Below are 44,015 nucleotides of genomic sequence, written 5' to 3' on the forward strand. Positions count from 1 at the left end.
GATGGCGAGTTCTATCGGGTCGGTGGCCACGTGCCGGTGAAGGTGGACGTGCGCATCATCGCCGCGACGCACCAGAACCTGGAATCGCTGGTACAGGCCGGCAAGTTCCGTGAAGACCTGTTCCACCGCCTCAACGTGATCCGCATCCACATCCCGCGCCTGGCTGACCGGCGCGAGGACATCCCGGCCCTCGCCCGCCACTTCCTGGGCCGTGCGGCGCGGGAGCTGGCGGTCGAGCCCAAGCTGCTGAAGCCGGAAACCGAGGAGTTCATGCGCAACCTGCCATGGCCTGGCAACGTGCGTCAGCTGGAGAACACCTGCCGCTGGATCACGGTGATGGCCTCGAGCCGCGAAGTGCTGATCGGCGACCTGCCGCCAGAGCTGCTCAACCTGCCGCACGATGCCGCACCGGTCACCAACTGGGAGCAGGCACTGCGCCAGTGGGCCGACCAGGCCCTGGCGCGCGGGCAGTCGAACCTGCTCGACAGCGCCGTGCCGAGCTTCGAACGGATCATGATCGAGACCGCGCTCAAGCACACCGCCGGACGCCGCCGCGATGCCGCAGTGCTGCTGGGATGGGGGCGCAACACCCTGACCCGCAAGATCAAGGAGCTGGGGATGAAGGTCGATGGCGGGGATGACGATGAGGGTGAGGATCACTGACGACTGACGCGTCGCGCTGCGCTCATCCGATCCAGAAGCAAGCCCAGCTCCTGTAGGGGCAACTGTCTTGCTCAAAATCTAAAGACCAGCCCAATCCCTGTGGGGGCGGCGGTTCGGCGCCCCGACTTGTCCCGCGAACACGGGCGTAGCCCGTGCCATGCACCGCGGTGCTTGCTTCGCAGGCAAGCAGCTTCTACAAGTCTCCGCCGCACGCTCCCCTCATGCACCGATCCTGTGCCACTCGCACCTCGGCAAGGCACAAATTCCCTCCAATCCCCGCAAAACCGCCCTGAAAGCCCAGTATTTCCGGGCCTTTCAAAACTGGCACGCCCCCTGCAATAGGTACTGTATCTCCAGTTTCGGGGGCCTCGGTACAGGCAGGCCGGGATATCCCCTCTTTTATTCGCAACACCGCCCGTTTCGGGGACCTCGGTACAGGCAGGCCGGGACTCCCTCTTTTATTCGCAACATCGCCCGTTTCGGGGACCTCGGTACAGGCAGGCCGGGACTCCCTCTTTTATTCGCAACATCGCCCGTTTTGGGGACCTTGGTACAGGCAGGCCGAGACATCCCCTCTTTTATTCGTGCAGCCTCACCTGCACCCGCCAGCGCCCAGCGTCCTCTGCAGCGGCCCACGTACCGCTCAGGGGACGCGCGGCCACCACCGTCAGCACCAGCCCTTCCTCGCTCTGCTGCAAACGCCAGCCCACCGGCTTGCCCTGCAGGCTCAACTGCCCACGCTGGGCCTTGCCCTCGGCCTGGAACACCACAGCCACCGTACCTTCGACGTTCTCGCCATGCAGCCTGGGCTCTGCGTTGAACCACAGGTCAAGGCCGTCCTGAACCGCCTCAACGCGCTCGAGCACACGATCTTCGGGGGCAGTCAGGCGACCGATCATCAGCCCTACCATCACGCCGACGATCGCCATCGACAGCAACACCCGTGGCCAAGCCTTCGAACGCGGGTCCGGTTCGAGGGTAGAATGCTCGTCATCTTCGTGCCTGGAGCCGTGCATGTTTCACGTCATCCTCTTTCAACCAGAAATTCCGCCGAACACCGGCAATATCATCCGCCTCTGTGCCAACAGCGGCTGCGACCTGCACCTGATCGAGCCGATCGGCTTCGAGCTGGACGACAAGCGCCTGCGTCGTGCGGGGCTGGATTATCACGAGTATGCCACGCTCAAGCGCCACGAGAGCCTCGAAGCATGCCTGCAAAGCCTGGGACAACCGCGCCTGTTCGCCTTCACTACCAAGGCCTCGCACCCCTTCCATGAAGTGGCCTACCAGCCAGGCGATGCCTTCCTGTTCGGCCCTGAAAGCCGCGGCCTGCCCGCCGAGGTGCTGGACAGCCTGCCCGCCGAGCAACGCCTGCGCCTGCCGATGCGCCCCGGGTGCCGCAGCCTGAACCTGTCCAATACCGTGGCCGTCACGGTATACGAGGCCTGGCGCCAACAAGGCTTCGCCTGAGCAGGATCGCGATTCGCCGCCCATGAAAAAGGCCGCGTCCCTCACTGGACGCGGCCTTTTCATTTACGCGGTGCGGATCAGTTATCCAGCGCCACCTGCCCGGCAGCACCGCGTTTGCGGTGCAGCAGGAGGCCAGCCGCCACTACGGCGATGCTCAGCAAGGCCGTCGCGATGATCTCGATCCGGTGATCTTCACGCAGCGCCATCACCACCAGCACAGCCACGATGAAGGCGATGGTCGCCCAGGTCAGCCCCGGGAACAGCCACATCTTGAACGAGATCTTCTCGCCGCGCGCTTCACGCTGGGCACGCATGCGCAGCTGGGAAACGGCGATCACCAGGTACACCAGTAGCGCAATGGCGCCGGAGCTGGCCAGCAGGAACTCGAACACCTGGGCCGGGGCGACGAAGTTGGCGAACACGCACAGGAAGGCCGCAGCGGTCGACAGCATGACCGCCCAGTGCGGGGTGCCCGCCTTGGTGGTGCGCTGGGCCACGGCGGGTGCGTCGCCACGCTTGCTGAGGGAGAACAGCATGCGCGAAGAGGTGTACAGCGCCGAGTTCAGGCAGCTGGTCACCGCGATCAGCACGACGATGTCGACGATCAGCTTGGCATTGGGCACGCCGATCAGGCTCAGGACGGTCTGGTAGGAGCCTTTTTCCGCCAGGGTCGGATCGTTCCACGGCACCATGGCCACGACCAGGAAGATCGACACCAGATAGAACAGGCAGATGCGCCAGATCACCGAGTTGGTCGCACGGCTGATCTGCTTGCCTGGATCCTTCGACTCGGCGGCCGCGATGGTGACGATTTCAGTGCCCATGAACGAGAACATGGTGGTCAGCATGGCTGCCAGCACTGCCCCAAGGCCATTGGGCATGAAGCCCTGGGTATCGAACAGGTGGCTGACGCCGCTGACCTGGCTGCCCGGCACCATGCCGAACATGGCCGCGCAGCCGACGACGATGAAGGCGATGATCGCCAGCACCTTGAGCAGGGCGAACCAGAACTCGAACTCGCCGTAGTTCTTCACGCTGAACAGGTTGGTGATGGTCAGCGCCAGGGTGATGACCAGCGAGAACGCCCACAGGTCGACCGCCGGGAACCAGGCATGCAGGATCGCTGCAGCGGCGTTGGCCTCAAGTGGGATCACCAGCACCCAGAACCACCAGTACAGCCAGCCGATGGTGAAACCGGCCCAGCGCCCGATGGCGCGGTCGGCGTAGGTCGAGAACGAACCGGTGTCGGGCGAGGCGACGGCCATTTCGCCGAGCATGCGCATCACCAGCACCACGAGGGTACCGGCAGCGGCATAGGCGAGCAGGACCGCCGGGCCGGCTGCGGCAATGGCGTGGCCGGAGCCGACGAACAGACCGGCGCCGATGACGCCAGCAATGGACAGCATGGTGACATGCCGTTGTTTGAGCCCCTGAGCGAGGTCATTGGAATTGTGCTTACCGCTCATAAAACTACCTTTGTAAGGAGTGGACCACCCGATTGCTGATAACGAAGCGCGCCAGGGGTTGATTTAGACGCCTTGGCAATCGGCGCTTTCCAGCTGGCAATAAGTGCGCCAGCGCGGAAAATCATTCGTCTGAATAATGTCTCAGTCCCGAATGGCGGGGCCTTGCGAGCATTTGGCCAGGGTTTGACCGAATGCCCATCGAGGCTCGCGGGCCAAGTGTGCATTACTGAAATACCCACTTACAAATGCACTAAAGGTAGTCCTTGGTAACACCTTTGCACCGATCGGGGGCATAAAAGGTGCAACCTTGGTGTGCAACCTTGAGTCGGGGGTGTGGCCTTCGCGGGCAAGCCCGCTCCTACGGATTGAGCGGGGGCCGCGCCATTGGGTAAACCAAAACTGCTTCCCTCCCTTGCCCAAAACTGGCACCATCGCGCCTTTTTTCATCAAGGCTCCGGCGCCAAGCGCACCGCATTGTGGACATCCGCGCGACGTTGCACTGCAGCGATGCGACAAACTGTCCCGCCAACGACCCGAGCCCGCTGCGACCCGGTTGGCCGCCATTACGCCGCTATGCTAGCGTTGCGCTCGCCAGGAAGGCCGCCAACAGCTGGGAACGCACCCGAACACATGAGGACCGCACATGGCCCAGGCCACGCCCGCGCTGGAAATCCGCAATCTGCACAAACGCTACGGCGATCAGGAAATTCTCAAGGGCATTTCGCTGACCGCGCGCGACGGTGACGTGATCTCGATCCTCGGTTCGTCCGGTTCCGGCAAGTCCACCCTGCTGCGCTGCATCAACCTGCTCGAGAACCCGCACCAGGGTGAAATCCTCGTCGCCGGCGAAGCGCTCAAGCTCAAGGCCACCAAGACCGGCGACCTGATCGCCGCCGACAACCGCCAGATCAACCGTCTGCGCAGCGAAATCGGCTTCGTCTTCCAGAATTTCAACCTGTGGCCGCACATGTCGATCCTCGACAACATCATCGAGGCGCCGCGCCGCGTGCTCGGCCAGAGCAAGGCCGAGGCCATCGAAGCGGCCGAGGCGCTGCTCAACAAGGTCGGCATCTACGACAAGCGTCACAGCTATCCCGCCCAGCTTTCCGGTGGCCAGCAGCAGCGCGCCGCCATCGCCCGCACCCTGGCCATGAAGCCCAAGGTCATCCTGTTCGACGAGCCGACTTCGGCGCTCGATCCGGAAATGGTCCAGGAAGTGCTTAACGTTATCCGCGCACTGGCCGACGAAGGCCGTACCATGCTGCTGGTAACGCACGAGATGAACTTTGCCCGCCAGGTGTCCAGTGAAGTGGTCTTCCTGCACCAGGGCCTCGTGGAAGAGCAAGGATCGCCGCAACAGGTCTTCGAAAACCCGACCTCGGCGCGTTGCAAGCAATTCATGTCCAGCCACCGCTAAACGGAGCAACACATGCAGACCTACAAGAAATTCCTCCTGGCCGCTGCCGCCACGCTGGTGATGTCGGCCAACGCCCTGGCCGCGGAAAAACTGCGCATGGGTATCGAGGCGGCCTACCCGCCGTTCAACAACAAGGATGCCAGCGGCAACGTGGTCGGCTTCGACAAGGACATCGGCGACGCCCTGTGCGCCAAGATGAAAGTCGAGTGCTCGGTCGTGACATCCGATTGGGACGGCATCATCCCCGCCCTGAACGCCAAGAAGTTCGATTTCCTGGTGTCGTCGCTGTCGATCACCGACGAGCGCAAGCAGGCCGTGGACTTCACCGACCCCTACTACTCCAACAAGCTGCAGTTCATCGCGCCGAAGAACGCTGACTTCAAGACCGACAAGGCTTCGCTCAAGGGCAAGACCATCGGCACCCAGCGCGCCACCCTGGCCGGCACCTGGCTGGAAGACCACTACGGCAGCGATGTCGACGTGAAGCTCTACGACACCCAGGAAAACGCCTACCTGGACCTGATCGCCGGCCGCATCGACGGCATCCTGGCCGACAAGTACGTGCAGTACGAGTGGCTCAAGAGCAAGGACGGCCAGAACTACGAGTTCAAGGGCGACCCGGTGGAAGAGAGCGACAAGATCGGTATCGCCGTGCGTAAAGGCGACCCGCTGCGTGAGAAGCTGAACGCTGCTCTGAAGGAAATCATCGCCGACGGAACGTACAAGAAGATCAACGACAAGTACTTCCCGTTCAGCATCTACTGATACGCCCCGACCGGCACCGCCGCTGCGCGGTGCCGGTCCCTTGAACGCACCCTGCCCATGAATATCGACCTGCACGGATTCGGTCCGGCCATGTTGGCTGGCACCCTGATGACCGTAAAACTGGCGCTCTGTGCCTTGCTGCTGGGGCTGGTCCTTGGACTGCTCGGCGCGCTGGCCAAGACCTCGCCGATCAAGCCACTGCAATGGCTTGGCGGCACCTACTCGACCCTGGTTCGCGGCGTGCCCGAACTGCTGTGGGTCCTGCTGATCTATTTCGGCACCGTCGGGCTGATGAGCAGCCTCGGCGATGCCCTGAACATGCCCGGCCTCGAGCTCAGCGCCTTCGCCGCCGGCGTAATCGCCCTGGGGCTGTGCTTCGGCGCCTACGCCACGGAAGTGTTCCGCGGCGCGATCCTGGCGATCCCCAAGGGCCACCGTGAAGCGGGCCTGGCACTGGGGCTGTCGAAGGGGCGCATCCTTTCGCGGATCATCCTGCCGCAGATGTGGCGCGTGGCCCTGCCGGGCCTGGGCAACCTGTTCATGATCCTGATGAAGGACACGGCGCTGGTGTCGGTGATCGGCCTCGAAGAAATCATGCGCCACGCGCAGATCGGCGTGACCGTGACCAAGGAACCGTTCACCTTCTACGCCGTCGCCGCGTGCATCTACCTGTGCCTGACCATCGTTGCCATGACCGGCATGCACTTCCTTGAAAAACGCGCCGCTCGCGGCTTCATGAGGGCCGCGCAATGAACTGGGAAGTCATCATCAAGTGGCTGCCACGCCTGGCCCAGGGCGCGACCCTGACCCTGGAGCTGGTGGCCATCGCGGTGATCGCCGGGCTGATCCTGGCCATCCCGCTGGGCATCGCCCGCTCCTCGCGCCACTGGTACGTACGCGCCCTGCCCTACGGCTACATCTTCTTCTTCCGCGGCACGCCGCTGCTGGTGCAATTGTTCCTGGTGTACTACGGCCTGGCGCAGTTCGACCTGGTGCGCAGCAGCTCGCTGTGGCCGTACCTGCGCGATCCGTTCTGGTGCACCGTACTGACCATGACCCTGCACACCGCCGCCTACATCGCCGAGATCCTGCGCGGTGCGCTGCAGGCGATCCCCAAAGGCGAGATCGAGGCGGCGCGCGCGCTGGGCATGTCGCGGGGCAAGGCGCTGTTCTACATCATGCTGCCGCGCGCCGCGCGCATCGGCCTGCCGGCCTACAGCAACGAAGTGATCCTGATGCTCAAGGCCAGCGCCCTGGCCAGCACCGTGACCCTGCTGGAACTGACCGGCATGGCCCGCACGATCATCGCCCGCACCTACCTGCCGGTGGAGATCTTCTTTGCCGCGGGCGTGTTCTACTTGTTGATTTCGTTCGTCCTGGTGCAGGGCTTCAAGCTGCTCGAGCGCTGGTTGCGCGTCGACGCCTGCCAGGGGCGGTGAGCTGAAACCGAGCTGACCTTTTCGCGGGCAAGTCCGCTACCACAGCTGCCCTGCATGATTGGGGGGTTGTTGTAGGAGCGGGCTTGCCCGCGAAGGCCTCACCACCGACCACCCTCCATGCCCTCGACCCCATTCCTCCACCCCGATCAACTGAGCGCGCGCTTCCAGGCCCTGGACCAGTTCCTGCTCCAGCACGAATCCCTGTGGAAACCCCGGCCCTTTACCGCCCTGCACCTGGAATGGGAATCCCGCTATCCCGAACTCGCCCAGTGGTTGCGCAACCGCACGCTGGAGCAGGCCGAGGCCGCCGAGCATCACCTCGAACAGTTGCCGGCCCCCGCGCCCTTCCCGCAGCTCGCGCAGCAGGCCCTGCAACTGTCGAACGTCGGCGAACTGCCCTTGGCACCACTGTCACCGGGCGGTCACCGCCTGAACGTCCACGTCCCCGGCCGCAAGTGGCAGCAGATCGAAGCCTTCGGCAGCCACCTGAGCTTCAGCCAGCCCACCCACCACTGGCTGGACTGGTGCTCCGGCAAGGGCCACCTGGGCCGTCGCCTGCTGCAACCCGGCCAGCAGCTCACCTGCCTGGAATATGACGCCGCACTGGTCAGCGCCGGCCAAGCCCTCAGCGACCATCACCACCTGCGCGCCAGCCACGTGCAGCAGGACGTGATGGCCAGCGACAGCGCCCATCACCTGGATGTCGACAAGAGCGTGGTCGCCCTGCACGCCTGCGGCGACCTGCACGTACGCCTGCTGCAACTGGCCAGCGCCCGAGGCTGCCGGCAGATCGCCGTCGCCCCATGCTGCTACAACCGTATCCAGGCCGAGCACTACCAGGCCCTGTCGGGCCCCGCGCAAGCCTCGCAGTTGCACCTGAGCATCACCGACCTGGGCCTGCCGCTGAGCGAAGCCGTCACCTCCAGCGCCCGCACCCGTCGCCAGCGCGACACCTCGATGGCCCGCCGCCTGGGCTTCGACCTGCTGCAACGCCAGCAACGACAGACCGACGACTACCTGCCCACGCCCTCGTTGCCCACGGCCTGGCTGGAAAAATCCTTCGAAGACTACTGCCGCGACCTTGCCGCATTACGCGAAGTGCCTTTGAACGGCAACCCCGACTGGGCCGCCCTGGAGGCCGCTGGCTGGCAACGACTGGCGCAAGTGCGCAACCTCGAACTGCTGCGCAACCTGTTCCGTCGCCCGCTGGAGTTGTGGTTGGTACTCGATCGTGCGCTGTTTCTTCAGGAAAACGGCTACAACGTGCGCCTGGGTGTGTTCTGCGACTACCCACTGACACCCCGAAACCTGCTGCTGCTGGGCGAGCGAAACTAGCCGGAAAACCTGTGGATAAGTCTGTGAACAAGCTTGTGATGAAATTCACGGTTTATTGGATCCACTGGCTATTTCACGCGCTTCGCTTATTTCCTTCAGTAAGCGAACACCAGCAAAAACAGGCCTTTGCGCAAAGACCAACGGCGCAGCGCTTCGGCATGCCTTTCGCGCAGCACCTGCATGCCGGTTGTGCATAAGCCAAATCCCGGGTCCGGCGCAAGCCCCTTGCAGCAACTGTCTTGCTCAGAATCCTAAAGGCCTGCCTAAACCCTGTAGGAGCGGTCTTGTCCCGCGAACACGGGCGCAGCCCGTGCCAGGCAGCGCGGTGTCTTTTTCGCGGGTAAACCCGCTCCCACACCTGGTTCAAGATCCCACTGCGGCAAAGCGTCGCAAAAGTCATTACAGCAAAATAAATTATTGTATTACGATAATTTATCAAGAATAATCCGCCCCGTTCATCACTGTACGGAGGCACCCCATGAACAGTAGATCCGTCGCCTATGCGCGCTCCCGATTGCGCACCATCGGCGCCCTGGCCGCCCTTCTGGCCTGGACCACCGCTGCCGTCGAGTTCGGCGGCACGCCGCTGCTCTGGCTGCTCGACTACCCCACCATGGTTTCCGCCTACCTGCAGGCCTACGGCGACCAGATGCCGCTGCTCCTGGCCGAAGGCTACCAACCGTCTCATCTGGCGATCGGCCTGGTGTTCTTCCTCGACCTGATTCCCACCGCCATCTCGGCATTCGCCCTGCTGCTGACCGGCATCTTCTTCATGCGCCTGTCCAAGGGCCAGACCTGGACCCTGCCCAACATCCGCCTGCTCTGGTGGGTCGGCCTGCTGTGCATCGGCTCGCCGCTGCTCTGGTCGCTGATCGGCACCTTCGAGGGCCTGGCACTGGCCATCGACCTGCCTGCTGGCGAAAGGAGCTTCAGCGTGTCGATCGGTGTATCATCCGAGGCTGTCTACGAGATCATGAAAGGCATTCTGCTCTGCGCCTTCTCGCTGCTCATGCGTGACGCCAAGACCATCAGCGATGAACACAACTGTTATGTCTAGCCACCCCTTATGCCGATAATCATCCGCCTCGACGTCGTCATGGCCCGGAACAAGATCCGTTCCAAGGACCTGGCGGAAATCATCGGCATAACGGAAGCGAACCTGTCGCTGCTGAAGAACGGCAAGATCAAGGGCTTCAAGATCGAAACCCTCGAGAAGCTGTGTCGCGCGCTGAACTGCCAACCCGGCGACCTGCTGGAGTTCAGCGAGGAATGATCAAGGACTGCAACACCCATGTATTTGCCCCACAAAGGTTTACTCGCCGTACTGCTGGCCACCTGGCTGATCAGCGGCTGCGGCCCGAGTTACACGTATAGGTATTCGCCACCGCCTAGCGCGCATGGCATGAACTGCATCAACAACTGCTCGAGCGAGCGCAGGCATTGCCAGCAACTGGGGCGTCTGGAAGAAAACAGCCAGCGCGCCCTGTACCAGGCCGAAATGCGCGCCTACCAGTACTGCAAGACCGGCAAGAGCAAGAAGGAAGCGCGTCACAACTGCTACCAGCCGAGCTACCCATTCGGCAGCTCGTCCAGCTACAGTTGCGGCCGCGATTACGACAGCTGCTACATGGCCTGCGGTGGCACCATCCAGCGCATTCGCAACCCAGATTGATAGATGAACGGATTTCGACACGTGAAATACACCACGCCTTTCACCCTTCTGGCCCTTGGCCTGGCCCTGAGCGGTTGCTCCAGCAGTAGCAGCAGCTACACCCCAAGGACTTCGAACCTGGACTGGGAAACCCCCGGCATGCAGCTCGGCGGCGACCGCGGCCTGCCCCTGCGAGTGGACGACCGCTGCCGCAAGCGCGGTTGCGACAACCACAAGCTGTTTTTCAACCCCGCAGAGCCTGAACCGAGCGTCAACACCATCCACCGCGGCTGGTAGGATTTTCTCCTTTTGGGGCGGTGACTTAGGCGATTTCGCGTTGAATGCAAGGAAGTGGTTTACAGCAGCCAACCGATCGCTATAATGACGCCCCTGTGCCGGTATAGCTCAGATGGTAGAGCAACTGACTTGTAATCAGTAGGTCCCGGGTTCGATTCCTGGTGCCGGCACCATTCAAGGTTCCATAGAAGGCTTTCAAAATCTCTGGAACCCCCGAAAAACCCGCCTTTTGGCGGGTTTTTTCGTTTTGGGGCTCCACTGATATTCGGTCTCTGTCTGTCTAACCCAATGGCTGCAAAGGCCTGACCTTCCACGGTAGTCCACAGGCGTAGACCGTGAGTCGCAAGAGCTGTCGATGACAGCACCCCAGGTGACCCGAACCTTAAAGGCCACGCCGCTCCCGCGGTGGTTCACCCGCAAGTACGATTCGCGTCCGGCAGCTCGTACGGTCACTACCCATGTGATGGATGCCAACTCAAAATCGTTGCCCCTGCGGCAACCACCCTACCCATCTGCTCAGCAGCAACCTATCCGCTTGGCCATTTCGCGTGCGCCAACCTGCGCCCGTCTCTTTCACTGGAAAGAGACGGGCGCTCCTGACACTGCTGCAGCCCTGATCGCACATGGCTCAGCGGCAATTCCCCTCGTGACAAATGGCGTGACAAACGCCGATGTCACCAGCAACAGCCATGCAGATGATGGTGCCGCAGACCAAGGAATGGACTGCACCTGACTGACAGTCAGGCATGCCCCGGTCATCGCATTGCTGCATTCACCCTGCTCAGGATCTCGCGGCACTGGTCTCGTCAGTCAATGCAGCCTCCAACCGCCCACCGGTAACGGATGGAGGGGGTTGAGTGCCCAACCGTCATCAATCACGGTGCTTTTTTTCTTCACGCTGATAATGTCATACTGACAGCATTCCCTTTAAGCCCACCGGATGGGGCAGAAAATGGCATATCGATTCGCAGTGGATAGCGTAGTCATGAGGACAATAGTTTCAGCGATCATAGAAGCGCCCTATCAAGCCTGCCGAAAGCTTGAATTTCTCGAATACGACTTGCTGAATCATTTAGTCCGCACTGAACGTAATCAGAAGGCCGCGTTGCGCACCATATCATACTTGCCTATAAAATCACTGCTGCAGGCAAGTTCTCTAAAACAAGCTTACAAATATTAGACTAAAGCCATAGAGGCTCCATTAGGAAACTCAAAGCCTTTCGAGCCATTGACAGTATAAAAACCGCTTTGTGAACAGGAAAAAAAATGGCTCCTTCAGTAAAAGTCTTTATCAGCTACAGCCATGAAGATCAAGAATTTCACGATAACCTTGTAAAATATTTAACCAACATGCAACGACAAGGTGAAATATCTACATGGACGGATAGGAAAATTACTGGAGGCAGTTCATGGCGAAATGAAATCGATAAGAACCTTGAGGCCGCAGATATTGTTTTACTGTTGGTTAGCCCTGATTTCATTTGTTCCGAATACTGCTACGACAAAGAGATGGGTACAGCACTGGAGAGACATAAGTTAAAGCTCGCCAGAGTAATTCCGGTATACATCCGTGTCACAGATGTAAAAGGCTCAATTATAGAAGAGCTGCAAGGATTACCTACAGATAGAACACCTGTAAACAAATGGCAAGATAAAGATGAAGCATGGAAAAATGTAGTCGAAGGTTTACGTTCAGCAATCGCCGAATACTCAGAGGCTAGGCCGATGAATGAATTAGTGACTAAGAATGACACAAAACCCGACTTCTCAGAACCCCATGAGCATTGGCTAGACGATACAGAAGTTACATTAGCGCACCGTGTTGTAGACAAGGTTAAGCTCAGTAAAATATACGTAGCGCCTGACCTTCTTGTTGTTAATAAGAATTTTACTAGCAAAATCAGAAGAAGCATAAACGCAAACAGCTTAATCAAAGACTCAGACTTATCTATTATTGTCGGAGAAGAGCAAGCGGGGAAAACCTCTCTTGCAAAATTTCTGTGCCGTCAAATTTATGAATCGGGCCGTCTAGCCGTTTATATAAATGGCTGCGAGGTGCGCTCTGCCAACATCAGCGCACTCATTGAGAAGCGCTTAGGCGAACAGTACAAACTTACAGGCCAACTCAAAGAGTTTTTGGCACAAAACATCACCATAATTATCGACGACATACATCTACACGGTCTAAACAAGAAACATTTCGACCAGCTAGTCTCCTCTTTAAAATCCACATATTCCACGTTGGTATTTTTTGCTAAAGATACATTTAGATACGTAATGCCAGATCACGAAGAGCTGGAAATTTTCGACATCTACCAAATAAATGACTTCGGCAATTTCAAACGTGCCAAACTTATCGAGCGATGGGTCTCACTGGGTGTCGAGGAATCTCTGGATGAAGCAGAGATGTACAAAGAATGCGACGAAATAACTACAAAAATAAACTCAATTATACGAAAAAAGCTCATCCCATCGAAGCCCATTTTTATTCTATCTATACTTCAAATGCTTGAAGCTTATACATCGCAACGCCTGGACATGACATCACATGGCCACTGCTATCAAAGCTTAGTTTATCAAGCACTAGAAAGGATAGACATCAAGCAAAAAGAAATAGACAAATACATGAATGTAATGACTGAGTTCGCATGGGCTCAGTACAAGAATGAAGGAAAAGCCTTCACGACAAACGCCCTAGCGGAGTTTTATGATGGCTACGCGCAAGAGTATTTAAGCGTCGACCGCACCAAAGTTACTGAAGACCTCCATAAATGTAACATTTTATCCTCCAAGGAAAATCTAGTTTCATTTAAATATCCATACATATACTACTTCTTCGCAGCAAAAAAAATAGCTGACTCATTTAGCAAAAGTGAGCTTATAAAAACAGAGATTAAGAAGCTTCTAGAAGGCCTCCATCGGGAAGACTACGCGAATATCATAATTTTTATCACTCATCATACAAAGGAGAGCTGGATCCTCGATGAGATCGAAATGTGCCTAATGCAGCTATTCAGCGATCATACGCCGGCAACATTACAAGCTCAAGACACCGCATTCTTAGAAGAGTTTCTGAAAGAAATTCCAAAATTGGTGATTGAGGAAAGAAAAATCCAGGAAGAACGGGAAAAGCATCAACATTCATTAGAGGCTGAACAAGAAAACGAAATCGATATAACAGGCCCTCAACCTGAGGATCGCGATGATAATAGTCTGTTTGCAAACATTAATAAGGTTTTCAAAGGTTCGGAGCTCATTGGGCAGATTGTACGAAACCGTCATGCATCGCTCAACAAATCGGAACTGTCGACTCTACTAAAAGAGTCATACGATTGTGGACTGAGATTCCTGCAATTTTTCATAGACATATCAGACATCGCAAAAGAAGAGGTAATACAAACAATTGCACAGCAAATTCGGGAAAATCCATCCCAAACTAATCTTGCAATTGAGAAGGAAGCACGAGGCGCATTTCTTCTCTTTACATATAGTGCTATCTATGCAGTTGTAAGAAAAATTGCTAGTTCTACAGGCTGTGTAGAAGCAGAAGAGATTTACCGCGCCATCGAATCAGAAACACCAACACCGGCTATCAAGCTTATAAACCAAGCGATAGAATTAGACTTCCACAAAAAAGTTGATCATGAGGCACTCGAACGATTGGCTAATGAATTCAAAGGCAATATAGTCTGCGATCGAATACTGAAAGAGATTGTGATCCAGCACATATACATGTTCCCGGTTGAGTATCGAGATAAGCAAAAAATTTCTTCTTATCTGAGCCTCCCTATGGAAAAGCTGCAACTGCAAGATCTCGACAAAAGATCCAAGATGCTGGACAACAAAAAATGAGTATGGAATTTAATCCCCAATACCCTGCCATTCATAAGCAAGCCAGTAAAAGCTCATTTGCATACCAAAGGGCAAGCCGCGCCTTGCTAATAGCTAACCTATTTATTTTAGTCACAGCAGCAGGCGTTGATACTTTTAAAATAGAGTGGCTGACCGGCCTATATCCTAAGACCGCTCTTTTATCAACAAGTATCTTACTGGCGATAATCACCAAAAAACTCTCACTCGAAGAAAAGTGGTATGCCGCAAGATCCCTATCAGAAACAGTTAAAAGTCTAGTATGGCGCTACACAATGAGCGCGGCCCCTTTTAATAACTCTGGTGCGGAGCACCATCTTTTGCTACGAGAGCGTTTAGAGGCAGCATGCCTTGAAAGTAACAACCTAATTGGTTCGCGCAGATTCCATCTAGACGAAAATGATCCTTTACTCTCAAGCGTCAGTCATGCTGAACACATAGCGGCGGATAAATTTACCACCTACATCAAAAATAGGCTCAACCCCCAACTTAAATGGTATTCAGAAAAAGCAAAGCATAACGCTTCGATGTCTAAAGTCTTTTTTTTAGCATTTCTTATCTGTAATCTGCTTGCAGTTTCCTGCTCTGCTTGGCAAGAGACTGAGACAAGCTCCACACTACCAATTACCGGCTTACTTATTGCGCTTTCAACAGCTCTCATTGGCTGGATCGAGTCGAGAAAATACAGCGAGCTTGCCGCAGCCTATTCACTAACTCACAGTGAAATCGAGCTTCTACACTCAGACATACATGACATTTCTAACCGAGAAAGTCTTTCTGATTTTGTCAATGATGCAGAGTCGTTATTTTCACGTGAACATACTCAATGGGCGGCTAAACGTGGATATATCACAAAAATTTAATTTCCAGCTTACTTCGTGCAGTGACCATGCCCCCGAATTGTTCACGGGATAGTTAAAGAGATAACATTATTTTAATTGCGCAGAAAAAGTCATAAAAATCAAGCAATTAGATCAGCTTCGACTCCTGGTGCCGCATCCAGACCCGCTGCATACCAACGAATACCCCCAACGCCACCACAACCCGCCCTTTGGCAATTTGTTCGTTATGACGTTTTACCTACCATTCGCTCTGCCGCCTTGCGATAAGCCTGTTCTCGTTCGCGCTTATCCACAGCTACCACAAAAACAACAACCTCCTGATCGATCACCTGGTAGACCAATCGGTAGCCGCTGCTGCGCAGCTTGATCTTGTAGCAGTCCGGCAAGCTATGCAGCCGGTTCGCTTCGATCCTCGGATTCAGTAAAACCGAGACGAGTTTTTCTTGAGTTGCTGCCGGACTGTATCCCCCAGCGTTTGCCATTCCTTTAGCGCTCGCGCATCGAACTCAAGGCTATAGGTCATCCAGAGAAACCTTCACTCGCTGAGGATCGGCAAGGCGCTTGCGAACGGTCGCTAGCAGCGCCTCATCCTCATCGGTCATGAGGACAGGTTTAAAAGGCAGCTGCCCGCGCTCGGCGACGTACTGCAATGCTTGGCGCATAAGCTCGGAGGGTGTAACACCCAACCGCTCAAGCTCACGATAGGCTCGGATTTTGAGATCGTCGTCGATACGAACATTGATGGAGGCCATGGTGGCTTGCTCACTGTAATGACAATGGTCTTTACAGTGACGTAATTCCGGGCACCAGAGAAGTGGCTTAGGAGCACAAGCCGACGAAGGAAAAAGCCCAGAGAGCGCGAGTACAAGCTCTTCGACGGCGACGGTCTCTACCTCCTTGTGCAACCCAACGGCCGCAAAGGCTGGCGGCTCAGGTACGTGAAACCCCAACGGCCGCGAAGGCCTGACCGCCCTTGGCAGCTATCCAGTGGTCGGGATCGGGACGGCACGCCGCAAGCGCTTCGAGATCAAACAGCGGCTCGCCAACGGCATGGATCCCATCCCCCTCCAGTCAGAAATCCAAACGCAACACAGTGCGCCAGAAGTTCTTCAACGGTGAACGCCAGTGCTTGCGCCAGTTACGCTCCCACCAGTCGTCTTCATTCTTCACCACGTCCTCAAGGTCGCTCCCCGTAACAGCGGCGGCATGCTGGCGAAACATCATCGGGAACACACAGTGTTGCCGGATCCGTCGCTTGAACATCACATCCACGGGCGTGCCGTCGTACGGTGTCTGGGCCAGGATGGCGCAACCTTTGCGTGACAGCACGTATGCATGAAGGGCCACCACGCGGCCCCGGGCAATGAACGGGAACCAGGTTAACCAGGTTCGGCCCATGCTGTAGCCGAGGTGCAAGGCCTCGAATCGATGGCTACGCATGAAGCGGTTCACCCAGGCGATCCTCGAGGCTTTCAGCTCGTAGGGCATCACGTCATCTTCAAAAATCAGAATCCGCTCCAGGCCCTCCTCGAGCGCGCGCTGGGCGAGTTGCTGGTGCGACTCGTAGCAGCCGCGCTTGGGGTCGCCGTGCTTCTGCACGACATGAAATATCACTTGGTTGTCGAGCACCTTGCCAATGCTCTTCCTGAACAACTCACGCCTGTCACTCCGTGCATCGAGCGAGATGCAATAGACGGCGTCAACATCGAAATGAATCCTGCCCACCAATCAATCCCTTCAACTACTGCCTGTCATATGGTGGTGCTGAATAGAGCGGCAATAATATCGGGAGAATCTGATATCACAAAGCCATGCTTGCTTTGTCTACCTGGGCGCATCCAGCGGCTGTCCGGGCAGGTCGTCGAACAGCGACCGGTCGAGGTTGGGCAGGATGTCTGACGTGGTCCCTCCTCAGAGCGTGCCGATGCGGTCCAGCTCGCGCTTGAGCTGATCACGGTCGAGGGTATCCGGACGCAGCGCAAAGAACGCCTCGAAACGCCGTTGAATATGCGCCAGGGTCGCCCGGAACGCGGCGTCGATCGTGGCGTCGTCGCCCACCACGTCGGAAGGGTCTTCCAACCCCCAGTGGGCCTTGAGCGCCGGGCCGAAGTACACCGGGCACGCTTCGCCAGCGGCCTTGTCGCAGACGGTGATGACGATGTCTGGCGGGTTGCCTTCGAAGGCTTCGTTGCCTTTGCTGCTCAGGCCATCGACGGCGATGCCGGCTTGCTGCAGGGTCTGCAGGCTGCGCGGCAGCACCTGGCCTCGTGGGAAGCTGCCGGCGCTGATGGCTTCGTAGCCTTGCGGGGCGAGGTGGTTGAACAGGGCTTCGCACAAAATGCTGCGACAGCTGTTGGCCGTGCACATGAACAGGATTCGCATCGCTCGCTCCCCGCCGCGTGGCGGTTTTCAAAGGCCCAGGCGCAGCGCCAGGGCGGAAAGGGTGATCAGCAGCACCGGCAGGGTCAGCAGGATGCCGACCTTGAAGTAGTACCCCCAGGTGATGCGCATGCCTTTGCGTGCCAGCACGTGCAGCCAGAGCAACGTGGCGAGGCTGCCGATGGGGGTGATTTTCGGGCCGAGGTCGCAGCCGATGACGTTGGCGTAGATCATCGCGTCGCGCACCAGCCCTTCGGCGCCGCTGGCCTGGATCGACAGGGCGCCGACCAGCACGCTGGGCAGGTTGTTCATCACCGACGACAGCAACGCCGCGATCAGGCCGGTGCCGAGGGTGGCTGCCCACAGGCCGTGGGCCGCGAGGCGGTCGAGCACGCTGGCTAGGGCGTCGGTCATGCCGGCGTTGCGCAGGCCGTACACCACCAGGTACATGCCCAGCGAGAACACCACGATCTGCCAGGGCGCTTCGCGCAGCACGCGGCGGGTGGAGATCACGTGGCCACGGGCGGCGACGGCGAACAGCACGGCGGCGCAGGCGGCGGCCACGGCGCTGACTGGGATGCCCAGCGGCTCGAGCACGAACAGGCCCACCAGCAGCGCCAGCAATACCACCCAGCCGACGCGGAAGGTCGCGCGGTCGCGGATTGCCAGGGCGGGGGCCTTGAGGTCATCCAGGGCATAGCGCGCCGGGATGTCGCGCCGGAAGTACAGGAACAGCACCAGCAGCGTGGCGGCCACGGCCACCAGGTTGACCGGCAGCATCACCGAGGCGTAGGTGCTGAAGCCCAGCCCGAAGTAGTCGGCCGAGACGATGTTCACCAGGTTCGACACCACCAGCGGCAGGCTGGCGGTGTCGGCGATGAAGCCTGCGGCCATGACGAAGGCCAGGGTCGCGCCGGGCGAGAAGCGCAGCGCCAGCAGCATCGACATGACGATGGGGGTGAGGATCAGCGCGGCGCCGTCGTTGGCGAACAGAGCAGAAACTGCGGCGCCCAGCAGCACGATGAAGGCGAACAGGCGGCGTCCGCTGCCGCGGGCCCAGCGCGCCACATGCAGGGCGGACCACTCGAAGAAGCCGGCCTCGTCGAGCAGCAGGCTGACGATGATGATGGCGATGAAGGTGGCCGTGGCATTCCAGATGATCGCCCAGACGGCGGGTATGTCGTGCAACGACACCGCGCCGAACAGCAGCGCCAGCAGTGCGCCGAAACTGGCGCTCCAGCCAACACCGAGCCCCTTGGGCTGCCAGATGACCAGGATGAGGGTGAAGACGAAGACGCAGGCAGCGATCAGCATCGGCAGGTCCTCGTCCACTCAGCAGCCGGCAGCGGCACGGACGGGGCGATCGTCCATGTGCTGCAGGCGGGCGATGTTGTCCTGGAGCCAGGCGGCATTGGCCTGGGCGGTGACTTGCAACAGCTCGCTGACCCAGGCGGGCAGCTCAGGGTTGAGGCGGTAGTACACCCACTGCCCCTGGCGGCGGTCCAGCAACAGGCCGGCGCTGCGCAACTGGGCGAGGTGGCGGCTGATTTTCGGCTGGCTGTCGTCGAGGGCGCACATCAGCTCGCACACACACAGTTCGCCAAGGCGGGCGATCAGCAAGGTGGCGCGAACGCGGGTCTCGTCGGCGAGGGACTTGAAGACCTGGGTGGGGGTGATCATGGGAGGCACCTGAACATATGGAAAACCGAATATACGGATTTCCATATGTTGATTGCAACAGGTGCTGTCGTTTGATCAGAACGCCGTGCTGACGGTCAGCGACAGGTTGCGCGGATCGCCATAGATCGCTCCGGCGTAGAAGCCGTAGCGGGTGTAGTAGTGCTTGTCGAACAGGTTGTTGGCGTTGAGGCTGACGCTGGTGTCGTCGGTCAGCTGGTACTTGGCCATGGCATTCCAGATCGCATAGCCCGACCAGTTGACGTCGCTCGAGCTACGGCTGACACCGTTGGTCGGCTGGCCGGCTGGGGTGGACAGCGCGCGGATGTTGGTCTGCGCCGTGACGCCGGTACCCAAGGTCAGGCGGTCGAGCGGGCCGGACAGGCGGTAGGTGGTCGAGGCCTTGAACAGGTGCGACGGATCGCTGCGCCCGTCGCTGTCGAGGCGGCGGAAGTGCAGGTAGGTGTAGCCGGCGTAGACGTTCCAGTTCTCGGTCAGGGCGCCTGCGAGTTCCAGGTCGATACCGTCGGTTTCCTGGCCGGAACCTGCCTTGTAGGCGGTGGCGCCGGTCGGGGTCAGCAGGTCGCCGTCGGTGACTGCCTTGTTCTCCTGCTTGGTGCGGAAGTACGCCGCCGAGGCGTTCAGGCGGCCGTCGAACCAGGCGGCCTTGATGCCGGTCTCGTAGCTCTGGCCGCGGATCGGCTCGACCTTGGTGCCGCTGGCGGTCTCTTCGGTCTGCGGGTTGAAGATGTCGGTGTAGCTGGCGTACACCGAGTAGGTGTCGTTGAGGTCATACACGGCCCCCAGGTACGGGGTGACGATGCCGTTGTTCTGCTGGTTGCTGCGCACGCCGCTGACGTTGCGGGTGGTGGCCGAGTAGTCGGTGCTGCGCACGCCGAGGATCACCGACAGCGGGTCGGTGATGCTCAGGCGGGTAGCGGCGTACATGCCTTGCAGGCGGGTGGTGGTCTTGCTGTGGCGACCGGTCTGCGAGGCGAGCATGTCGTAGTCGCTGTCCACGCCGTTGAGCCAGTTGCTCAGGGGCAGGCCGTTGTTGGCGCGGAACTGGCAGCCCAGGGCAGGAGCGCTGACGCTGTTGGCGCTGACCATGGTGCAGGTGTATTCCGGCGACCAGGCCACGGTGCGGCTGTCGTTGTAGCCGACCATCGCCTGGTGGGTGCGGCCGAACATCTGGAACGGGCCAGACAGGTCGATCTGCGCCGATTGCTGGGTGGTGTCGCTGGAGCTGTGCAGGCCGTTGAGCACCGCGCCGCTGCCATCCTGGTCCCAGTAGCCGCCGTAGACGCCGCGCCCGGACGAGTTGACCTTGGCCAGGCCGCGGTGGTTGAGGGCATCGCTGGTGCTCTGCGAGCCTTTCAGGTCCAGGGTCCAGTCGTTGTCGAAGCGGTGCTGCAGCGAGCCGAAGGTGGTGCGGGTGATGTACTCGCCGAAGCTCCAGCTGGGCACCACGTTGGTGCTGCGCGGCAGGTCGGTCTTGCTGCCATCGCCGTACCAGATCGGGATGTTGGCGCCCCAGCCGCCACCGACCACCTTGTTGTATTCGTACTGGTAGCCGGCGCCGAGGGTGGTGGCGTCGTCCAGGTCGAACTCGAAATTGGCCAGCGCTGCGCGGGCGCGCTCGGACTGGTTGTCGCGGAACGAGTTGGCGTCCTGCTGGGTGACCACGAAGCGCGAGCGCAGGCGGCCGTCTTCGGAGAGCGGCAGGTTGAGGTCAGCGCCCAGGCGGCGTTTGTCCCAGCTACCGTAGGTGGCATAGGCGCTGCCGCCGAAGGTGCGGGTTGGCGCCTTGCGGATCAGGTTGACCGTCGCCGACGGGTCACCGGTGCCGCCGAGCAGGCCGTTGGCACCACGGACGATGTCGATGCGCTCGTACAGGTCGAGGTTCAGCGCGTTGCCGCTGCCGCTGAAGTCAGAGCCGCCGGGGAACTGCAGGCCATCGATCTTCCAGTTGCTGATCGAATAGCCCCGGGCGCGGAAATCGGTACGCCCGCCCACTTCCATCTTGCTGACGCTGATCCCCGGCGCGGTGTCCAGCGCCTGCTCGATGCTGTGCACATCGCGGTCGTCCATCTGCTGGCGGGTGATGCTGGTCACCGACTGCGGGGTCTGGCGCGGGGTCAGGTTCAGGCCGGTGGAACTGCGCGTGCTCTCGACGGTGTAGCCGAGCTGGCCGGCGTCGTCGGCACTGGGCAGCGCGCTGTCTTCGATGTTGGTGGCGCCCAGCTCCAGAGGCTGGGGATCAGCCGCAAAGGCGCCTGCAGACAGGCTGAAGGCGACACACAAGGCAAGCGGCGAGAGGCGGCTGCCACCGCGGGTGAAGCGGGCGCAAGCCCCGGGGATGCTCTGAGGTTTCATTTGGGAAGGCTTCGTATTCGCAGATGGTTTTTGCTACGATTCTAGGGATGTGCCCTCTGGGCTCCATCCCCGGCTTGTACGGGGATGTAATGGAACGTAACGGGCGCCTTTCAAGCGCCCCTGACAGGTGTCCCCCGCAATGAGCACAACCTTGCTGGTTGTCGACGATGACGACGAGATCCGCGAACTTCTCTGCGATTACCTGACCGATGCCGGCTACCACGTGCTGGCTGCCGCCGATGGCGAGCAGATGCGCCAGCAAATGGCGCGGCACAAGGTCGAGCTGGTGGTGCTCGACCTGATGCTGCCCGGCGAAGACGGCCTCAGCCTGTGTCGACAGTTGCAGGCGCAGCCGGGCCTGGCGGTGATCATGCTGTCGGCCAAGGGCAGCACGCTGGACCGTATCATCGGCCTGGAAGTGGGCGCCGACGACTACCTGTCCAAGCCCTTCGAGCCCCGTGAACTCATTGCCCGCATCAAGGCTGTCCTGCGCCGCCCGCAGCGCCTCGACACGCCGAGCGAAGAGCCCGCCAGCCAGGCGCAGCAGTTCGCAGGGTTCAGCCTCGACCACATCAAGCGCCTGCTCACTCACCCCGACGGCCAGGCCCTCACCCTGCCCCGCTCCGATTACCGCGTGCTGCGCGAGCTGCTCGAGGCCAACAACCGCGTGGTATCGCGCGATCACCTGACGCGCAGCGCCTTTGGCCGTGACCACCTGCCCGACGACCGCTCGGTGGACATGTGCATCAGCCGCCTGCGCCAGCACCTGCGCCGCGCCGCCAATGGCAGCGCGCAGATCCTCACCATCCGCAACGAAGGCTACCTGCTCAGCATCGCCCGCGAGCCAGGCGCCTGACGTGCGCCTGCTGCGCCGCCTGTGGCCACGGACGCTGTTCGGCCAACTGCTGCTGATCATGATCAGCGGCACCCTGCTGATCCAGTTGATGTCCAGCAGCATCTGGTTCGACGTGCGCTTCGCCCAGGTGTTCGAAGCCCCGGTGCGGCTGATCGCTGCGCGCAGTGCCCCGCTGATCGCCCAGGCCGACTGCCATGCCGGGCAGTTGCAGGTGCCGGCGCGCTATCACCTGCGCTGCACCGAATCGCTGCCCAAGGCCCAGCGCGACGACCGGCGCGGCCGTCACCGCATCGAACTGCTGCTGCACCAGGCGCTGGCCTACGAGCTCGGCCACGACCAGCCGGCGCGCCTGCTGAAGGTGCAACTGACCGATGAGCTTGGTCAGCCGATCGTCTGGCGCAGCCTGTTCGGCCTGCGTACCGCCCAGGCGCACCTGCAGTTCGCCGTGCCGATGGAGGATGGCCACTGGCTGGTGATCGACGGCGAAGAGCTGCAGGGCTGGAGTGGCGAGTCGGCCTGGGTGCTGATCAGCGACTACCTGCTGCGCGTCTATGCGCTGCGCATCGTCGCCGTGCTGCTGGTGTGCCTGGTGGCCGTACGCCTGTGCTTGCGCCCACTGCGCCGTCTGGCCGATGCTGCCCGCGGCCTGGGCCGCAACCTGGAACAACCCGCCCTGCCCCTGGAGGGCCCCGAGGAAGTGCGCCAGGCGGCGCAGGCGTTCAACGCCATGCAGCAACGGTTGATCGCCATGGTCAACGACAAGGCCTACTTTCTCGCGGCGGTCTCCCACGACCTGCGTACGCCGCTGACCCGCATGCGCCTGCGCCTGGAGCGGTTGGAGGATGGCGAACACAAAGAGCGCCTGCGGCAGAACATCGTGCAGATGGACGGCATGATCGGCCAGGTACTGGACTACTTGCGGGCCGGCGAGCAACAGAACCTGCAGGAGGTGGACCTGGACCGACTGGTGGCGCGCCTGTGCGCCGACCTGGCCAGCGCCGAAGAGCCGCTGCCGATCCAGGGTGAAGTGGGCAAGGTGAAGGTCGATGCCTTGCTGATGCAGCGGTGCCTGCAGAACCTGTTGGTCAATGCCCTGCGTTATGGCAAGGCGGTTTCGCTGCGGCTCGAGGCGGATGCGGCGCAGGTGCGGATTCATGTCGAGGATCGCGGGCCGGGTATTGCGGTGGGCCTGCTGGATACCGTGACCGATCCGTTCGTGCGCGGAGAGGGTTCGCGCAACCAGGCGTCTGGTGGGTATGGCCTGGGGCTGAGCATTGCCCAGCGGATTGCGGCCAGCCATGGCGGTGAGTTGCGGCTTTCCAATCGCGATGGCGGTGGGCTGGAGGCTATCGTGGTATTGCCACGCTAGGACTGTGGTGGATTCTTCGCGGGCAAGCCCGCTCCCACAGATCCTCCTGAAGCCAAGGGATCCCAAACCTTGAACCTCTTCCCCCAATGCGTTATAGCTAAAAAGGTACCCATAACGAAAAGAGGCTAACCACGCCCCCATGCACGAGATCACACGTATCCGTCGGCCACATGGCCCGCTTGCCAACCTGATCGGCAAGTCCACCGGGCCCTTCCCTGTCGCCGTCTCCAGCCTCGGCTGTTCCCCGCTCTCGACACTCTTCCACACCCTGTCGATCCCGCCCCGCGATGTCCTGCTGGCGCACAAGCGCAAGCGCCCCGTGCCTCCGCCTGCCTGCTGACCCCTGAAGTTTCCGCGCTTCCACCGCCCACGGTTCGTTGCCGTTCGGGGCTGGGGAAGTCTTGCCTTTCTTCCGTGATCACAGGACTTTTTCATGACCACTCGCGTCGCCATTATCGGCGCCGGCCCTTCCGGCCTGGCGCAACTGCGTGCCTTTCAATCTGCCCACGCCAAGGGCGCGGCCATGCCCGAAATCGTCTGCTTCGAAAAGCAGGCCGACTGGGGCGGCATGTGGAACTACACCTGGCGCACCGGCCTGGACCAGCACGGCGAACCGGTACACGGCAGCATGTACCGCTACCTCTGGTCCAACGGCCCGAAGGAATGCCTGGAGTTCGCCGACTACAGCTTCGATGAACATTTCGGCCGCCCGATTTCCTCCTATCCGCCGCGCGAAGTGCTGTGGGACTACATCCAGGGCCGGGTGAAAAAAGCCGACGTACGCCAGTACATCCGCTTCGACACCGTGGTCAAGGACGTACGCTTCGACAGCGCCAGCCGCACCTTCACCCTCACCGCCCACGACTACGCCAATGGCCAGCGCTACGAACAGGTATTCGACTACGTGGTGGTCGCCAGCGGGCATTTCTCCACACCCCAGGTGCCGTCATTCCCAGGCTTCGAGCGCTTCTCCGGACGCATCCTGCACGCCCATGATTTCCGTGATGCACTCGAGTTCGCCGGCAAGGACGTGCTGATCATCGGCAGCAGCTACTCCGCCGAAGACATCGGCTCGCAGTGCTACAAGTACGGCGCGCGCTCGATCACCAGTGCCTACCGCACCCAGCCCATGGGCTACAAGTGGCCCAAGGGCTGGGAAGAGCGGCCGCAGTTGCAGCGGGTCGCCGGCGACCGCGCGCACTTTGCCGACGGCTCGAGCAAGCGCGTCGATGCGATCATCCTGTGCACCGGCTACCAGCATCACTTCCCGTTCCTGCCCGACGACCTGACCCTGCGCACCGGCAACCGTCTGTGGCCGCTGGGCCTCTACCAGGGCGTGGTGTGGGAGGCCAACCCGCAGCTGATGTACCTGGGGATGCAGGACCTGTGGTACAGCTTCAACCTGTTCGACGCCCAGGCCTGGTTCGTGCGCGACGTGATACTCGGCCGCATCGCCCTGCCCGACCCGGCCGCCATGCGCGCCGACAGCGAGCACTGGCGCGCCGAGGAAGAGGCCTTGCAGACCACGGCCTCGATGTACGAATTCCAGGGCAGCTACATCGCCCGCCTGATCGAACAGACCGACTACCCGCGCTTCGACATCGACGCGGTGAACCGCATCTTCCTCAAATGGAAGAACGACAAGAAGCACGACATCATGGGCTACCGCGACCGCTCGTACCGCTCGGTGATGACCGGCACCGCCTCGGTGCCGCACCACACCCGCTGGATCAAGGCGCTGGACGATTCGCTGGAAGAATACCTGCGGGAAACGGCGGAGCCTGGGGACGTGAAGGTGCTGCGACCGGAGCGTTGAGGCGAGAAAGGCGTTTACGGGCCCGGCGCTTCAGCGCCGGGTTCTGGCCTGCCGTAGCTCGACGAGCCGTCTGCGCATCTCCCTGTGCCGCTCGCTGTTGAACACCAGCAGTGCCAGCAGTGGCAAGAGCAGGATGGCAGCCAACAACATGAAATGCAGGCCGTTGCCCAACAGGCTCAGGGCGATCAGCAGCGCCATCAGCGGTACTGGCAAGACGGCCCACATTGCCCATCCATACCCACGAATCATCGCCAAGTGACCCAGGCACAACAGCGCCGCCAGTGCTGTACTCGAAACCATCGTGTAGACGGGATTATCCGGATGGCTGCGCCAATGCTCGTCGATCCACATGGCAAGAACCAATGCCACCGAGAGCACACAGGTGAAAAAGCCCAACAGGAACGTCGGGAAGTAACGACGCATGAATGCGTGAAATTCAAGAGGGCGTTGATACTCGCCCATCATCGAGACCGTCGAACTTTGGGGCGCTGGGCCTTTGAGGCTCTATCGGCTTGACGCTTGTGTCGATACTCGGCAAGTAGCACGCGCATCTCTCGGTATTTCTTGCTGTTGAGTACCAGCAATGCCAGCAGCGCGACGACTATGATGCTCAGGAAGATCCCCATGTGCGGCCTGAACCCATAGGTCGGCAACAGGAAAACCACGGAGCCGATACAAAGGGCGGCGACCATCCATACCCCCCAGTCACGACCTCGCACTACGGCCGCATGCGCCGTGACCAGCGTCACCACCAGCACACCAAGGCTGAGCGGATAGTTGATCTCCCGGCTGCAGTCACGGCAATAGGTACTCCATACCAAAGAGAACGTCCCGGCCATGGCGTACAGCGAGAGAAAATACCCCGCCAGGAACACCATGAAGTAGCGATCGAGAAACTTCTGAAGGTCAGGGTGCCGACTCATTACTCGAACTCCTCATAGAGCCCCAGAGCGATGCTCTTGGTCTTGTCCTGCACCGTCCCGCTGCCTACAAAACCGATGGAAGCGCCAAGCGAATCCTTGATCAGTGTTTGAGTGGCGTGCTTGATCTGCGTGGGCGTGTGACGCTTGATCAGCTCGCCCGTGCTCTGTTGCAGCTTGAGTTGCTTCGCGGTGAGCGAAGGATGCTTGATCGACAGCAACTCGCGGGTGAGAGCGCTACGCTGCTGCCGGCTCAATGAACGGGTCAGGTCGAGCCAGTTGGCGCCCGTGGCAGCCTTGCGCACCTGCAGGAAGCGTACAGTCGTGAGGGCCGAGCTACCGACGCCGAGCAGCGATATACCGTCGAGCAACGGTGTGGCGGCCCTGTACCAGGCCTCCTGATCCATCGCATCATTGGCTGACGGGTCGTTGACCTCGTTGACCGTTCTGACAACACCGATAAAGCACTGTGCGGTACTGGCGGTTGCTGCTGCATATCCGGCAGCGGTAAGCGCGAGGCTCACACCGCCGGAGAAGGGGACGGCGATAGTGCCGCTGAACATGACGACCCAACCCAGGATCGCACCAGCGCAGGAGAGCGTGGTGCCTACCGCCTCCTTGACCACGCGCGACTCACGCGGGTTGGTCTGCAACTGGTTCATGAATTGCTGGGGCGCAATGTAGCGAGGCGCCTCGCGCAGGATGATGCGCTTGGGCTTGATACTGCAGATGGGCTGAAACTCGCGCAGCACGATCACGTTGTAGTCGGCATCGATATACACGACACCCGCACCGACGATGCCAGGGTCGGCATCGATCGCCTTGAACAGCTTCTGCTGGTCGATGCGCCCCTGCAGGCGCTGCTGCGCCAGAAATTGCGAGGTGTTGGCCAATTCGTTGACCAGAAGGTCTTTCATGAATACGTGTCCTTACTCAGCTACAGGCTGGCCTGTCCACAGCACAAAGCCGCTCCCTACCGAAGCGGCCTTGCGTCGCGAAAGGGGCGCGATGCACCCCTGCAATCCCATCAAACGTTCGGGCAAGGCACCGGTGCCCAGTCACCCATGTCCGGGTTGCGGCACATGCTGTTGACCTGGTCCACGCCCGCCTTGGCGACTTGCTGGGCCTCGGCTTTCTTGCCGGTGGCGTTCTGCAGGGTCTTCTCGGTGGCGACTGCTTCGGTCGGCACTTTGGTGTTGGTCTTGCCCGCAGCCTGGCCCTTCTTGGTGCCAGACTTGCTGGTCGCCTTCGGTGGCTGGACCACGGCCGCCACTTCCGAACGCTGCACGCCCACCTGCTTGAGGTCCTGCTCGTAGGCCTGGGTGTAGTTGTTCAGGTTTTCACCCAGACGACCGTTGACGGTGCCGAGCAGCTGGTTCGACTCGTTCAGGCCGGCAACGATCTCGGCCAGGCGCTTGCGGCCTTCGGTATCGTTGATGCGGTTGGCCTTGCGGTTCTGGATCAGGCTGGCGAATTCGCGCTGGTAGCAGGCCTGGGACGCCTTGGCGTACTGGGTGGTGCGGTCCAGGTCGGCGGCACTCTTGTCGATGTCGGCGGCGTAGGAAGCGATGCGCTGCTTGTCGTCGCTGATCTGCTTCTGGCGCTCGGTGTAGTAGCCCGCCGCACCACCGACCAGGGCACCACCGGCGGCGCCGATGGCAGCGTTGCGACCACGGTTGTCACCGTCCACCAGGGCGCCGGTCAGGGCACCGCCTACCGCGCCGAGCAGTGCGCCGGTGGCGACCGAGCGAGTCATGTCGCCGTCAGTGGAGCGCAGGTGCTGTACCGGCTCGTAGCAGTTGGGGTAGTACTCCACCTTGGTCGTTGCACCGATCTTGGAAACCGGCGAGCCGGCGCAGCCGGTCAGCAGGACGCTGCTGAAACCGGCAGCCAGCAGCAGGGCGGCACGGGCCTTGGAAGCGGTGATCAGGGAGGTGCGATTCAAGCGCATGGTCGGGTTCTCTCTCGGGTTGTGCTGATCCGGCCTGCTTCATGCGGGCCGGGGTCTTTTTTCAGGGTTTCTTCAAGGTCGCGGAGCAGCCGATGCCAGCAGCTCCTTGAGGATCGTCGCCGGGTCGGCCCGCCGGTTCTGGCGGTACTCCCCGACGTGGCGGACGAACAGGGTGGCGCGGGTCTCCAGGCTCTTGCCCAGCACCGGCTTGCGCTCGAGCTCTTGCTTGACCCGCTGGAACTGCGCCTGGATCACCGCGTCGGTGTAGCGCGTGCCGCTGGCCAGGTTGTCGATGTAGATCGCCAGCGCGCCGTCCAGTGCGCTGCGTCCGTTGGCGATGGCGGCGCCATACATGCTGGCGCTGGCCTGGTCGCCCGAGGCCTGGGCCTTGGCCTGGGTGTTCTGCAGGTTGGTCAGGCGGATGTTGTAGTTGTTGATGGTCTCGGCCACGAGGGCCGCCGACTGGATCAGGTTGCCGGCCGCTTCCTCACGCTGGCGGGCGATCAGCGAAACATTGCGCTTGAGCTCTTCGTTGACCAGACCCAGCTCGGCCTGCAGGCGCGGGTCGCTGGCGCCAGCGATGATGCCGTCCAGGCGCGTGGTCGGGTCATCGGCGGCATTGATGTCGTCGGTGAGGCCAGCCAGGCGCCCCTCTTTCTGCCACTGCTCGAACAGCTCCTGGTAGCGCGAACGCGGCGCCGACAAGGCACCGATGGCGACGCGGAAACCGGTGGTCTCGTTACGCTGCTCAGTGCCGTCGGCACCGAACAGCGGATACTCGCGGCGCATGCCGGTGAACAGCGTGGTCTCGCCTTCCAGGTAGTTGCCACCCTTGACCACGAAGCCGCCGTAGGCGCCCTGACGGCGACCAGCGTGCACCAGCTGGAACGACTCCTGGACCATTTCGGCGGCATTGCCGATCACATCGAACATCCCGAGCGGGTTGGGTTGCTTGGTCCCGATCGGCATCAGTCGCGCAGCCTGTCCGGTGCCACCCGCAACCTGGTTGAACACCGCCCAGTCGGCCAACGGCCCGTCACTGTCGCTGCCTTCGACCTTGCGCGGGAACAAACGCCCATCGAGCTCCTGGCGGCTGACCGCCGAACCGCCGCGGGCGGCGAACTCCCATTCCACTTCAGTGGGCAAGCGCACGAAACCGGTCCCGCCATCTTCGGCCTTGCTGCCCCGGCCACTGACCGGCAGCAACTCGCGGTGGTGCTTCATCAACCAGGCGCTGTACACCGCAGCGAAGCGCTCGGCCTCGAAGCGCGACAGCTTGACCTTGGGCAGGCGACCGGCGGCCTCGGTGACCGGTTCGCAGGCAGGCTCGGCCTCGCCGCTGGTCAGCGACTGAGCCTGGGCCATGACCTGGGCATACTGGCGCGCTGTCACCTCGTACTTGCCGATGAAATACATCATCGGCTTGAGCGGGCTGCCCGCCTCGACCTTGGGCAGGCTGGCGCCGACCTGCTTCTGCCAGGCGGGGGACAGGTCCTGCAGGCTGAACTGGCCATTGATGAAGTCGCGGCGATATCCGGAAATGAACGACTGCTTGTAACCCGCCTCGCCTTCGCTGAAGGGGTAACCCAAGTTGACCTCGCGGTCATCGAGGCTGCCTTGCGCCAGCACGTAGACATGCCGGAAGACAATCTCGCCGCCACAGGGCAGCGGCAAGCTGACGTCGTCGGCCAGGGGCTTGGGGTTGTCCAGCTTGCTGGTGGCGGCGGGGTCGGGCGTGGCGGTGTTGACCGCGGAGGCCTGGGGCTTGTCCTCGCCATCGGCGGGGGAGCAGGCCACAAGGCCCAGTGTGGTGACGATCAAGGCCGCTACCTTGAGGCGAAGTTCAGACATCACGAATTCCTTGCGAGGCGTCGATCCGCGCCACCCGCCAGCCACCCAGGGCGGCGGCAGCGGTGCTGGCCGCCAGCACGGCGAGCAGCGCGACGAGATAGTGCATGGGTAGCAGGTGAGCGGCGTATTCGCCGGGCACCTGCATGAACAGTCGGTTCAGGCCGTACTCGGCCAGGGCATACAACAGGGCCGCCAGCCCGGCGGCGAGCAGGCCGCTGTACAGCGCCTGCAACACCACGAACAACAGCAGCGCGGCGGTGCCGAAGCCCAGCAGGCGCAATACCGCCAGCTCACGCTGCTTGCGCTCGACCGCCGCCACCGCACCTGCGGCAACCGCCGCAACCGCCCCGGCCACGGCCAACGCGACGATGATCCAGAACACCAGGTCGAGATTGCGCCCGAGCGACTGCACCTGGGCGATCTGCGCCGCCTGGGTCGACACCAGCAACTGGCGTTCGGCGAAGAACTGGCGCAGCGGCTCGACGTCCTCGAGCGTGCGGGCATACAGGCGAAACGCCGGGTAGACCCGCGTCGCGTTACCGGCCTGCAGCTCGCCCGCCCAGTCCAGCGCCGGTACCGCACGCCCGTCGCGGTAGTCCTCGGCGGCCTCCAGCAAGGCCAGCGGTGCGAACAATGCATCGCGCTCGAACGCTGCCAGCGGCAGCACGGCACGCACGTGCAACGAGGTCTGGCGCCACTGCACCTCGCCCGCACGCTGGCGATTGAAACTGGCCTGCAAGTGATCGCCAGGACGGGCACCGAGCTTTTCCGCCGCGGTGAAACTCAGCACCACGTCGCGCAGGTCGGCTGCATCGGGGGCCACGGCGCCGTCGAGCAACGGATCACCGGGCGCGGTCGGCAGCATCTCGACCGTCACCCCACGCCCTTGTGCAGGTAGCAACAGCTCGGCGGTGGCGGCGATCTGGCGGGTGCGCGGGATGGCGAAGGCGACATCCGGACGCGCCGCGAGCCCGGCGATGAAATCGGCAGTGAAACGTCCCCCGCCCAAGGGAATGACCTCACGCACACTCGGGTCGCGCTGCAGACGCTCGGTCAGGCTGCCGATCAGGCCGAACTTCAGGCCGAACAGCACCAGCAGTGGCGCAATGACCGCCACCAGCGCCAGCACCGCGCAGGCCGACAGCCGCGCGTCGCTGCGGTAGTCCTGCCAGGCCAACCCGGCGATCAGCAACGGGCGCATCAGGCAGCCTGCCCCAAGGTCGCGATGACACCGCCTTCGGCATCGCGTCGACAGTGCATGCGCAGCACCCGCAGCCCGGCGTCGCGGGCCAGGGTCTCGTCGTGGGTGGCGATGATGCAGGTCACCCGATGCGCCTCGGCCTGGCGCAGCAGCAGCTGCATCACCCGCTCGGCATTGACCGGATCGAGCGCTGCAGTCGGCTCGTCCGCCAGCAACAGCGACGGCGCATGGGCCAGGGCACGGGCACAACTGACCCGCTGGCGCTGCCCTAGCGAAAGCGCCGCCGGACGCTTGTCCAACTGGTCGCTCACATCCAGCGCGGCTGCCAGGCGCTCGACGCCACCGTCGTCGGCCAGCCCCAGTAACTGACGCGGCAGGCGGATATTGCCGCGTACGTCGAGAAAGCCCAGCAGCCCGCCCGCTTGCAGCACATAGCCCAGGTGCCGGCTGCGCAAGGCGGCCAGCCGGTCGAGACGACGACCACGCCACAGCCCGGCGACATCCTGCACGCTACCCTCAAGTTCCAGGGTGAAGGCGTCCGCCGCATCCGGCGCCAGCACCAGTGCCAGCAGGTCGAGCAGCGTGCTCTTGCCGCAGCCGCTGGGGCCGACCAACGCCACCCGCTCACCGGCGCCCAGACGCAGATCGCCGATCTCCAGGCGGTAGCGCCCGCGCGTCTTGTGCACCCCCTGCAGACTGATCATCACGGCAGCGTCGACAGCGGGACACGGTACAGGGCGTCGCCCGGTTCGGCGTTGCCGAAGCGTACCCAGTTGGCCATGTCGTTGTGGAAGGTTTCGTAGAGGCGAATCTTCGAGTCGAGCTCGTCGATGAAGTCCTCCTGCTCGGCGACCGACAGCGACAACCACAGGTCCTGGGTCATGCTCAGCGACTTGCTGCGATACGGCAGGCCTTCGAGGTACTCACCAAGCACGCCGCCCTGAGCAAGGTTGGCGCCCTTGCTCAGCGCGCCCGGGTCGCGGCTCATGTAGGCACTGGCGCTGGCGATTTCATTGAAGAAGTCGCCCGGCGAGGTGCGCGTCTTGCGCGCCGCATCGACGATCAGTTTGAGCGACTGCTGCAGGTCGTTGAGCTGCAGCTTGGTCAGCATCACGCACACCTGCAAGGTCGGCAGCGCCGGGTTGGTCAGGTCACGGTCGGCGGTCCAGGCACTCACCAGTTGCGGCGCCTGGCTGGCGCTGCGGCGGCCGAGGAAGTCCATGTGCATGGCATAGCCCACAGCCTGGGTCTTGGCGGCGAGGCTGGAGCCGCTAGCGAGCAGCGGCACGGCCTGCGGCTGCTGGTTGCGCACCTGGTGAACCAGCTCGGCGAAGGTCGAACCGATCTCCTGCACTCGCGCGCCAAAGGCGTTCACATCGCCGCCCGGCACCCCCACGTAGAGGTCGCCGATACGCGGGTTGCTATCGGCGGTGAGCACGCGGTACTGCTGCTCGGCCGAGCCGTGATTCTTCACCCCGGCGGGGGTGCGCAGGTGCAGGGCGTAGATCTTGATCTGCTTGCTCAACGCCGCCTGACGCACCTCGGCTTCGTTCATCCGCGTACTGCTCTCGGGATCGCTCTTGCGCAAGGCGCCAGCATCGCTGACCAGCAACACGATGCGCCCGCCGTAGCCGGACCAGTCCATGCCCTCGACCGCCTGCATGACCCCGGCGAAGGCATCCTCGTTGAACGAATGGCTGGACACGGTGGTGGCCTTGACCTGCGACGCGGCCTTGAGAAAGCGCGCAGGGTCGCGGCCTTCATCGAGGGTAACCAGGGTCTTGCTCAGGTAGTCCAGGCCCGGTGTGCGCTTGACGCTGTTGCGAAAGCCCACCAGGCCGAAGCTGACGCTGTCCAGCTCACCGCGTGCCGCCAGTTGCTGCTGCAACTCGCTGACCACCTGGCGCACCCGGTCGATGTAGGGTTGCATCGACACCGAGGTGTCCACCACCAGCACGATACCGGTGCGGAAGCTGTTGTCGCCGGCGCCGGCAACACCTGCGGCCTGCGGCGTGCTGCCGGCCGCACTGCTGCCGGGATCGATCGATGCGATGTTGAGCAGTTGCACCGGCTGGCCGTCGGCGTCGAAGCTCTCGCGGTAATCGAAGATCGGCATCAGGTAGAACTGGTCCTGCGGCACCGCATTGGCCGCAGGCTCTAGTGCCAGCACACGCGGTACCTGAGCTGGGTCGTTCTGTGCCTTGAGCAATTGCGCGCGGGCCTGGGAACTGTCGTCGAGCAACTGCTGCACATCGTCGGGCTGACGCATGAACATCACCGGCGCACGGCCAGAGCGTTCGGTGAACTTGAGCACCAGGCTCTGCTTCCAGTCGCTGGTCTGCTCTGCAGGCAGCCAGCCTTCACGCGCACCATCGCTGGCAGCCCCGACCTGAACCCAGGCTTTGCCGTCGATATCCTTGCGCTGATAAACGTAGAGCACCGAGAAGGCCGGCAGGCTGTCACCGGCAGCGCCACCGGGGGTGTCGGCCAGGCGTGCGCCGGGCTTGGTCAGCACGCGCTGGAACAGGGTCTTCTTGCCCGCCATGAGCAGCGGGCGCTGATCGTCCTGCGAGGTGCTGGCGACAGGAGGTGGCGCGCTGGGTGGGGCCGGTGTCTGTACCACAGGTGTGGCGACGGCGGGTTCGTCGTGACCGGCGAACAACCAGTAGCCACCCGCCGCCAGGCCCAGTGCCGCTGCGATGGCCACCGCCAGCAGCGCCACCGCGGGTTTTTTCTTCGGCGCAACGACAGGCGCCGGGCGGCCTTGCTCTGGCTCACGCTGGACTGGCTCGGGTTGCGCATGTGCCTGGGGAATCTCGATGGACACTGGCGTCAACCCTGCGAGCTCGGGGGTTGCCGGGGGCACGATCAGTGGCCGGATCACCGTGCTCTGGTTGTCGTCGGCCGGCAGGCGATCCAGTGCCGCCAACAAGGCAGCGGCATCGGCGAAGCGTTCGTTGGGGTCCTTGGCCAGCAAGCCGCGCAGGATTTCCTGGTAGCGCCCATGCTCGATGGGCAACTCCGGCAGCGGCTCGGTCAGGTGCGCCAGCGCCGTGGACAGTGCATCGGTGCCGCTGTAGGGCAGCTTGCCCACGAGGATTTCGTAGAGCACCACCCCCAGCGCATACAGGTCGGCGCGCCCGTCGATCTCAAGCCCGCGCGCCTGCTCCGGGCTCATGTAGCTGGGCGTCCCCACCGCGAAACCGGCCTGGGTGAACTGGGTGTGATCGTCCAGGGACTTGGCGATGCCGAAGTCCGACAGCACGGCGTTGCCATCGGCACGGAACAGGATGTTGGCCGGTTTCACGTCGCGGTGCACCAGGCCCTGGGCATGGGCATAACCCAGCGCCTGGGCCATCTGGCGCACATAGACCAACCCTTGCTCCGGCGTCAGCCCGGCGGCGATGCGCTCCTTGAGCGTGCCGCTGGGCAGGTACTCCATGGCCATGTAGTACAGCTCGCCGACATTGCCGATATCGTGGATGGTGGCGATGTGCGGATGGGCCAGGCGCGCAAGGGTGCGGCCTTCGCGCAGGAACCGCTCGCAGAAGGTCGGATCGGCCGCCAGGCTCGCGGCCATCACCTTGAGCGCGACCTTGCGCTGCAATGAGCGCTGGGTGGCCAGGTAGACGCTGGCCATGGCGCCTTGGCCAATCTCGCCGTCGATGTCGAATCCGGGGATCTGCATGTCCATGATGTTCTTCAATTGGCCTTCACCACCACGGCGGTGATGTTGTCGGGCGCGCCTCGGGTCAGGCCCAGGTGGACCAGGCTGCGTACTATTTGATAGGGGTCGGCATGGTTGAGCACCTCGCCGATCTCGAGGTCTTCGGCGGTCTTGGTCAGGCCATCGCTGCACAGCAGGTAGGTGTCGCCAGGGCGCACCTGCAAGGCCACGGCCTGCAGTTCCAGGTGGTCCTCGACGCCGATGGCACGGGTCACGATGTTGCCGCGCGGATGCACCCGCGCCTCGGCTTCGCTGAGCAGGCCACTGTCCTGCAGTTCCTGGACGTAGCTGTGATCGTGGGACAGGCGCTCGATGCGCCCGCCGCGCAGGCGGTACAGACGGCTGTCACCGGCCCACAGGCCGATGGCCTGGTCGCCGCGTGCGGCCAGCACCACCACGGTACTGCCCATCATCGCTACGCCACGGCGCGCGGTTTCCTCACGGACCGTGAGGTTGACCCACGCCAGGCCGTCACGCACTTCGTCGGCGAACTCCGCCAGCGAGTCGAGCATCGGCAGGCGGCGCAGGCTGTCCACTGCCAGGCTGCTGACATAGTCGCCCGCCGCATGGCCACCCATGCCGTCGGCCACTGCCCACAGGCCCGCCCAGGTCAGGTCCAGGCAAGCGTCCTCGTTGATCTTGCGCACCATGCCGACATGGCTGTAGCTGGCCGCGGTGTACTGCAGGTCGGTCATGCGCGTGCGGCCTCGCTACCCAGAAGAAACCCAGCGAAATCCTCGCTGCGCGGCAAGCCCGGATAGCGCATCAGGCCCGGCGCGATCCGCTCCGAGCCCCTGCCCCACCACAGGCTCATGCCTTCGCAGGCGCACTCGGCCAGTGCTCGCTCCCGCCCTTCAGGCGTGGTCGCGGCCAGACGTTGCAACCCACCCACCGCAGGCGCGCTCGCTATCCCCTGTGGCAGCGGGGTGGTGCCGCGATAGGGCCGCACCGCATCCTCGAATGCCTCGAGCTGCGCACCTTCCTCCAGCGTGCCGAGCAAAGCCGCTTCGACCTGCTCGAACCACTCATCCGCCCCCACCACCGCAACCGCCACCGAAACCTGCGGCTCCAGCGCCTGCGCCACGGTCAGCGGAAAATACCGCCCGACGCGATCGATGCTCGGCATCACCACCCCGATCATCGCCTGCGGCCCGCACACGCCCGCGGCCAGGGCAAAGCGCCACAGCGGGCTGACCAGGTACGCCTGCAGCCACTGCTCGCCCAGTTGTCGCTGGCTGGCCTGGATACCTGCGGCCAGCCACTGGTCCCAGGGCTGGATGAAACTCTGTGGCAGGTCGCGGCTGACGAAATCACCGCGGCAGGCCATCTTTCCGTAGAAACCGACGTCGTTCACAGGCGCTCCGGCAGGCTGAAACCGCTGACCACTCGGCTGCGGAACGGGTTGAAGGCGCTGCTGGCACGCAGCTCATAGGACACGCTGGCACCGTCGACCCGCAGGCGCAGGCTGAAGCGCTCGGGCGAGGTGCCGGCGATCAGGTCGGACTGGTCGAGCAGGCGGAACCACGCCCACGGGCCTTCCAGCGTGAGCCCCGAGCGGCCACTGGCCGAAGGGGGCGAGATCGACAGGCGCACCACGCCGATGCTGTTCGGGTTCGGCCACTGCAACGACACCGGACGGCTCGGGCCGTGGTCATAGCTGACCTGTTGGCCATCGAGGTCGAGCATGAACTGGGTGATCGACGCATCCATCGCCACCGGCTTGAGCTCGAAACGCACGCCTGGCGTCAGGCCGCTGCTGTTACGGAAGAAGGCATCGCGGATGGTCGCGGCGCGCTGGAAGGTGTTGAGCACACCGGCATTGATCCCCAGCTTCTGCGCCGCCCCTGGCTGCCAGCTCCACGGCGACGTGGAGGTGTTGACGTAAGGCTGCAGGTATTTGCGGAAGTAGTTGTCCATCACCCCGCCAACACCGAAGAACTGGCCGAAGTCTTCCAGGGTCGCATCACGCGGGCTGCCGGCCGTCAGCGGGTAGCGCCCGCTGAGGGACTGGCGGTAGACGTTGACCACCTCGCTGGTCCAGGCGGCATTGAGCTGGTTGCGTACGCCACCCATGACGATGGCGTTGGTCGAGCCAACCACCGAGCCGACCAGGTTCTGCACCACTTTCGGCTGCCGCGCGGCACCGAGCGAAACCCTCTGCGAGGCAGCCTGAGCCTGGTTCTTGGCCTCGCCCAGCAGGGCTTCGCCACTGGCGCCGACCATCGCACTGACCTGCACGTACAGGGCATTGAGATCGGCGAGCAGACCGTCGATCGAGCTTGGCTGGCCTTCGCCACCTTCGACCAACTCGGCCAGTTCGGCGAAGTGTGCGGTCACAGGGTCCACCTCACGCGCACCTTGCTCAGTGCCCGGGATCGGCGTGTCGCCGAGCAGACCACCCAGGCGCTGGCGCAGTTGATCGACACCGGCCTGTTCGACCTTGGCCTGGGCCTTGTCGAGAGTGGTGGGCTGCTGCAGGTCGGTTTCCTTGGCCACCGCCTGCAACAGTTTCTTCATCGGCGAGGTAGGGCCGGACAATACCCGCAGCACATCGGCGGCCTGCCCGACACTGGTAATCGGCACAAAGTCCAGGTCGGCCAACAGCGCGTCCCAGTGGCGGATGTAGTCCTGGTAGTAGAGCTGGCGCACATCGTCCGCCAGGCGCTTGGCATCGCTGGCCTCGCTCAGCTCGCGACCGAGCACCCAGCGCTCTTCGGCGAGGGTTTCGCTGTGGGCGACGCTGGCGGCGAGAAACGCCTTGCGATAACCCTCGACAGTGAAGATCCCCGGCAGCGGCTCGGTCAGCGGCTTGCCACTCTTGCGCTGGAATACCAGCGCGGCATCACGTCCAGCGGCGTCGCTGATGCGAAAATCGCTGACGCCGGCCGGCAGCTTCTGCCGCTTGACCCGGTCATACACACGTTGCGCCACCGGCAACTGCTGCAACTGGCGGCGGGTGTCGTCGATCAGGCGTTGGTCGAGGCGCGCATTCGGCGGGCGCTTGTCGAACAGCGCCGCCAGGTGCTGTTCAAGTGCCTGGCGCTGCTCGGGAGCCAGATCGCGCGGCAGATGGCGCTCCCAGTCGAGACTGATCCAGGCCTTGAGGAAGTCCGCGTCGTAATGCTCGCCGTCGGCCAGCATCAGATAGGCCTTCAGGCCCTCGTACAGATAGTCGGAAGGACCGCCGGCGTACAGTTGCTCCTCGATGCGGGTGACCAGCCGCGGGGCGAAGATCGCGATCAACAGCTTGCGATAGACGCTGGTGGACTCGGTCTCCAGCATGTCGCCCTGGTACAGCCCGAGCCCCTCGGCCCAGGCCGGCGGATCGTCTGCCAGGCGGCGCACGGCGTTGAGCAGCGGCAGCACTTCGATCACCTCGCGCTGCGCCGGGCTCAGTTCCTGCACGCTTTTGCCCAGTGGCTTGAGGCGGCTGTCGACTTCGGCGATGTACTGCTGGTTGGCGCGGTAGCTCAGGGTCCACAGGGTGCCGACCACCAGCACCAGAGCCACGCTCAGCGCCAGGGCACCTCGGGTGATCCACTTGCGGCGCTGCTCGACCTTGGGGTTGCTGCCCACCAGCCCACGCTCGGCGAAGGCCACGGCGCTGAACAGCTTCTCGATGAAGTAGCTGCGTCCGGTGCCGGTCTGGCGCGCCAGGTGCGCGCGGTCCAGACCCATGCTCTGCGCCATGCTGCCGATCAGGCGATCGATGGGGCTGCCTTCCTGGGTGCCGCTGGTGAAGTACACACCGCGCAGCAGCGCCCGCGCCTCGAAGGCGTTGGGTTTGAACACGCCGTCGAGGAAGGTCTTGAGATTGCCGCGCAGTGCCGCGAACTGCTGGACGAAGCCATAGATCAGGTCGCGCCGCGCCGGGTCGCGCTCCTGCTGCAGGCGCTCGACCAGACGCTGGTTGAGGCGCTGCTCGAGCAGGCCGAACTCCTGGTCGAAGCCGGCCAGTGGACCGTCGCCCTGCTGCCCGTCATCCAGCGCGAAGGTCATGCCCCACACTTGCGCGCGCTCGTCCTTGCTCAGGTTGTCGAAGTACTCCATGAAGCCCGGCACCAGGTCGAGCTTGGTGAGCATCAGGTAGATCGGGAAACGCACACCGAGCTGGCTGTACAGCTCCTGGATTCGGGTGCGGATCGCCGCCGCATGGGCGGCGCGTTCGGCGTCGCTGCCCAGCAGCAGATCGGACAGGCTGATGGCGATGAACGCCCCGTCGATGGGGCGACGCGAGCGCTGGGTCTTGAGCAGGTCGAGAAAGCCCAGCCAGGCGGCCTTGTCTACCTGCGCATGGCTGTCCTGGGTGGTGTAGCGTCCGGCGGTATCGAGCAGCACCGCCTGGTCGGTGAACCACCAGTCGCAGTTGCGCGTGCCACCGACACCACGGATGGCGCCCTCGCCCAATTGTGCCGCCAGCGGGAAATGCAGCCCCGAGTTGACCAACGCGGTGGTCTTGCCGGAGCCCGGCGGGCCGATGATCACGTACCACGGCAGCTCGTAGAGGTTGCGGCGCTCGTCACCGCCCAGGCGCGCTTTCTTCAGCAGCACCAGGGCCTCGTCCATGCGTTGGCGCAGGGTCGCCAGCTCTTCGGCGGTGGCCAGGCTCGCAGGATCCGGCGCAGTTTCGGCGGCCAGGCTCTCCATCACTTTGGCGGCTTGGCGACGCGCCTGGACGATGCGCCAGGTACGGTAGGCAATCCACACTGCGAACAGCAGGACGATCAGAATCCAGCGCGGCGCCGGCGGCGCCAGCACGTCCAGCAGTGGCCCGACGAACCAGATGATCAGGCTGAGGGCGATCAGCCCCAGCACCGGGATCACCCAGCGAATGACAAAACTGAAAAACGCCTTCACTCGACGCCCTCCGCCAGTACGGTGATTTCGACCCGGCGATTCTTCGCCCGGCCCTGTGCGGTGTCGTTGGAGGCCAGCGGCTCGGTGTCGCTCAGGCCTTGCGCGCTGAAGCGCTGCGGCTGCCCGGTGCGCGCGGCGAGCATTGCCTTGACCTCTTCGGCGCGGGCCTGGGACAGCGCCCAGTTGGAGGGGAAGCGGATCGTGGCGATGCGCTGGTTATCGCTGTGGCCAGTGACGCGCACGTTGCCCTTCACCTTGGAAACCGCCTCGGCGATACGCAGCATCAGCGGCTCGAAATCGCCCTTGATACTGGCGCTGGCAGACGCGAACAGCTCGTCGCCACGAATGGTCACCACCGAACGGTCGACCGCATCTTCCACCGAGACCCGACCGGCCTTGATGTCATCGGCAAGGAAACCTGCCAGGCGCGGGCGCTCGACCGGCTTGGGCTGCACCACCGGGCGGTCCATGGCCTGTACCGGGATTTCACCCAGGGCATGGATGCCGCGAAATACGGGTTCTGCATCGGAGGCCAGCTTCAGGCGCAGACCGAACAGCAACAGCAGCAGCAAGGCCAGGGCCACCGCGAGCCCTACCCAGGGCGGCACGAACTGGGTCAGACGATCGCGGCTGACCGAGACGCCGCGCCAGTGCGGGGATAATTCGCGCTCGATCTCCCCGCGCGCACTGCGCAGGGTCGCAGCGGTACGCTCACGCAGCGCCTCGAGCTGCGCACGCCCCCCGTTCATCACCCGGTAGCGGCCCTCGAAACCGAGGCTGATGCACAGGTACAGCAACTCCAGCAGGTTCAGACGCTCGCGCGGGCTCTGCAGGCAATGCTCGAGCAACTGGAAGACCTTTTCACCACCCCAGGCTTCGTTGTGCACGGTGATCAAGAGGCTCTGCTTGCCCCAGTCGCTGCTGCTGCCCCAGGGGGTGCTGAGCACGGCTTCATCGAGGGCGGTGCACAGGGCATAGCGCGCCAGCAGCACTTCGTTGCGCGGTACACCGCCAGCCTCGGCGCGCTCCTCGAACTGGCGCAGGTAGGCGAGCAGCTGCGCGCGCAGGCTCGCCGGGGCTGGATGGGCGATGGTATTGCGCAGTCGTGTAAGCATTGCCAGCAGCGGACCGGCCGCCTGCTCCAGCGGATTGAGGCCCTTGCCCTGGCCCGGCGCCAGCGGCTCGGCCGGTACGCTCAGCGGCGGTGGTGCGGCCTGGGGTGCCGCCGTCGGCTGCGGGCCTCGTCCGCCCGGGCGAGGCATGAACTGGGTGCGGTCGTTGGCCTGCGGATCGTCGTGCTGCATCGCGGCTTATCCTCGAATGGCCCAGAAGGCCAGGTTCAGGCCAGGGAACTCGCCAGCGACGTAGAAGGCGAAACCTCCCGAATGTTGCAACTGCTTCCAGTGCTCGCTGCCGCGGTCGAGTTCGAAATAGGTGGAACCTGCATGGAACGGAATCTGCCGCGGCGCCACCGGCAACGGGAGCAGGCCGATGCCAGGCAACTGCAGATTGACCAGGTCGCGGATGTGCTCCACCGAACCGATCTTGCTCTGCTGGCCGAAGCGGCTGCGCAAGGTCTCGCCCGGCACATCGGCGCGCACCACGAGGATGAAACTGGCGCTGTCCAGCAGGCTGCGATCGGCGAGCATGGCCACGTGCACGCCGTAGGCTTTCTCGACGATCGGAATAGCCACCGCCTTGCTGTCGATCAGCATCGACAGCGCTTCACGCAGCGATGCCATCAGCGGCTGGAAGGTCGCCGCAAGATCATCGTGCTGGTACACCGGGAAGCTCTCGGGGCGACGCCCCTCGCGGGTGAAGGTGGCGAACTCGCCTGCCAGCGCTACCAGTTCGCTGTACAGCCGCTCCGGGTGCAGCGGGCTGAGCTGGCCGAGGTGCTCGATCAACGGCTGTGCGCGGTTGACCAGTTGCAGCAGCATGAAGTCGGCAATTTCCGAGGCGCCGCCATTGGCCGAGGCCACCACCCGCCCGGCCAGTGCCTCGCCACGCTGGTGCAGCAGCCCCAGCAGCTCACTGCGAAAATTCGACAGCGGGTTGCTGGCCGCCACATCCAGCAGCGGCGGGATGTAGCTGTCGTCCAGCACCAGGGCCCGGTCGGCACGCTTTTCCCGGATGCGCACCACACCCAGCGCGGCAAAATCGCCCAGGCCATCTTCCTCACGCAGCAGGCGCAGCGCACGGCCTCCCAGGGCCAGGGGTGCGCGATTCTCGAACGGCGCATTGTCGTCGCGCACTTCGCTGACCCGCGCCACATAGCGCGCGCCGTCCAGCGCCTCGCCTTCGTCGACGGTGTCGCGGGCACCGGCACGCTTGAGCGGCAGGCCCAGGTGAATCACCCCGTCGCGCAGGTCGTCGGGAATCTCCAGAGGCGCCGGTGGCAGGTCATCACGGGGAATATCGAAGGGCGTGCCGTCCGGCAACAGGCCACGGGCACTGAGGATTGCCAGCTTGCCCTGGGCCAGCAGGCCCTGGTCGACCAGCAGCTCGGAAAAGCCCCAGGCCGCGCTCGACAGAGGGCGGCTGCGGGCATCGATGAAGTTTTCCAGATAGCGGTCGTGCTGCTGGAAGTGCTGGGTCGTGATGAACATGCCTTCCGACCAGACCACACGATTGTTCCAGGACATGGGTTCTCCGTTTGCCTAGCGGGCAGGCACAGGTTGTGGGGTGGCCACGGCGCTGCGCACGGCGCGCACATCGAGGCTGATCTGGTAATCGCGAGGCGGGACGGCCAGCACGCTGCGCCACTGCGCACGGTCGATCTCGCGGTAGCCGACCACCAGGCCGACCTGGCGCGTCGCCGGGTTCAGTGGGCGATCCAGCTGCAGTTGACGACCGGGCTGCAGCAGTACTTCGTCCTGGTCGATCAGGTCGGCGCCCAGCGTGGCCTGCGCCCGTTCGGCCAGGGCAAAGTAATCGGCGCGCTCGAAGGCGGCGGCGTTCTTCAGCTCGTAGATGCGCACCCGCACAGGTGCCGGCGTGCCATCGGCACCGGGGTTGAGCCCGGCGGCGGCGCTGAAGTACAGGGTGACGCCTGGCTCTGCCGGCTCAGCGTCGGAGCTCGGCACCACCGACGCATCCTTGCTGCAGGCACTGAGCAGCACGAAGGCCAGGGCTGCCATCAGTCTTGTTGCACTCATCCTCGTCCTCATGACGTATTGGTGTTCTTCCTGCCTTGGGCATCAGCCTCAAGAGCGTTGCAGTCGGGCGTTGTGTGCCTCGTAGGCACGGCTGAACTCGCGGCCGAACAAGTCCTGGAAATCGTCCTGGGCTTCAGCTGATATCTGCCCGTACAGCTCGGTGAACTGCTGCCAGCAATGGGCCTGGCGCGAGCCGCCGAATACCTTCGACAGGCCTGTGGCCGGAGCCAGGCGAGCCTCCAGCCGGGCGGGCTCGAAACGCGTCAGCACGTGCTTGATCGCCGCCTCGACGCCGGCCATGACCGCCAATTGGTGGGCGCGCAGGTCATCGAAACTGTCGCGTACCGCCTGGTCGGCGGGCATGAACGCCTGGTTGCCCTGGCGCAGCAGCAGCAACAGCGCCTCATCGGCGTTGGGGGCGAACTTCAGCGGGTTGTTCTGCACCGGCGCGATGGTGGTCTGCTGCATGCGGAACTCGCCCTTGAGGCTGCTGCGCGCGCGCAGCACGTCGATCAGGCCCTCGACCATCAGGCGGTAGCTACGGCCCACCGCCTCCATCTGCGCTGCGGCATCGCCAGCGTCGATGCGCAGGTGCTCGATGCCCGCACCGCGCAGGAACGCCTGCAGCAGTGCCTGGTCGGGCATGGCCTGGGTGGGGGGCG

41 protein-coding genes, 1 tRNA gene and 2 pseudogenes (1 of these 44 cut by a window edge) are annotated in these 44,015 nt (G+C 62.7%); 20 read left to right on the plus strand and 24 right to left on the minus strand.

The annotated features are described in order from the left end of the window. Positions 1–663: the 3' end of a nitrogen regulation protein NR(I) gene (ntrC, locus tag IAE40_RS04880; protein ID WP_063541426.1), read on the plus strand. The gene continues 774 nt to the left of window position 1, outside the view; 663 of the gene's 1,437 nt are visible here — the last part of the coding sequence; its start codon lies beyond the left edge, outside the window; it ends in the stop codon at positions 661–663. A 578-nt stretch (positions 664–1,241) separates the two neighbouring features. Here ntrC and IAE40_RS04885 read toward each other — a convergent pair. Further along, positions 1,242–1,679 (minus strand): hypothetical protein, encoded by a 438-nt coding sequence (locus tag IAE40_RS04885; RefSeq protein ID WP_125931223.1) that lies wholly within the window; start codon positions 1,677–1,679, stop codon positions 1,242–1,244. On the opposite strand from IAE40_RS04885, the gene trmL reads away from it, so the two are divergent. Next, on the plus strand, positions 1,678–2,133 hold the full coding sequence (gene trmL, locus IAE40_RS04890; RefSeq protein WP_112899365.1) for a tRNA (uridine(34)/cytosine(34)/5-carboxymethylaminomethyluridine(34)-2'-O)-methyltransferase TrmL: 456 nt from the start codon (positions 1,678–1,680) through the stop codon (positions 2,131–2,133). The two genes, IAE40_RS04885 and trmL, sit on opposite strands and share 2 nt — an antisense overlap. 77 nt (positions 2,134–2,210) lie before the next feature. Here trmL and gabP read toward each other — a convergent pair whose 3' ends face one another. Next, the gene (gene gabP / locus IAE40_RS04895) at positions 2,211–3,599 is read right to left on the minus strand and encodes a GABA permease (protein WP_054895290.1); all 1,389 of its coding nucleotides are present in this window, start codon (positions 3,597–3,599) and stop codon (positions 2,211–2,213) included. Positions 3,600–4,242: 643 nt separating this feature from the next. Here gabP and IAE40_RS04900 point away from each other — a divergent pair. The 13 genes from IAE40_RS04900 (at position 4,243) to IAE40_RS04960 (ending at position 15,236) form a co-directional block, all read left to right on the plus strand. Beyond that, entirely contained in the window at positions 4,243–5,016 is a 774-nt protein-coding gene (locus IAE40_RS04900; RefSeq protein ID WP_065863893.1) for an ABC transporter ATP-binding protein, read from the plus strand. Between the two features lie 12 nt (positions 5,017–5,028). After that, positions 5,029–5,781, plus strand: a complete 753-nt coding sequence (locus IAE40_RS04905) for an ABC transporter substrate-binding protein (protein WP_054895292.1) — start codon at positions 5,029–5,031, stop codon at positions 5,779–5,781. A 57-nt stretch (positions 5,782–5,838) separates the two neighbouring features. Next, a complete protein-coding gene (locus tag IAE40_RS04910; protein ID WP_063541434.1) occupies positions 5,839–6,534 on the plus strand; it encodes an ABC transporter permease in 696 nt (231 codons plus the stop codon). Then, entirely contained in the window at positions 6,531–7,220 is a 690-nt protein-coding gene (locus IAE40_RS04915) for an ABC transporter permease (RefSeq protein ID WP_125931221.1), read from the plus strand. Before IAE40_RS04910 ends, IAE40_RS04915 begins: the two co-directional genes overlap by 4 nt. A 117-nt stretch (positions 7,221–7,337) precedes the next feature. Beyond that, a complete protein-coding gene (locus tag IAE40_RS04920) occupies positions 7,338–8,555 on the plus strand; it encodes a methyltransferase (RefSeq protein WP_200602759.1) in 1,218 nt (405 codons plus the stop codon). Positions 8,556–8,578: 23 nt separating this feature from the next. Beyond that, the gene (locus tag IAE40_RS04925) at positions 8,579–8,752 is read left to right on the plus strand and encodes a hypothetical protein (RefSeq protein WP_200602760.1); all 174 of its coding nucleotides are present in this window, start codon (positions 8,579–8,581) and stop codon (positions 8,750–8,752) included. A 281-nt stretch (positions 8,753–9,033) separates the two neighbouring features. Further along, positions 9,034–9,612 (plus strand): hypothetical protein, encoded by a 579-nt coding sequence (locus IAE40_RS04930; protein ID WP_054895538.1) that lies wholly within the window; start codon positions 9,034–9,036, stop codon positions 9,610–9,612. Positions 9,613–9,621: 9 nt separating this feature from the next. Then, complete coding sequence (locus IAE40_RS04935) at positions 9,622–9,828, plus strand: helix-turn-helix domain-containing protein (RefSeq protein WP_043211003.1); 207 nt, start codon at positions 9,622–9,624, stop codon at positions 9,826–9,828. An 18-nt stretch (positions 9,829–9,846) separates the two neighbouring features. Further along, positions 9,847–10,227 carry a hypothetical protein gene (locus IAE40_RS04940; protein ID WP_200602761.1) on the plus strand — a complete coding sequence of 127 codons (381 nt, stop codon included), beginning with the start codon at positions 9,847–9,849 and terminating at the stop codon, positions 10,225–10,227. A gap of 21 nt (positions 10,228–10,248) precedes the next feature. Beyond that, positions 10,249–10,503 carry a hypothetical protein gene (locus tag IAE40_RS04945; protein WP_226938352.1) on the plus strand — a complete coding sequence of 85 codons (255 nt, stop codon included), beginning with the start codon at positions 10,249–10,251 and terminating at the stop codon, positions 10,501–10,503. 97 nt (positions 10,504–10,600) lie between these two features. Continuing rightward, positions 10,601–10,676 (plus strand) — tRNA-Thr (locus IAE40_RS04950). Positions 10,677–11,769: 1,093 nt separating this feature from the next. Further along, positions 11,770–14,355 (plus strand): TIR domain-containing protein, encoded by a 2,586-nt coding sequence (locus tag IAE40_RS04955; protein WP_200602762.1) that lies wholly within the window; start codon positions 11,770–11,772, stop codon positions 14,353–14,355. Beyond that, the gene (locus tag IAE40_RS04960; protein ID WP_200602763.1) at positions 14,352–15,236 is read left to right on the plus strand and encodes a DUF4231 domain-containing protein; all 885 of its coding nucleotides are present in this window, start codon (positions 14,352–14,354) and stop codon (positions 15,234–15,236) included. Before IAE40_RS04955 ends, IAE40_RS04960 begins: the two co-directional genes overlap by 4 nt. 203 nt (positions 15,237–15,439) lie before the next feature. On the opposite strand, the pseudogene IAE40_RS04965 reads toward IAE40_RS04960, so the two are convergent. Further along, positions 15,440–15,738: pseudogene (locus IAE40_RS04965) on the minus strand (type II toxin-antitoxin system RelE family toxin). Then, positions 15,728–15,967 (minus strand): type II toxin-antitoxin system RelB/DinJ family antitoxin, encoded by a 240-nt coding sequence (locus tag IAE40_RS04970; protein WP_200602764.1) that lies wholly within the window; start codon positions 15,965–15,967, stop codon positions 15,728–15,730. The pseudogene IAE40_RS04965 and the gene IAE40_RS04970 overlap by 11 nt, the downstream one beginning before the upstream one ends. A 66-nt stretch (positions 15,968–16,033) precedes the next feature. On the opposite strand from IAE40_RS04970, the pseudogene IAE40_RS25695 reads away from it, so the two are divergent. Continuing rightward, positions 16,034–16,304, plus strand: a pseudogene (locus IAE40_RS25695) (Arm DNA-binding domain-containing protein); the annotation flags it as partial. Here IAE40_RS25695 and IAE40_RS04975 read toward each other — a convergent pair. The 5 genes from IAE40_RS04975 to IAE40_RS04995 all read right to left on the minus strand — a co-directional run bounded on the left by IAE40_RS04975 (position 16,287) and on the right by IAE40_RS04995 (position 21,647). Beyond that, the gene (locus tag IAE40_RS04975; protein ID WP_153773952.1) at positions 16,287–16,940 is read right to left on the minus strand and encodes a glycosyltransferase family 25 protein; all 654 of its coding nucleotides are present in this window, start codon (positions 16,938–16,940) and stop codon (positions 16,287–16,289) included. The pseudogene IAE40_RS25695 and the gene IAE40_RS04975 overlap by 18 nt on opposite strands. Before the next feature lie 186 nt (positions 16,941–17,126). Then, a complete protein-coding gene (locus IAE40_RS04980; RefSeq protein WP_200602765.1) occupies positions 17,127–17,597 on the minus strand; it encodes an arsenate reductase ArsC in 471 nt (156 codons plus the stop codon). A 27-nt stretch (positions 17,598–17,624) separates the two neighbouring features. Further along, positions 17,625–18,908, minus strand: coding sequence for an arsenic transporter (locus IAE40_RS04985; protein ID WP_153773950.1), 1,284 nt, complete (start codon positions 18,906–18,908; stop codon positions 17,625–17,627). 18 nt (positions 18,909–18,926) lie between these two features. After that, positions 18,927–19,274: a metalloregulator ArsR/SmtB family transcription factor gene (locus tag IAE40_RS04990; protein WP_063541527.1), complete on the minus strand. Its 348-nt coding sequence runs from the start codon at positions 19,272–19,274 to the stop codon at positions 18,927–18,929. 75 nt (positions 19,275–19,349) lie between these two features. Continuing rightward, complete coding sequence (locus IAE40_RS04995) at positions 19,350–21,647, minus strand: TonB-dependent siderophore receptor (RefSeq protein ID WP_200602766.1); 2,298 nt, start codon at positions 21,645–21,647, stop codon at positions 19,350–19,352. A 139-nt stretch (positions 21,648–21,786) separates the two neighbouring features. On the opposite strand from IAE40_RS04995, the gene IAE40_RS05000 reads away from it, so the two are divergent. The 4 genes from IAE40_RS05000 (at position 21,787) to IAE40_RS05015 (ending at position 25,688) form a co-directional block, all read left to right on the plus strand. Next, positions 21,787–22,503: a response regulator gene (locus IAE40_RS05000; protein WP_200602767.1), complete on the plus strand. Its 717-nt coding sequence runs from the start codon at positions 21,787–21,789 to the stop codon at positions 22,501–22,503. Position 22,504: 1 nt separating this feature from the next. After that, positions 22,505–23,872 carry an ATP-binding protein gene (locus IAE40_RS05005; protein WP_200602768.1) on the plus strand — a complete coding sequence of 456 codons (1,368 nt, stop codon included), beginning with the start codon at positions 22,505–22,507 and terminating at the stop codon, positions 23,870–23,872. A 139-nt stretch (positions 23,873–24,011) separates the two neighbouring features. Next, entirely contained in the window at positions 24,012–24,212 is a 201-nt protein-coding gene (locus IAE40_RS05010; protein ID WP_200602769.1) for a hypothetical protein, read from the plus strand. A 93-nt stretch (positions 24,213–24,305) separates the two neighbouring features. Then, positions 24,306–25,688: an NAD(P)-binding domain-containing protein gene (locus IAE40_RS05015; protein ID WP_200602770.1), complete on the plus strand. Its 1,383-nt coding sequence runs from the start codon at positions 24,306–24,308 to the stop codon at positions 25,686–25,688. A gap of 30 nt (positions 25,689–25,718) precedes the next feature. Here the strand turns inward: IAE40_RS05015 and IAE40_RS05020 are convergent, their stop codons facing one another. From IAE40_RS05020 to tagH, 15 genes are all read right to left on the minus strand, one after another. After that, complete coding sequence (locus tag IAE40_RS05020; protein WP_200602771.1) at positions 25,719–26,150, minus strand: hypothetical protein; 432 nt, start codon at positions 26,148–26,150, stop codon at positions 25,719–25,721. Further along, entirely contained in the window at positions 26,150–26,611 is a 462-nt protein-coding gene (locus IAE40_RS05025) for a hypothetical protein (RefSeq protein WP_197890335.1), read from the minus strand. The genes IAE40_RS05020 and IAE40_RS05025 overlap by 1 nt, the downstream gene beginning before the upstream one ends. Further along, positions 26,611–27,525 (minus strand): hypothetical protein, encoded by a 915-nt coding sequence (locus tag IAE40_RS05030; RefSeq protein ID WP_054891242.1) that lies wholly within the window; start codon positions 27,523–27,525, stop codon positions 26,611–26,613. The genes IAE40_RS05025 and IAE40_RS05030 overlap by 1 nt, the downstream gene beginning before the upstream one ends. 110 nt (positions 27,526–27,635) lie before the next feature. Further along, the gene (gene tagQ / locus IAE40_RS05035) at positions 27,636–28,559 is read right to left on the minus strand and encodes a type VI secretion system-associated lipoprotein TagQ (RefSeq protein ID WP_054891241.1); all 924 of its coding nucleotides are present in this window, start codon (positions 28,557–28,559) and stop codon (positions 27,636–27,638) included. A 72-nt stretch (positions 28,560–28,631) separates the two neighbouring features. Next, positions 28,632–30,410, minus strand: a complete 1,779-nt coding sequence (locus IAE40_RS05040; protein WP_200602772.1) for a formylglycine-generating enzyme family protein — start codon at positions 30,408–30,410, stop codon at positions 28,632–28,634. After that, on the minus strand, positions 30,403–31,611 hold the full coding sequence (locus IAE40_RS05045) for an FtsX-like permease family protein (RefSeq protein ID WP_200602773.1): 1,209 nt from the start codon (positions 31,609–31,611) through the stop codon (positions 30,403–30,405). Before IAE40_RS05045 ends, IAE40_RS05040 begins: the two co-directional genes overlap by 8 nt. Continuing rightward, positions 31,611–32,315: an ABC transporter ATP-binding protein gene (locus tag IAE40_RS05050; protein ID WP_054891238.1), complete on the minus strand. Its 705-nt coding sequence runs from the start codon at positions 32,313–32,315 to the stop codon at positions 31,611–31,613. The genes IAE40_RS05045 and IAE40_RS05050 overlap by 1 nt, the downstream gene beginning before the upstream one ends. After that, positions 32,315–35,305, minus strand: coding sequence for a serine/threonine-protein kinase (locus tag IAE40_RS05055; protein ID WP_200602774.1), 2,991 nt, complete (start codon positions 35,303–35,305; stop codon positions 32,315–32,317). Before IAE40_RS05055 ends, IAE40_RS05050 begins: the two co-directional genes overlap by 1 nt. Before the next feature lie 8 nt (positions 35,306–35,313). Further along, positions 35,314–36,033, minus strand: coding sequence for a PP2C family protein-serine/threonine phosphatase (locus IAE40_RS05060; RefSeq protein WP_065863914.1), 720 nt, complete (start codon positions 36,031–36,033; stop codon positions 35,314–35,316). Further along, positions 36,030–36,692, minus strand: coding sequence for a type VI secretion system-associated protein TagF (gene tagF / locus IAE40_RS05065; protein ID WP_112899385.1), 663 nt, complete (start codon positions 36,690–36,692; stop codon positions 36,030–36,032). The genes IAE40_RS05060 and tagF overlap by 4 nt, the downstream gene beginning before the upstream one ends. Then, positions 36,689–40,195 (minus strand): type VI secretion system membrane subunit TssM, encoded by a 3,507-nt coding sequence (gene tssM / locus IAE40_RS05070; protein ID WP_200602775.1) that lies wholly within the window; start codon positions 40,193–40,195, stop codon positions 36,689–36,691. The genes tagF and tssM overlap by 4 nt, the downstream gene beginning before the upstream one ends. Next, positions 40,192–41,499, minus strand: coding sequence for a DotU family type VI secretion system protein (locus IAE40_RS05075; protein WP_063541553.1), 1,308 nt, complete (start codon positions 41,497–41,499; stop codon positions 40,192–40,194). The genes tssM and IAE40_RS05075 overlap by 4 nt, the downstream gene beginning before the upstream one ends. Before the next feature lie 6 nt (positions 41,500–41,505). Next, on the minus strand, positions 41,506–42,840 hold the full coding sequence (tssK, locus tag IAE40_RS05080) for a type VI secretion system baseplate subunit TssK (protein ID WP_054891233.1): 1,335 nt from the start codon (positions 42,838–42,840) through the stop codon (positions 41,506–41,508). A gap of 15 nt (positions 42,841–42,855) precedes the next feature. Next, positions 42,856–43,353: a type VI secretion system lipoprotein TssJ gene (gene tssJ / locus IAE40_RS05085; RefSeq protein ID WP_153773938.1), complete on the minus strand. Its 498-nt coding sequence runs from the start codon at positions 43,351–43,353 to the stop codon at positions 42,856–42,858. A gap of 48 nt (positions 43,354–43,401) precedes the next feature. After that, positions 43,402–44,015 (minus strand): type VI secretion system-associated FHA domain protein TagH (tagH, locus tag IAE40_RS05090; protein WP_200602776.1); only part of this gene is annotated, 614 nt, incomplete at its 5' end.

It is taken from the genome of Pseudomonas sp. S44, assembly GCF_016624805.1.
Classification (GTDB): domain Bacteria; phylum Pseudomonadota; class Gammaproteobacteria; order Pseudomonadales; family Pseudomonadaceae; genus Aquipseudomonas; species Aquipseudomonas machongensis.

What these genes read in the sequence shown, in the direction of transcription:
- trmL (WP_112899365.1), top strand. Translation starts at nt 1,678, where the DNA reads ATGTTTCACGTCATCCTCTTTCAACCAGAAATTCCGCCGAACACCGGC.
- IAE40_RS04885 (WP_125931223.1), bottom strand. Translation starts at nt 1,679, where the DNA reads ATGCACGGCTCCAGGCACGAAGATGACGAGCATTCTACCCTCGAACCG.
- gabP (WP_054895290.1), bottom strand. Translation starts at nt 3,599, where the DNA reads ATGAGCGGTAAGCACAATTCCAATGACCTCGCTCAGGGGCTCAAACAA.
- IAE40_RS04900 (WP_065863893.1), top strand. Translation starts at nt 4,243, where the DNA reads ATGGCCCAGGCCACGCCCGCGCTGGAAATCCGCAATCTGCACAAACGC.
- IAE40_RS04905 (WP_054895292.1), top strand. Translation starts at nt 5,029, where the DNA reads ATGCAGACCTACAAGAAATTCCTCCTGGCCGCTGCCGCCACGCTGGTG.
- IAE40_RS04910 (WP_063541434.1), top strand. Translation starts at nt 5,839, where the DNA reads ATGAATATCGACCTGCACGGATTCGGTCCGGCCATGTTGGCTGGCACC.
- IAE40_RS04915 (WP_125931221.1), top strand. Translation starts at nt 6,531, where the DNA reads ATGAACTGGGAAGTCATCATCAAGTGGCTGCCACGCCTGGCCCAGGGC.
- IAE40_RS04920 (WP_200602759.1), top strand. Translation starts at nt 7,338, where the DNA reads ATGCCCTCGACCCCATTCCTCCACCCCGATCAACTGAGCGCGCGCTTC.
- IAE40_RS04930 (WP_054895538.1), top strand. Translation starts at nt 9,034, where the DNA reads ATGAACAGTAGATCCGTCGCCTATGCGCGCTCCCGATTGCGCACCATC.
- IAE40_RS04935 (WP_043211003.1), top strand. Translation starts at nt 9,622, where the DNA reads ATGCCGATAATCATCCGCCTCGACGTCGTCATGGCCCGGAACAAGATC.
- IAE40_RS04940 (WP_200602761.1), top strand. Translation starts at nt 9,847, where the DNA reads ATGTATTTGCCCCACAAAGGTTTACTCGCCGTACTGCTGGCCACCTGG.
- IAE40_RS04955 (WP_200602762.1), top strand. Translation starts at nt 11,770, where the DNA reads ATGGCTCCTTCAGTAAAAGTCTTTATCAGCTACAGCCATGAAGATCAA.
- IAE40_RS04960 (WP_200602763.1), top strand. Translation starts at nt 14,352, where the DNA reads ATGAGTATGGAATTTAATCCCCAATACCCTGCCATTCATAAGCAAGCC.
- IAE40_RS04970 (WP_200602764.1), bottom strand. Translation starts at nt 15,967, where the DNA reads ATGGCCTCCATCAATGTTCGTATCGACGACGATCTCAAAATCCGAGCC.
- IAE40_RS04980 (WP_200602765.1), bottom strand. Translation starts at nt 17,597, where the DNA reads ATGCGAATCCTGTTCATGTGCACGGCCAACAGCTGTCGCAGCATTTTG.
- IAE40_RS04985 (WP_153773950.1), bottom strand. Translation starts at nt 18,908, where the DNA reads ATGCTGATCGCTGCCTGCGTCTTCGTCTTCACCCTCATCCTGGTCATC.
- IAE40_RS04990 (WP_063541527.1), bottom strand. Translation starts at nt 19,274, where the DNA reads ATGATCACCCCCACCCAGGTCTTCAAGTCCCTCGCCGACGAGACCCGC.
- IAE40_RS04995 (WP_200602766.1), bottom strand. Translation starts at nt 21,647, where the DNA reads ATGAAACCTCAGAGCATCCCCGGGGCTTGCGCCCGCTTCACCCGCGGT.
- IAE40_RS05000 (WP_200602767.1), top strand. Translation starts at nt 21,787, where the DNA reads ATGAGCACAACCTTGCTGGTTGTCGACGATGACGACGAGATCCGCGAA.
- IAE40_RS05010 (WP_200602769.1), top strand. Translation starts at nt 24,012, where the DNA reads ATGCACGAGATCACACGTATCCGTCGGCCACATGGCCCGCTTGCCAAC.
- IAE40_RS05015 (WP_200602770.1), top strand. Translation starts at nt 24,306, where the DNA reads ATGACCACTCGCGTCGCCATTATCGGCGCCGGCCCTTCCGGCCTGGCG.
- IAE40_RS05020 (WP_200602771.1), bottom strand. Translation starts at nt 26,150, where the DNA reads ATGGGCGAGTATCAACGCCCTCTTGAATTTCACGCATTCATGCGTCGT.
- IAE40_RS05025 (WP_197890335.1), bottom strand. Translation starts at nt 26,611, where the DNA reads ATGAGTCGGCACCCTGACCTTCAGAAGTTTCTCGATCGCTACTTCATG.
- IAE40_RS05030 (WP_054891242.1), bottom strand. Translation starts at nt 27,525, where the DNA reads ATGAAAGACCTTCTGGTCAACGAATTGGCCAACACCTCGCAATTTCTG.
- tagQ (WP_054891241.1), bottom strand. Translation starts at nt 28,559, where the DNA reads ATGCGCTTGAATCGCACCTCCCTGATCACCGCTTCCAAGGCCCGTGCC.
- IAE40_RS05040 (WP_200602772.1), bottom strand. Translation starts at nt 30,410, where the DNA reads ATGTCTGAACTTCGCCTCAAGGTAGCGGCCTTGATCGTCACCACACTG.
- IAE40_RS05045 (WP_200602773.1), bottom strand. Translation starts at nt 31,611, where the DNA reads ATGCGCCCGTTGCTGATCGCCGGGTTGGCCTGGCAGGACTACCGCAGC.
- IAE40_RS05050 (WP_054891238.1), bottom strand. Translation starts at nt 32,315, where the DNA reads ATGATCAGTCTGCAGGGGGTGCACAAGACGCGCGGGCGCTACCGCCTG.
- IAE40_RS05055 (WP_200602774.1), bottom strand. Translation starts at nt 35,305, where the DNA reads ATGGACATGCAGATCCCCGGATTCGACATCGACGGCGAGATTGGCCAA.
- IAE40_RS05060 (WP_065863914.1), bottom strand. Translation starts at nt 36,033, where the DNA reads ATGACCGACCTGCAGTACACCGCGGCCAGCTACAGCCATGTCGGCATG.
- IAE40_RS05075 (WP_063541553.1), bottom strand. Translation starts at nt 41,499, where the DNA reads ATGCAGCACGACGATCCGCAGGCCAACGACCGCACCCAGTTCATGCCT.
- tssK (WP_054891233.1), bottom strand. Translation starts at nt 42,840, where the DNA reads ATGTCCTGGAACAATCGTGTGGTCTGGTCGGAAGGCATGTTCATCACG.
- tssJ (WP_153773938.1), bottom strand. Translation starts at nt 43,353, where the DNA reads ATGAGTGCAACAAGACTGATGGCAGCCCTGGCCTTCGTGCTGCTCAGT.